Genomic DNA, 51,189 nt, shown 5'->3' on the forward strand with positions numbered 1-51,189 from the left:
GAGAGTGGACGATACTTTTGAAAGTTAACCCTTAAAATAGTATGCCTTGATAGTATGGTAACTATTTATGAGTTACCAATATACAAGTAGTATTGTGCCATTAGTACATTTTTAGTGGTTACAATTGGTAAACATATAAATAGCTATACTAAACAAACGCACAACATTGTTAGAGAGCTGTTAAGTGAATACAATCGCTGCATCAATTAGGGAGAGTGTAGCCAACACCTCAATATATGAGGTATTCCGATAGTTTTAATTATCGGGAAAAGGATGGTGTACCAACATAGGCAGCGATTTCGTAACAAATAAGTATTCTTGTTAATACTTTGCCTATATGTGAATTTTTTTTATAGAATTTAACTTACTCTGTTCATGCAGATTTGTTTTTTGATATTAGGTACTGCCAATGCAAACCCCTCACATTCTTATCGTAGAAGACGAGCACGTAACACGTAACACCCTAAAAAGTATTTTTGAAGCGGAAGGTTACACAGTTTTTGAAGCTAACGATGGCGCAGAAATGCACCAAATGCTTTCTGACAATCCTGTTCACCTAGTGATCATGGATATTAATCTACCAGGTAAAAATGGTCTTCTACTTGCTCGTGAACTTCGTGAGCAAGGCGATATGGCACTAATGTTCTTAACAGGTCGTGACAACGAAGTTGATAAGATCCTAGGTCTTGAAATTGGTGCTGATGATTACATCACTAAACCTTTCAACCCTCGTGAACTTACTATCCGTGCACGTAACTTATTGACTCGTGCTATGAACCAAGGTCTTCCTACTGAAGATAAGAAATTGGTTGAGCGTTACGAGTTCAACGGTTGGTCTCTTGAAATCAACAGTCGCTCACTAGTAAGCCCAAGCGGTGATCAATTCAAGCTTCCACGTTCTGAATTCCGCGCCCTACTTCACTTCTGTGAAAACCCAGGCAAGATCCAAACTCGTGCAGATCTTCTTAAGAAGATGACAGGTCGTGAGCTTAAGCCACATGACCGTACCGTCGATGTAACTATTCGTCGTATCCGTAAACACTTCGAATCTGTTGCTGATACACCAGAGATCATTGCAACAATTCACGGTGAAGGTTACCGTTTCTGTGGTGATCTTGGCGAAGAGTAATTCGTGAAGTTCAGACCATAATAAAAAGGCTCCTAAGGAGCCTTTTTTATTTTAAATGCAATACCATCACTCTATTTCTCGTACTGTTTTAACCATGTTTTCAGCACATCAATATCGTTTTGGTAACCATTTTTAATTTCATCAACCCAGTCATTAATGTTTTCCCACCAAGCAGGAAGTTCAGGAGACTGTGCTTTTTGTGCGACTTGCTGAATGTGTTTTAAACCGATAGAACCTGCTGCACCTTTAATTTTATGCGCTTCAAACTTAATCCCATCTTGATCTTTCGCGACCATATTCGAATCTAAAATCGCAATGTAATCTGGCATCATTTTTTCAAACATTTCGATGCTCGCATAAACAGGTTTAGTCCCTACAATATCAACGTAAGAGGTCAACATCTCCAAGTCGAGCAACTTGTCGATCATTTTATCGCTAGGCCTTGTTCCATCACTGTTAGTATCGGTTAAATCGTTAATTTCATCTTCCTCATAACTACAACTTAGAACGAGGTTTTCAATCACGCTAGTGATAGCTTTCACGCTTAATGGCTTACTAATCGCTTCATCCATCCCTTTTTCAAGGTATTCGCTTTTATCACTGATAACATTAGCCGTTAGAGCAACCAATGCTGGCAAATCCTGGTATTTTTCTCGTAGTTTCTGCGCAATATAAAAGCCTGTCATGTCTGGTAATTGAATATCTAACAAGACCAAATCATAATCTTCTGGTTTAAACATCGCTAAGGCTTCATCACCTCGCATTGCAACAGTGACTTCATGACCTAAACTTTCAAGCAAGGATTTAGCGACCGTGATATTTAACTCAATATCTTCCACCATGAAGATACTTAAACCAGTAAGCTCTGGTTTTACTTCAGTCACGATTTCTTCTTCAATAACATCTTCTACTAGCGGAACGCGAATTTTTACCGTAAAGGTACTACCTTCACCCACTTCAGAATGAACAGTGATATCTCCCCCCATTAGCTGAACGAGCTGGCGAGATACGGCAAGTCCAATCCCTGTTCCTACAGCATGAATATTATCGTCACCTTGTTTCACTTGATAATACATGGCAAAAATATTATCGATTTCAGATTTAGGAATACCAACACCGCTATCTTCAACTTCAAAGATAACATCAGCATCGTGCTCATGAATTTCACTGCTAACCGATAAAATCACGCCACCTTGTTTAGTAAACTTGGTCGCATTACCGATAAGATTCCACAACACTTGACGCAATCGCGTGCTGTCGACTTCAATATTTTTTGGCAGTTCAGTTAAGCACTCTAGGTCAAAACGCAATCCTTTCTGCTCAGCCATTAACTGAGAAATATTCCCCATTTCATCAATGAACTCGTTGAAATCCAATGGTTTTGGCATCAACTCTAAACGACGGCGATCGGATTTATCTAAATCAATAATATCATTAAATATATTTCCTAAGGTGATCGCACTAACATGTACGGTACGTAAGTAACCACGCTGCTCATCAGTAAGATCTGTATCGAGTAACATACGACTTAAGCCAACAATACCATTGAGTGGGGTGCGTAATTCATGGCTAATGGTTGAAATAAATGAGGTTTTGTCGCTACTGGCTTTTTCTAACGCATCTTCATATTTTTTACGTTCGGTAATATCACGGCCAAAGCCCATTAGACCAAGACGACGTCCATTGCGGTTATAAAATGGCACTTTACGAAGTTCAAATAGCGCACGTTTACCATTTGGATAAACTAACCACTGCTCATCTGTCATGGCACTATTTTCGTTAAACAACTCTTCGTCTGTTTTAATAATTCTTTTAGCGACTTCTTCAGGGTAAACATCCCAGGGTGTTAACCCCACTAGTTCTTTTTCTGTTTTACCCACTAACTCTGACATTGCACGATTACAACCTGAGAATTGGTTTTTTTCATTACGGTAGTAAATCAAATCAGGCGACGCATCTAAGAAAGACTTTAATAATGCACTTTGCTCTGCCACCGCTACTTGGGCATTTTCTCGCTGATAAACCTCATTTTCGAGATCATGCATCGCTTCTTCACGTGCTTCTTCCGCTTTTTCCCTTTCTTCTATTTCTAAATTTAACTGCGCAATATTGTTTTGAAGCTGTTTATTTAACTCCATGTCTCGCGAGCGCATCTCTTCTAGTTTAGTGACTAACTTCGATAAGCGTTGACGTGAGTCTTCTAACTGATCGACGACAACAGAGAGAAAATAAACAGCCCAAGGCGTTATTAATAAACCAAATGTCACCGATCGCACGATATCAATATCATTCACGGTGCCATGTAGTACTAACGTCACACTAACTTGAACAACAACGGCTAATGCAACCAATGCTAATGCAAGGAGTAGGCTAAAACGAACGATCCCTAATTTAACCAGAAGATCGACATAAAACTGAGCTAACATTTTGACTTGTTTCATCACTGAATACCAAAAGAAGAAAGATGCCGTCAAAGCGACGTGTAAGCTTGTTAATCATAAGCGCTGATATCAATTGCGCCAGAATAAAAAGCTGAAACTATAACCTTCACATACAAAAAAGCCCACATCACGTAGGCTTTGTTTTGTATTCTATTTTAATTGTGGGCGTTGATATACAAAAGCGTCATTAATTAGACTCCCTTGCCCACCATAAGTATCTAAGTTACGTCCAATTTCAGTCATCGCTAACCAGCGGTTTTCACACCACATTGGTGCCAGTAAGGTTGGCCTACGTGCCGCGGCTGAAACCCGATGATAAATCACATCAGCAGGAGTTAATCGGATCATTTCGCTCGCAATGTTGGTGTACTCTTCAAGGCTAATAGGGTCTAAACGTTCGGCTTTATATGCTTGCCCCATTTTACTGCCTTCAACTATGTGTAGTGGATGCAATTTTATCCCATCCACGCCTACCGCCACCACTTTACTGATCGTATCAAGGTTATCTTGTTTGGTGTCACCTGGCAGCCCAACAATTAAATGAGTGCAAACCTTGATCCCTAATGCCCGTGCACGTTGAGTGATAGCGGCATAACATGCAAAATCATGACCTCGGTTAATCCGCTTTAATGTCTTTTCATTTGCCGTTTGTAAACCTAACTCGAGCCAAATCTCATAGCCTTGTTGTACATAATCAGACAGTAACTCTAATACCGCATCAGGCACACAGTCAGGTCGAGTACCGACACATAACCCCACAATATCCGTCGTTTTTAACGCCTCTTCATACATTTTCTTTAGCGTTTGAACTTCAGCATAAGTACTGGTGTAAGCCTGAAAATAAGCTAAATAACGTTTTGCACGATGAATTTCATCGGCACGCTCTGCTAATTGCTGTTTAATAGGTAAAAACTGAGTCTTTTCATCTGCAAAAGAGGCCACATTACAAAATGTGCACCCTCCCCGACCAATCGTTCCATCACGATTAGGACAGCTAAAACCGCCATGCAAAGTTAACTTATGGACTTTTTCACCATAACGGCGCTGTAAGTCTTGACCAAATGTATTAACGAGTTCGTGCAGTTGCATTGCTTTACCTGATTGCAAATAAATAGCTGTAAACACCGCGATGAATAGCGAGCAATATTAAAAAGAGTCGCAAGATAGCATCAATTACAAGTAATAAATTTGTGCTAAAACAAACAAAGCCCTTTCCTTTACTCAACAAAAAAGACACTTAATCGTAAATAAAATACAAAAAAGTTTCCCTAACTACGTATTGTTGCCTTTTTGTAAACAATCGATCACCAAACGTTTTTTGCATTTAAACGCAATTGCGAATAATTATCGTCGTTAAAAAGCCTTTTTCATGTTTAACAATGCAACAAAACAGCAATATTATGATAGCTAAATGTTAATTTTTATTGGTAATTAATGTATCAAAATTGTAGGATAGTTACACTTGTGTGCAATTTCTGAACAATAAAAGCGATGCCATCACCCTACTGTAAAGTGATTTGTGTCGCCCTTTCTCAAGAAATACAGTGTGTTCGTTCATAGCAAAACGAAACAACAAAATTAAGTTTGCCAATACAGGACGATTTTATCTTTGTGCAGACACTCAATCATGTTGGGTAGAACAGGATAGTTCATTTCAATACCGCAGGATTGTGACAATAAATTAGGGATAACCAAGCCTTAGGAATATGGCTTGATGCAACTGGAAGGATGTATCTATGACAGATCAAGAGCTGAACGATCAGGGACTTTATGTGCCTGAAATGGAGCACGATGCCTGTGGTATCGGCTTTGTCGCCCACCTAAAAAACCGTAAGTCTCACCAGATTGTTACTCAGGCTCTCGATATGCTAGCGCGTATGGAGCACCGTGGCGGTCAAGGTTGTGATCCATGCAGTGGTGATGGTGCAGGCATTTTGCTGCAAAAGCCCCACGAGTTCTTATTAGAAGAAACACTGACACTCGGTATTAAATTACCCGCCTTCGATAAATATGGCGTCGGTGTTGTGCTATTTCCAAAAGATGAGCATAAACGCCAGCAATGTCGTGAGATCTTAGAGCGTAACGCTAAACGCCTTGATCTTGAAGTGATAGGCTACCGTGTACTTCCAGTTGACAACTCAATGATCGGTGAAGATCCATTGAGCACAGAACCACAATTTGAGCATGTCTTCATCACTGGTGGCGCAAACTTAGATCCAGCCGTACTAGAGCGTAAACTTTATGTTTTACGTAACTATACTGTACGTGTTTGTCTGGAAAGTGTTTCGAACATTGGCGATGACTTCTATATCAACTCTCTGTCATACAAAACTTTGGTTTACAAAGGCCAATTAACTACAGAGCAAGTACCTCAGTACTTCCTTGATCTACAAAATCCAACGATGGTGACCGCACTTGCATTAGTTCACTCTCGTTTCTCAACCAACACCTTCCCACGTTGGCGCTTAGCACAACCTTTCCGTTACATTGCTCACAACGGTGAAATCAATACCGTTCGTGGTAACTTGAACTGGATGAAAGCCCGTGAAGCGATTCTTGAGTCTGATTTATTTAGTCAGCAAGAAATCGATATGCTACTGCCGATTTGTCAGGAAGGTAGCTCAGATTCATCTAACTTCGATATGGCACTAGAGTTACTTGTGCTTTCTGGTCGTAGTTTGCCACACGCTTTAATGATGCTTATCCCTGAAGCGTGGCAAGAAAACAAAAACATGGATCCTAAGCGTCGTGCTTTCTACCAGTACCACGCCAATATCATGGAACCATGGGATGGCCCAGCCTCTGTTTGTTTCACCGATGGTGTTCAAGTAGGTGCAACACTGGACCGTAACGGCCTACGTCCATCACGTTATACTGTGACTAAAGATGACTTCCTTGTGATGGCATCTGAATCAGGCGTGGTTGAAATTGAGCCTGAAAACGTCCAATTCCGTGGTCGTCTACAACCGGGTCGTATCTTCGTTGCTGATCTAGAGCAAGGTCGTATTATTTCTGATGAAGAAGTAAAAGACAGCATTGCGACAGCACAACCGTATGAGCAATGGGTTAAAGACAATCTATTAAGCCTAAAGACGCTTCCTGAAGCTGATAATATGCATCATCAGCCAACACCTGAGCGCTTACTGCATCATCAACAAGCGTTTGGTGTGAGCTCAGAAGAAGTGAATGACATTATTGTTCCACTGGCAAAAACAGGTTATGAGCCATTAAGCGCGATGGGTGCAGATTGGCCGCTAGCCGTGCTATCACACCAATCACAGCATTTATCTAACTACTTTAAGCAGTTGTTTGCGCAGGTAACCAACCCACCAATCGATCCAATTCGTGAGCGCATGGTAATGTCATTGAATACTTACCTCGGTAAGGATCAAAACCTGCTAGCTGAAACACCTGCGCATTGCCAAAAAGTTGAACTTGAATCTCCTGTTCTTTCTAATGCTGAACTTGAGAAAATCCGTGAGATTGATAATGAACATCTTCAATCGAAAACATTGGATATTGTATTTAATGCAAGTGGCGAAGATGGCAAACTAGAGCGTGCACTTAAACGTATTTGTCAGTATTCAGAAGATGCAGTCGTTGATGGTTATTCAATCATTATTCTAACTGACCGTGCGGTTAATTCTAACCATGCAGCTATTCCTGCAATGCTGGCTGTTGGCGCGGTTCACCACCACCTGATCCGTAAAGGTCTTCGCGCGAAATGTGACATCGTGGTTGAAACTGGCGATGCTCGCGAAACACACCACTTCGCAACCCTAGTTGGTTATGGTGCTAATGCAGTTAACCCATATCTTGTGACTGAAACGCTAGTAGATCTTCAACGTAAGCGTAAGCTTGATCCAGAAGTACCAACAGACACCTTATTTGATAACTACCGTAAAGGGGTTAACGGTGGTCTGCTGAAAATCTTCTCTAAGATGGGTATTTCAACCCTACAGTCATACCACGGCGCACAAATTTTTGAAGCACTTGGTATCAGTAAATCTGTGGTTGATAAGTACTTCACCGGTACTGTAACGCGTATTCAAGGTCTAACGATTGATGATATCGCGCAAGAAGTCTTAGTCCGTCATCGTGTTGGTTACCCTACTCGTGAAATCCCAGTACAAGTACTTGATGTAGGTGGTGTATATCAGTGGAAGCAACGTGGTGAGAAACACTTGTTTAACCCTGAAACCATTTCACTGCTACAACAATCAACACGTGAAAAAGATTACGCGCAATTTAAGCAATATGCGAAAGCGGTTGATGATCAAGGTGATAACGCTGCAACACTGCGTAGCCAACTTGATTTCATCAAAAACCCTGCAGGCTCTATTCCACTCGAAGAAGTAGAACCAATCGAGAATATCCTTAAGCGTTTTGCCACAGGTGCAATGAGCTTTGGTTCGATTTCTTACGAAGCGCACTCAACACTGGCTGTTGCGATGAACCGCATCGGCGCAAAATCTAACTCAGGTGAAGGTGGTGAAGATCCAGTTCGCTTTGAGAAGAAAGACAACGGTGATTGGGAACGTTCTGCTATCAAGCAGGTGGCATCAGGTCGTTTTGGTGTCACCTCTTACTACCTAACTAACGCTGATGAGCTGCAAATCAAAATGGCTCAAGGTGCGAAACCCGGTGAAGGTGGTCAGCTTCCAGGTGATAAAGTCGATGACTGGATTGGCGCAACACGCCACTCAACACCAGGGGTTGGCTTAATTTCTCCACCGCCTCACCATGATATTTACTCAATCGAAGATTTAGCCCAGCTGATCTACGATTTGAAAAATGCCAACCGCGCAGGTCGTGTCAACGTTAAACTGGTATCAGAAGCCGGTGTAGGTACGATTGCATCAGGCGTTGCTAAAGCCAAAGCCGATGTTGTTCTTATTGCAGGTTTTGATGGCGGTACAGGTGCATCACCAATGTCATCTATTCGCCACACAGGTCTACCGTGGGAATTAGGTCTGGCAGAAACGCACCAGACGCTACTGAAGAATGGTTTACGTAACCGTATCGTTGTTCAGTCTGATGGTCAGATGAAAACACCTCGTGACCTTGCTATCGCCACTCTTCTGGGTGCTGAAGAATGGGGCGTAGCAACAGCTGCACTGGTTGTTGAAGGCTGTATCATGATGCGTAAGTGTCACAAGAATACTTGTCCTGTTGGTATCGCAACACAGAACAAAACATTACGTGAACGCTTTGATGGTCGCGTAGAAGACGTTGTGACTTTCTTCCAATACATGGCTGAAGGTTTACGTGAAGTAATGGCAGAGCTTGGCTTCCGCACTATTGAAGAAATGGTAGGGCAATCTCACAAGCTGAAAGTCCGTGATAATGTCAGTCACTGGAAATACAAGAACCTCGATCTTAGCCCTGTACTTTACGTTGAAAAGCCACGTGCTGAAGATGGTATTTACAACCAACGTCCCCAAGATCATGGTTTGGATAACGTACTAGACCGTCAATTGATTGAACTTGCACAACCAGCACTGACGGAAGGTAAAGCAGTCAACGCTGAATTGCCTATCATCAATACCGATCGAAGTGCAGGTACTATGCTGTCGAATGAAATTTCGAAAGTATACAAAGATAGCGGCTTACCACAGCCGATGAACGTGAAGTTCTTTGGTTCAGCAGGTCAAAGCTTCGGGGCATTCCTTGCTAAAGGCGTGAAATTTGAAGTTGAAGGCGATGCGAACGATTACTGGGGTAAAGGCCTATCAGGCGGTACGCTAGTACTCTACCCTGATGCGAAATCTGACATCGTTGCTGAAGATAACATCGTTGTGGGTAACGTGTGTTTCTACGGTGCAACCTCTGGTGAATCTTATATTCGCGGTCTTGCTGGCGAGCGTTTCTGTGTTCGTAACTCAGGCGCACAAGTTGTGGTTGAAGGTGTCGGTGACCACGGTTGTGAGTACATGACAGGTGGTGTTGCCGTTATCCTGGGTCAAACAGGTCGTAACTTTGCTGCTGGTATGAGTGGTGGTGTTGCTTATGTTTGGGATCAGTTCGATGACTTTGAAACCAAATTAAACCCAGAGTTAGTCGATTTAGATCCAATCGAAAAAGAAGACCAAGAATTATTACTAAATATGCTAACGAAGCACGTAGCATTGACTGGTAGTACGGTTGCAGAGCTTTTCCTATCTAACTTCGAAGCTAACTTGAAGAAGATGGTGAAAGTTATGCCAAGGGATTACAAAGCCGTATTACTAAAGCGTAAAGCTGAAGCTCAAGACAAGGAAGCGTTGGAGGCAATCAATGGGTAAGCCAACTGGATTTTTAGAATTTGGCCGTGAATTGCCAAAAAAATTGGACCCGAGTGTTCGTATTCAAGATAACAAAGAATTCGTTTTAAACGATGAATTTGGTGACAAGATCAATGAACAGTCATCACGCTGCATGGATTGTGGTGTACCGTTCTGCCATAACTCTTGTCCAATTGGGAATATTATTCCTGAATTTAATGATGCGGTTTACCGCGATAGTTGGGAAGAAGCGTGGAACATCCTAAGTTCAACGAATAATTTCCCAGAATTTACGGGTCGTGTGTGTCCTGCCCCTTGTGAAAGTGGCTGTGTGTTAGGTATCAACCAAGATCCCATCACGATTTGTAATATCGAGAAAACAATTGTTGAAACAGCTTACCGTGAAGGTTATGCCAAGCCTAAAACACCACGTTCTCGAACCGGTAAAACCATTGCAATTATCGGTTCAGGCCCTGCTGGCTTATCAGCAGCAGAGCAACTAAACAGCGCAGGTCACACTGTGACAGTGTTTGAGCGTGATGAAAAAGTCGGTGGTCTACTTCGCTTTGGTATTCCTGACTTTAAGCTAGGTATGGATATCATTGATCGTAAGATCAACCTAATGGCAGAAGCTGGCGTTAAATTTGAAGTTAATGCGCACATTGGTGTCGATATCAATGCTAAGCAATTACGCCAAGACTTTGATGTCGTTCTACTTACAGGCGGCTCAACCGTTCCTCGTAACCTGCCAATCCCAGGTCGTGAACTAAATGGCGTACATTTTGCGATGGAATTTCTTGCGCAAAATAACCGTCGTGCCAACGATATGGATTTAAAAACCGAAGAAATCCATGCCAAAGGTAAACATGTAGTGGTTATTGGTGGCGGTGATACAGGTTCTGACTGTGTGGGTACATCAAATCGTCACGGCGCTGCAAGTATTACTCAAGTTGAGATCATGCCTGTTCCACCTGAAAAGCGTCCAGCTAATCAGCCATGGCCGTCATACCCAATGATCATGAAAACATCAACGTCACATGAAGAAGGTTGTGATCGTTACTGGAACATCTTAACCAAAGAGTTTATCTCTGATGATAACGGTAATGTGAAAGGCTTACGTATTGCTGATATCGTTTGGCAAGAAGCAAAACCAGGTGAGCGCCCAGGGTTTGATGAAGTTGAAGGTTCAGAGCGTGTGATTGCCTGTGATCTTGCTTTCTTAGCAATGGGCTTCTTACACCCAGAACCAACAGGCGTTCTCGCTCAACTTGATATCGCATTAGATGAGCGTGGTAATGTTGCAACTGAAGATTTCGCGACTAACCAAGCCGGTGTATTTGCAGCAGGTGATATGCGTACAGGTCAATCATTGGTTGTACGTTGTATTAACGAAGGTCGAGAGTCTGCTCGTGCAGTTGACGCTTACCTTATGGGTAATACAAACCTTGAAGCAAAAGCTGATTCATTAATGCTTTCTTAACTTCTACGTAAAGTTAATCTTTAATGCAAAGCCAGCTCAAATGAGCTGGCTTTTTTACTGTTATAACTCTCAATATTCAATGTTAGCCTCAACATTTCCCCACACATCCCTAAAAACCTATACTTAATTATTAATATTAAGACTTTAATTACGCCCTTCCAATCAGGATAAACACTTGCTACTCACTATATTTAATTGAACTTTAAGATGTTATTACTATTTTAAGATACATCATAATATTTAGCGCTAGTTGTTATGTCTATTTGACCTTTTTGTAAATTATGGGTACTTTGATGAATCGCAGGAAGCATACTGATGATCAGGATGATTATCATATTGATGCAGTAAACCTGTTTATGACAAACAGGTGCAAGGGAGAGTTGCAATGTCACTGTATAACCCATCACTGGAAAAAGATAACTGTGGGTTTGGTCTGATTGCCCATATCGAAGGCCAAACCAGCCACAAACTTGTTCGTACCGCTATATCCGCACTAGATCGCATGACTCACCGTGGTGGTATCGCCGCTGACGGTAAAACAGGTGATGGCTGTGGTCTATTGATTAAAAAACCAGATAATTTCTACCGTATTATTGCTGATGAAAAAGGCTGGAACCTATCCCGTGAATTTGCCGTAGGACAAATTTTCTTAAGCCAAGATCCGGTACTTGCCGAGCAAGCTCGAACTATTATTAATGAAGAGCTGGCAACAGAAACATTATCGGTAGTAGGTTGGCGTGAAGTGCCTGTAAATCCTGCCGTTCTCGGGCCTATTGCTCAAGAATCCCTACCTAATATTGAGCAAGTCTTTATCAATGCCCCTGCAGGTTGGAAGCCTCGCGATATTGATCGCCGCCTCTACATTGCTCGTCGTCGCATTGAAAAGCGTATTACCGAAGATAGTGATTTCTACATTTGTAGCCTTTCAACTCAAGTGATTGTCTACAAAGGTTTATTCATGCCATCGGATCTACCTAAATTCTACTTAGATTTAGGTGACATTCGATTAGAATCGTCGATTTGTCTATTCCACCAGCGTTTCTCAACCAATACTCAGCCACGCTGGCCGCTGGCTCAGCCTTTCCGCTATCTAGCCCATAATGGTGAAATCAATACCATCACAGGTAACCGCCAATGGGCACGAGCACGAGGCTATAAATTTAGCTCCCCATTGCTGCCAGATTTAAAAACAGCTGCACCATTTGTTAACGAAACAGGCTCTGATTCCTCTAGCCTTGATAACATGCTAGAGCTATTTTTATCAGGTGGTATGGATCTATTCCGTGCCATGCGCATGCTTGTTCCACCGGCTTGGCAAAACCACCCTGATATGGATCCAGCACTGCGTGCTTTTTACGATTTTAACTCGATGCACATGGAACCATGGGATGGCCCTGCTGGAATCGTAATGTCTGATGGACGTTATGCAGCTTGTAACCTTGACCGAAACGGCCTTCGTCCAGCCCGTTATGTGATCACCAAAGATAAATTGATCACCCTAGCGTCTGAAGTCGGCATTTGGGATTACACCCCAGATGAGGTCGCTGAAAAAGGGCGTGTTGGTCCCGGTGAATTATTAGTTATTGATACAAAGTTTGGCAAAATTTGGCATTCATCAGATATCGATAACGAGCTAATGGGACGTCATCCTTATAAAGCATGGATGGATAGTCACGTTAAACGCTTAACCCCCTTTGAACAATTAGGGGATGAGCAAGTAGGTTGCCGCTCGCTCACTGATGACGAACTGTCGGTTTATCACAAGCAATTTGGGGTAAGCAGTGAAGAGTTAGATCAGGTACTGCGTGTTGTAGGTGAAAATGGCCAAGAAGCCACTGGCTCGATGGGTGATGATGCGCCAATGGCGGTATTGTCATCAAAAGAACGACCGATCACCGATTACTTCCGTCAAATGTTTGCACAGGTCACTAACCCACCTATCGATCCACTGCGTGAAAAGCATGTCATGTCACTCGCTACCTGTATTGGTCGCGAAATTAACGTGTTCTGTGAAACCGATAGCCATGCACAACGTGTGGCGTTTGGATCGCCAGTGTTAGTGTATTCTGATCTTGTTCAATTACTTGAGTTAGATGATCAATATTATGCCAACAGCATTATTGATATTAACTACAATCCAAATGAAAAAGATCTCAAACAAGCACTAATAGATCTATGCGATGAAGCTGAACGTGTCGTAAAAGATGGTGCTGTACTGGTTGTTTTATCAGATCGCGGGATCAATAAAGATAAATTGCCAATTCCTGCTGCAATGGCTGTGGGTGCGGTGCAAAAACGTTTGGTTGATAATAACCTACGTTGTGACACTAACATCGTGGTTGAAACAGCAACCGCTCGCGATCCTCACCAATTTGCCGTCCTTCTCGGCTTTGGTGCTACCGCTATCTACCCTTACCTTGCTTATGAATCACTAGGTAAGTTGATCGATGCGGGGGCAATTAATAAGTCTTACCGTGAAGTGATGAGTAATTACCAAAACGGCATGAATAAAGGTCTATTTAAGATCATGTCGAAGATGGGGATCTCGACCATTGCTTCATACCGCTGCTCAATGCTATTTGAAGCTGTCGGTTTAAGTGATGAAGTCGTTGAGCTTTGCTTTAAAGGTGTTTCGAGCCGTATTGCAGGCGCTGACTTTAGTGACTTCCAACAAGATCTCTTTAACTTATCGCGTAAAGCATGGTTGAAACGTAAACCGATTGAACATGGAGGTTTACTGAAATACGTTCACGGTGGTGAATTCCATGCTTATAACCCTGATGTTGTCGGCACACTACAAAAAGCGGTGAAATCAGGCGATTATCAAGATTACTTAGCCTTTGCTAAAGAAGTGAATGAGCGCCCTGTCGCTGCTATTCGTGACTTGTTTAAGCTAAAAGATGGCACAACATCGATTCCGGTTGAACAGGTTGAAGCTGCGACTGAGCTTTATAAGCGTTTTGACTCAGCCGCAATGTCGATTGGTGCATTAAGCCCAGAAGCGCACGAAGCATTAGCTATCGCAATGAACCGTTTAGGCGGTTGTTCAAACTCCGGTGAAGGCGGTGAAGATCCTCGTCGTTTTGGTAACGAACGTAACTCACGGATTAAACAGGTGGCTTCAGGTCGATTTGGCGTGACTCCACACTACCTTGTGAATGCGGATGTTATTCAGATCAAAGTAGCACAAGGAGCGAAACCTGGGGAAGGTGGTCAACTACCCGGCCATAAAGTGACAACCGAAATCGCGAAACTGCGTTATGCGGTACCGGGTGTTACCCTGATCTCACCACCACCTCACCATGATATTTATTCGATTGAAGATTTAGCTCAGCTGATCTTCGATTTAAAACAAGTTAACCCAAGTGCCATGGTATCGGTCAAACTGGTATCTGAGCCTGGGGTTGGCACCATCGCAACGGGTGTGGCTAAAGCCTATGCTGATTTGATCACCATTTCAGGTTATGACGGCGGGACCGGTGCAAGTCCACTAACATCGGTGAAATATGCCGGTAGCCCATGGGAGCTTGGTCTTGCTGAAACTCAGCAAGCACTTGTGAGTAATGGCTTACGTCACAAAATCCGTCTGCAAGTCGATGGTGGTTTGAAAACCGGCCTTGATGTTGTAAAAGCAGCCATTTTAGGTGCGGAAAGCTTCGGTTTTGGTACCGCACCAATGGTTGCTCTAGGTTGTAAATACCTGCGTATTTGTCACCTTAATAACTGTGCGACAGGTGTCGCTACCCAAGATGAAAAACTGCGTCGTGACTTCTTTAAAGGCTTGCCTGAACAAGTTATGAATTACTTCATCGGTGTTGGCCAAGAAGTACGTGAACTATTAGCGCAATTAGGCGTAGAAAAGCTCACAGACCTAATTGGTCGTACCGATCTTCTTGAAACATTGGAAGGCTTTACAGCAAAACAAGCCAAGCTTGATTTAAGCCCAATTTTGGTTGCTCCAACACCAAAAGAAGGTAAAACACTCTACTGCAGCGAGCCTAACACACCATTTGATAACGCAGAGCTAAGCCAGACTTTAGTCGATCAAATCTTACCTGCGATTGAAAGTCGTAGCGGTGGTGATTTCTACTTTGATATCTGTAACACCGACCGCTCTATTGGCGCACGTCTATCTGGTGAAATCGCCCAGCGTTATGGCAACCAAGGTATGTCAGCAAGTCCAGTAACACTGCACTTAACCGGTACTGCGGGTCAGTCTTTCGGGGTGTGGAATGCAGGCGGTCTAAACCTGAAATTAACAGGTGATGCAAACGACTATGTGGGTAAAGGCATGACGGGCGGTATTATTACTATTCGTCCACCACAAGGTTCTGCATTTAAATCAAGTGAAGCGACCATCATTGGTAATACTTGTTTGTATGGCGCAACGGGCGGTAAGTTATTTGCTGCAGGTAAAGCGGGTGAGCGTTTTGCTGTGCGTAACTCTGGCACCATTACCGTTGTAGAAGGTGCTGGTGATAACGCATGTGAATATATGACTGGCGGTATCGTAGCTATTTTAGGTAAAACAGGCGTTAACTTTGGCGCAGGTATGACGGGCGGTTTTGCTTATATTCTTGATGAAGATGGCGATTTCGCAGGACGCGTGAATCCAGAGCTAGTTGAAGCATTACCTCTTGACGAGCTACAGATCCACCAAGAACATTTACGTGGTTTAATCGACCGTCACTTACAAGAAACAGGTTCAAGTCGAGCACAAGAAATTTTGGCGAACTTTGATCAATGGATCCCGAAATTCTATCTTGCGAAGCCTAAGTCAGCAGACATTAATACCCTGCTGGGTCACCAAAGTCGTTCAGCTTCTGAACTACGTCTTCAGGCGCAATAAGGGAGGGAAACCGAATGAGCCAGAATGTTTACCAATTTATTGACGTCGAACGTATCGACCCACCAAAGAAACCGCTAAATGTACGTAAAATCGAGTTCGTTGAAATCTACGAACCGTTTACCAAACAGCAGGCAGGTGCGCAGGCGGATCGTTGTTTAGATTGTGGTAACCCTTATTGTGAATGGAAATGTCCTGTTCATAACTACATTCCTCAATGGCTAAAACTGGCTAATGAGGGACGTATTATTGAAGCCGTTGAGCTATCTCACCAGACGAATACCTTACCGGAAGTATGTGGCCGTGTTTGTCCTCAAGACAGACTATGTGAAGGCTCTTGTACCTTAAACGAAGACTTTGGTGCGGTGACAATTGGTAATGTTGAAAAATACATTACCGATAAAGCCTTTGAAATGGGCTGGAAACCTGACATGTCAGGAGTCGAGTGGACAGATAAAAAAGTTGCGATCATCGGTGCAGGCCCTGCCGGATTATCTTGTGCTGATATTCTTGTTCGTAACGGCGTAAAACCCGTGGTATTTGACCGCTACCCTGAAATTGGTGGCTTGCTGACCTTTGGTATCCCATCATTCAAGCTTGAAAAAGATGTAATGGTTAACCGTCGTAAAATCTTTACTGAAATGGGGGTTGAGTTTCAGCTCAATACTGAAATCGGTAAAGACGTCACGATGGAATCGCTACTGGCTGACTACGATGCGGTGTTCTTAGGTGTCGGCACGTATAAAAACATGCGTGCAGGATTGGAAAATGAAGAAGCAACAGGCGTATATGACGCATTGCCATTTTTGATTTCTAATACCTACAAGGTAATGGAACTAGAAAGTCCATCGACATTCTTAGATATGAAAGATCAACGCGTGGTCGTACTCGGTGGTGGTGATACCGCGATGGACTGTGTGCGTACATCAATCCGCCAAGGTGCAAAAGATGTGGTATGTGCTTATCGTCGTGATGAAGCCAATATGCCGGGTTCAAAACGTGAGGTGAAAAATGCCCGCGAGGAAGGCGTAAACTTTATGTTTAACCTTCAGCCATTAGGTATTGAAGTGGATAATTCAGGCAAAGTAACTGGCGTTAAAGTTGTGAAAACAGCGCTAGGTGAGCCAGATAGCGCTGGACGCCGTCGCCCTGAGCCTGTCGCAGGTAGTGAGCACGTATTAGGTGCAGATGCTGTGATCATGGCGTTTGGTTTCCAACCTCACGCGATGCCATGGCTGACACCATATGATGTTGAACTGGATCAATGGGGACGGATCAAAACCTCATTCGATGCACACTTTGCCTATCAAACCACAAACCCGAAAATCTTTGCCGGTGGTGATGCGGTTCGTGGTTCAGATTTAGTGGTAACCGCCATTGATGAAGGCCGTAAAGCCGCTGATGGCATACTGGATTATCTCAACGTCTAAATACGTTAATTAAACAAACTAAAGCGGATGGGCAACCTTCCGCTTTTTTTATTGTTCAAAAATTAGCGCTCGATAACTTTTGGTATAAATTCTATCGCTCATGGTACACTAATCAACACAACAGCACCCTCGGTGCACCGCTTGAACAACAAGAGAACGAATCAATGAAAATCGGCATTATTGGCGCAATGGAGCAAGAAGTTGCGATCCTAAAAGCACAACTAGAAAACTGCGAAACACACAACAAAGCAGGTTGTACTCTCTACACTGGTACGCTAAATGGTGCTGATGTTGTCTTGTTACAATCAGGTATTGGTAAAGTTGCAGCAGCAGTAGGCACAGCCGTATTACTTGAAACGTTCCAACCTGATGTTGTGATCAATACAGGCTCTGCTGGCGGTTTTGAATCAAGCCTTAACGTTGGTGATGTTGTGATCTCAACGGAAGTTCGCTACCACGACGCAGACGTGACAGCATTTGGTTATGAGATCGGTCAAATGGCACAGCAGCCGGCCGCTTTCCTATCTGACGAAAAACTGATGGATGTAGCAGAGCAAGCACTATCAGCTTTACCTGAAAAGCCACACGCTGTTCGCGGACTGATCTGTACTGGCGATGCATTTGTATGTAGTGCTGAAAAACAAAACTTCATTCGCACTCACTTCCCATCAGTAGTTGCAGTTGAAATGGAAGCTGCGGCTATTGCTCAAGCTTGTCACCAATTCAAAGTACCATTTGTTGTGGTTCGTGCCATTTCTGATGTTGCAGATAAAGAATCGCCAATGAGCTTTGATGAGTTCCTGCCTCTTGCAGCAAAAAGCTCATCAATCATGGTTGAGAAAATGGTTGAGTTACTTAAGTAACCTCATTGTAGTAACTAATTTAAGTGGCCTTGCTTAGCATCTAGCCTAAAACGAGAATAGCTGTCACGGATGATGGAATCACTTGTTGCGTTACTCACAACTAATAGCTCCCTACTCGCTTTGTGGGGAGCGTTATTATTGCATTGGGTTTTACCCATTCCCTACCCACTTCACCCCATTGTTATTTGGCAACGTCTCGCACTGCTCATTGCAGAGCGTGTTAATCACCCGAAAGAAAATCCCTCTCAACGTATTCTCGCAGGCTCACTTGCTTGGTTTTTAATGTCAGGCACGGTACTGATCTTATTGTTCGCTTTTAGCCAACTGGTTTGGTATCAAACGATTTTCCAAATGACCCTGTTGTGGATGGCAATAGACTGGCAAACATCGGCTAAATTAGGCAAACAATTTAACCAAGCCTATAACCTTGAACACAAAGGCAGATGCCGTGAGTTATTAGCCGATCACGTTAATCGTAATACTGAAAATTTATCATTACTTGGACTAGGTAAAGCGGGTGCTGAAACCCTATTACTTGGTTACGGCCGTAATGTCATTGGCGTCTTATTCTGGTATGCCATTGGTGGTGGTATTGCGGCAATTATGTATCGTTTAGCCATTAGCCTTGCGCGATCTTGGTCACCAAGCCGTGAACAGTTCCGCTTTTTTGGTTTACCCGCGGTTCGCATCGCACTTATTTTAGATATTGTGCCGCTTCGCCTGTTTGCTCTATTAATTACCCTTGGCCAAAATGCCAAAAATGCTTTTCATGGTTTAATGCAGCAAGGTGAAAATTGGCAGCTACCAGGGCCGGGTTGGTTATTAGCCGCAACCGGACATAAACTGTCTTTATCCCTTGGCGGCCCCGCGATGTACAACCAAGTGAAAATGGAACGACCGCGTATCGGAGGGAAAATTGCCCCCGCATCGTTACACCTTGCACAAATTCAGCAATTAATGACAAGTCGTTTATGGTGTTGGATCATTATCGAAAGCGGCTTACTGATCATTTTTCACGGACTAGCTTAATGCGCTTCCTACTTCTCATTGCGGTTCTATTCCCATTCACCTCAGCCTTTGCAGAACAATCACAGTCTGTTCAACGCATTATTAGCTTATCGCCACACATGACAGAGCTGGCTTACAGTGCGGGCTTGGGGGATAAACTGATTGCCGCCAGTGATTACAGTGACTACCCAGATCAGGCGAAAAAATTAGAACGTGTTGCAAATTATCGCGGCATTAAAATGGAACGAATTCTTACTTTAAAGCCTGATTTAATTTTGGCGTGGAAAGGAGGGAACCCTAGTCGTGAAATGGCTCGCTTACAACAACTTGGGATTAAGATCTTTTATTCAAATCCAACGCAATTAACCGATATTGCAGATACGATTATCAAACTGGGTAAATTTGCTGATGATCCAAGTCAATCGATTACTGCAGCTACAACATTTAGAACACAACTCGCCAAAATTAAAGCACGTTATCAGAACAAGTCTCCTGTACGTTACTTTTATCAATTAAGTGATAGCCCTATGTTGACGATTTCAGATGGCAACTGGCCGAGTCCTGTCTTTGATATTTGCGGTGGAGAAAATATTTTTGCCACCAGCACCGCGGCATACCCACAAGTCAATCAAGAGCAAGTTGTTGTTCGCCAACCTAGCGTCATTTTCGGTTCTCGTCATGCAACGTCAAAAGAAAATAGCCCATGGTTAAAGTGGCAAGGAAAACTGCCTGCAGTTGATAATCATCAGCTTTATCAACTCAATAGCGATTGGTTAAACCGCCCCACGCTTCGCACTCTTAAAGCCGTAAAGCAAGTGTGTCAACTACTGGATAATGAAAGAAAAGCCTCACCTTTGCTGTGAATAACCTCACTAAAGATGGATTTTATAGTTGTACCTAGCCATTTAGGCAGTACAATCGCCTGCCTACTTTCCCCCTTTTCTATTAAATAGGGATAAACATGCTCATCTATATTCTCGATATGTTTGGTACTGCAATCTTTGCAGCCTCGGGAGTACTCATGGCAGGACGATTACGCATGGATCCTTTTGGCGTTGTCGTGCTAGCTAGCGTAACAGCTATTGGTGGCGGCACTATTCGTGATATGGCATTAGGTGCTACCCCTGTGTTTTGGATCAAAGATACCAATTACTTATGGGTGATTTTTATTACCTGTATTATCACGATGCTCGCAACTCAACGCCCTAAACGGATGCCATGGTATTTTCTTCCTGTCGCTGATGCGATTGGATTAGCAGTCTTTGTGGCTATCGGTGTCGAAAAATCATTACGTTATGGCGCATCGCCAATGGTCGCTGTGATCATGGGTGTGATAACAGGCTGTGGTGGCGGCGTGATCCGAGATGTACTAGGACGTGAGATCCCAATGGTATTACGTACAGAGGTTTATGCAACAGCCTGTATTCTAGGCGGTATGGTACACACCATAGGCTTATCTTTAGGTGTACTGCCTTCTGTTGCTGCAGTGATCGGTATCTTTACCACACTCACCATAAGACTCGCAGCCATTAAGTGGAATCTGTCTCTGCCTATTTTTGCACTGCGTAATTAACAAAAAAACCGCCAACACTGGCGGTTTTTTAATCCGAAACAAACAAGGTTATCTTACTCTTCAATCGAGGTTTTACGGCGTTTGAATCGACGGATAAGCCACCATCCAAGTATACAAGCAAGTACAACGACGACAGACCAACATTGCATCTGATATTTATGATAGAAGGCTAAAATAGGCCCTAATTCGTCATGTAAATAAGCAGGAGCCACGCCAAATACCAATAGCCAGATCGTGACCGCTAAGAAGTTACCTAATAAGAAAAGTTGCACTGGCATTTGCGCAATACCACAGCCAATGCACATGAACTGTTTAATGCCTTCAACAAAACGACTGATCACAAGCCCTAGCATGCCATAGCGGTCAATAAACTGATGTAACTTGGTCAGCGTTCGCGGTTTAATCCATTCTTTCTTCGTTAAGATATGACCAAATTGGCGTCCAATAAAGTAGCCAATACTGTTACCAATAAAGCTACTTGCCCAAGCAACAGATAGCACCATAGGTAACGACATTTTACCTGAAGATGCCAATAAACTCGCGACGATCAATAACGACTGACCAGGCGCTGGGATCCCCATACCTTCAACAGCAATTGCCAATGCTAAAATATAGTACCCGTATTGCTGCAGCAGCGGGGTGAGATCAGTAATAATATGTTGAATCGATTCCATAGCCAGTCGATATAAAAATGAAGAGTAATCTTTTATAGTAGCTTGTCTCTCGTCGTCGGCATAATGATCAAAGCTAGAAAGTAAGCTTTCATAAACCATTAAACATTAAGATTTAAAGCCAAGTTATTATTAATTAAGACTATTTGACAGATATAAAAAAAGGACGCAAATGCATCCTTTCATATTTGAATAACGCTGCGAGAGCAATGTGATTATTTAATCATCACACGAGCAAATTTACGTTTACCGACTTGGAAAACATAATTGCCAGCAGCCAGTACCAGTTTCGTGTCTTCTACTTTCTCACCATCTTGCTTCACAGCGCCTTGACGGATCATACGCATTGCATCAGACGTTGAGTTAACCAGTGCTGCTTCTTTTAATAAATTCGCAATAGGAAGACCGGCTTCGAATTCAAACTCAGGCATTTCATCAGGTAGGTTACCTTTTTGGAAACGACTGATGAATTCTTGCAATGCCGCTTCTGCCGCTTCTTCTGAATGGAAACGTGCAATGATCTCTTTTGCTAGTAAGAACTTCACATCACGTGGGTTTTTACCGGCATCAACATCGGCTTTAAACTGAGCAATTTCATCCATTGGACGGAATGAAAGCAATTCAAAGTAGCTCCACATCAGATCGTCAGAAATAGACATGATCTTACCAAACATATCGCTTGGCGCATCGGCAACACCAATGTAGTTGTGCGCAGATTTAGACATTTTCTTCACGCCATCTAAACCCACCAGCAATGGCATCGTCAGTACAACCTGTGGTTTTTGACCGTGCGATTTTTGTAACTCACGACCCATTAGCAAGTTGAACTTCTGATCAGTACCGCCTAGTTCTACATCTGTTTCCATTGCGACTGAATCGTAACCTTGAAGTAATGGATACATAAATTCATGGATCGCGATTGGACGATTCTCGCCGTAACGCTTTTTAAAATCGTCACGCTCTAGCATACGAGCAACGGTTTGATTAGACGCTAAACGGATCATTCCTTCTGCACCTAACTCTGATAACCATGTCGAGTTAAACGCAATCGTGGTTTTGGCAGGATCAAGGATCTTAAATACCTGCTCTTTATATGTTTCCGCATTGCGTAATACATCTTCACGCGTTAATGGCGGACGTGTCGTGTTCTTACCGGTAGGATCGCCGACCATACCAGTAAAATCACCAATCAAGAAAGTGACTTCATGGCCTAATTCCTGAAAAGTACGCAACTTATTAAGAATAACCGTGTGTCCAAGATGGATGTCTGGTGCCGTAGGATCGGCACCTAATTTTATACGTAATGGACGGTTTTCTTTTAGCTTTGCTATTAGCTCTGCTTCTGGGATAAGTTCTTCAACCCCACGTTTTATCTCAATAAGTGCTTGTTCAATGCTGGCCATTCTTGTTCGCTCCCACAAAATTGGCAAAAATAATAAGCCGACTATCTTACTTGAATAGCAGGCTTTTTTGAAACCAGTTAGACTGAAGGCCGTTTATTTTTTCGGAATATATGTGAAAAATTTAGTATGAAAGGAACTTCATCACCTCGATTTCCACGGAAGAACCTCTTTTTTATCATATTGATCAGCATAGCTATGCTGGGGCTTGCAATGATACCGAGTTCCCAGCAAGAAACCGCTTCTCATGTTGAGCGTAAATTTAAAATTGGCAAACCTTACCCTATTGATATTGCAACCGCTTCAGCGACACCTCTTTCAGGTAAAGATAAAACAGATGAGCTTATATGGAAAAAGCACGTTATTGAAAGTGGTGAAAGTTTAGCTATCGCTTTTGATAACATCGGCTTAGATGGAAAAATACTACATTCCCTTATCAATACCGATGCCAATACCAAACAATTGGAAAGACTTCGTCCAGGTAATATCCTTCAATTTGGCTTTAATAAAGAAGGAAAATTAGTTGAGCTTCGCCAACCTCGTAATCATTTAGAAACCTTGATTGTGCGCCACGATGGCAGCACCTTTAGCAGTGAGATGGATAAAAAGGAAATTGAAACGCATATCAATTTCTCTCATGCCACCATTAAAACCAGTTTTTGGAGTGCCGCAGATAAAGCAGGATTAACGGCCAATCAGATCATGGAAATTGCCGCGCTATTTGGTTGGGATATTGATTTTGCTCTCGATATTAGAGCGGGTGATAAATTTGAAGTGTTATTTGAACAGCACTATTTAGATGGTTATCCAGTCGATCGCGGTGAGATTTTAGCTGCAACCTTTACCAATATGGGGCAAACTTTTACCGCAGTTCGCAATAACGACGGTAAATATTACGATAAAGACGGGCTAGCCATGCGTAAAGCATTCTTGCGCTCTCCTGTAAACTTCCGCTATGTAAGTTCAAATTTTAATCCGCGTCGTCTCCACCCCGTTACAGGAAAAGTAAAGCCGCACCGAGGCACTGATTATGTTGCTCCTGTTGGCACACCTATTTGGGCGGCAGGTGATGGGGTTGTATTAGAATCAGCGTATAACAAATACAATGGTAACTACGTTTTTATCAAACATAGCGCTAAATATGTCACCAAATACCTGCATTTAACTAAGCGTATGGTCAAAAAAGGGCAACGAGTAAAACAGGGAGATACTGTCGGTACTTTAGGCGGTACTGGTCGCGTCACAGGCCCTCACCTACACTATGAATTCTTGGTTAATGGTCAGCATAAAAACCCTCGTACGGTAGATTTACCGCAAGCCAATTCATTATCAGGCAACGAGCAAGTAACGTTTAAAAAGCAAGCTAAACAACAACTTGATCATATTCAGCAATTGGGCAAACTGGTCGTTAATAATGACATATTATTAAACTAAGCCATTGTTTATATACAAAAAAGCCGACAATCAATATTTGTCGGCTTTTATTTAACTCAATGATTATCGAGTTAACATTTTAAACACTAAATGATGCGCCACAACCACAAGTCGTTGTTGCATTTGGGTTGTTAACAAAGAAACGCGAACCTTCTAGACCTTCAGTGTAGTCAACTGTACCACCCATTAGGTACTGGAGACTCATAGGATCAACCACTAGCGTTACACCGCCATTTTCAATGGTCATATCACCATCATTTACTTTTTCATCAAAAGTAAAACCATATTGAAAGCCACTACAACCACCACCAGTGATGTAAACACGTAGCTTTAGATTCGGGTTTTCTTCTTCAGCGATCAGTGTTTTTACTTTATTCGCTGCAACATCAGAAAAAGTTAGCGGCAAATTAGCATCGCTCATTACAAAACCTCTCACACACTTCCGTTAATTACGCTGATTATCCAATACCTGACTATGTTGTTCAAGTATTAGGCTCACTTGTTGGAGAATCATGGCGTAAACGCTCTTTTTTAATTGTTCGGTGTAGCAACTGCGAATAAATCGGTTGTCCGCCTAACATCTGAGCAAGCATAGTCGCACCGAGAGTGGTAACAATCAATGGTAAAATAAGGTGATAGTTGTTGGTCATTTCAATAACCAGCAAAATCCCCGTAATTGGTGCGCGCACCGTTGCAGCAAAAAGCGCCCCCATACCAGCGATTGCAAATAGTCCAGGATCAATGCCTAAATCAGGATAAATACCTTGTGTGATCATGCCATAGAAAGTGCCAAACAATGTCCCTAACGCCAACATTGGGGCAAAAATACCGCCCGGTGCACCGGAGCCAAAACACAGTAATGTTGTTGCAATACGAGCAAAGAACAACAGCATTAACATACCGAGGCCGTAATCACCGTTAGTCGCGTGAGGGATAAGGAAAATACCGCCACCGGTTAATTCTGGGAAATACAATAGAAGTAAACCGAAGCAGCCACCAATTAAAGCGCCAGTGATAAGGTAACGCTTACGCTCATTACGGTGAATTTTAACAAAGCTATCTAACGCAAAAATAATCATCCGATTAAATAGGACACCGAAACCACCAAATAGCATCCCTAACACTAAGAATAACCATAATGATTTCAGTGCAGGAGCATCATATTGCGGCATAGATATAACCGCTTCTTGGCCACGTAAAAGACGAAATACGATATTTGACATCACCGCAGAGATCATTACGCATTTCACCGAAATTAAACTGTAACGAAACTGCGGACGCATCTCTTCAAGTACAAACATGATCCCCGCCATCGGGGCATTAAATGCTGCTGCTAAACCACCAGCGGCACCTGCTGCAAGTAAAGAGTGTCGACCTTCTTTATCTTTTAAACGGAAAATATCAGAGATCATTCGTCCAATATTACCGCCCATTTGTACCGTAGGACCTTCACGACCCAGTACCATACCCGAGCCTAACGCACCTAAACCACCGAAAAATTTAACTGGGATCACGCGCCACCAGCGAACAGGACGCATTTCTTCCATCGCACCTTCAATTTCAGGAATACCAGAACCACCAGCTTCAGGGGCAAAACGACTAACAAGGTAATAACCAACAAAGGCAAGAAAAGCACTGACAATAAATGCTGCGAGCCACAAAGGAAGTACACTGGTTATTTCATCACGTAACCACTCTGTACGCTGATCCGTTACCCAGTTGACACCAATTTCAAACAAGGTTCCGACTAAGCCCGCTAAAATGCCGACAAGAGCTGATAAAAATAGAACAGAGACTGGCGTTTTATCACGAGTAAGCAGTTGCCTTACAAAAACGCGAGGTTGAAGATGAGGAGGCATGTGGATCCCGTGCGTTTTATCAGTCATTTTTCGGCCGTATTGTCAAAAGATTGCATATAGGATGCAGGGAGGATAAATGAAACTATTGATTTTAGAAGAGTAATCTAAGATGGGCGTTTATTATACTGCTAATGTTGAAAAATAGCTTTGCAACTGTGACTTGTACTGCAGTATTGCTGTAATCAATTGTTCAATACACGCAAATAACCACCATAAATCGCCCTCCCTAAATTGCATCCTTTTAGGTACAATGGACTAATAACAATCTACACACTTCTCTGGCCTACAATCTCTAGGACAGAAAACGATCTGGATTGGATCTACGCCTGATTATTTTATATAGGACCTCATAATGAGCAAAACGAGCAAATCGGCTGATTTATTTGCCAAAGCAAAACAAAAAATTCCAGGTGGTGTTAACTCTCCAGTGAGAGCGTTCGCTGGTGTTGGTGGCACACCACTCTTTATTGAGCGTGCCGATGGCGCTTATATTTTTGATGCTGATGGTAATGCATACATCGATTTCGTTGGCTCTTGGGGTCCAATGATCTTAGGCCATAACCATGCAGCGATTCGTGATGCGGTGATCGATGCAGCGCAACAAGGTTTAAGTTTTGGTGCGCCAACGGCAATGGAAATCACCATGGCTGATCTGGTATCAAAACTAGTACCATCGATGGAAATGGTACGCATGGTAAGCTCAGGTACTGAAGCAACCATGAGCGCTATTCGTCTGGCACGCGGGTTTACTGGTCGCGATAAGATCTTAAAATTTGAAGGTTGTTACCACGGTCACGCCGATTGTCTACTCGTTAAAGCAGGCTCTGGCGCATTAACCCTAGGTCAACCAAGCTCACCAGGTGTACCTGCAGATTTTGCAAAACATACCCTAACAGCAACCTATAACGATCTAGATTCTGTACGTGAAGCGTTTACAACTCACCCAGAAGAGATTGCTTGTATTATCGTTGAGCCTGTTGCGGGTAACATGAACTGCATTCCACCTGTACCTGGCTTCCTTGAAGGGCTACGCGACATCTGTGATGAATTTGGCGCGCTATTAATTCTAGATGAAGTAATGACAGGCTTCCGCGTATCAGAAGGTGGTGCTCAAGGCTATTACAACATTAAACCAGACCTTACAACACTAGGTAAAATCATCGGCGGCGGTATGCCAGTCGGCGCATTCGGTGGCCGTCGTGAAGTGATGGAATTTGTTGCACCAACAGGCCCTGTCTACCAAGCGGGTACGCTATCAGGCAACCCTGTTGCAATGGCAGCAGGTCATGCCTGTTTAAGCGTGTTAACTGAAGACGGTAATGAAAAACGCCTTGCTCATACTACTAAACGTCTTGCTGATGGCTTTAAAGCATTAGCAGATAAGCACGGTGTTCCACTGGCAATTAATCAAGTAGGTGCGATGTTTGGCTTCTTCTTTACTGAGCAAGAAACTGTAACGTGCTACGAAGATGTAACCAAGTGCGATGTCGAGCGTTTCAAGCGTTTCTTTAATTTAATGCTAGAAAAAGGGGTATATCTTGCACCGTCTGCATATGAAGCATGCTTCACCTCACTAGCACACACAGATCAAATCATTGATGCAACACTTGAAGCGGCTGATTTTGCTTTTGCAACGCTTGCTCATGAAAACAGCCCTGAATAATTCAGAAAGCTGAAATAAATAAAAATAAAAAAGGTCACAATGAGTGACCTTTTTTTATGACATTATTTTAGTATCTAAAACACAGAAATTGTATTTAACTAGAGCCACCGCTCAAGGCTAAGGTTATTGCCAAAAATATAACGCAAGCAGTACCATGATGACTAAAATAATTAGTGCAATCGGTGGTCTGCGCTTTTTTTTGTCATCACAGCCACAATTACAACATCCCATAAGCCATCTCCGCGATAAAGAGTATAATCGATAAGTTATAGCGACAATGATTATAATGATAATCTTTATCAATAACAGCAGTAATGAAGACGCTTATTAATTAAAGGAAACATACAGTGCCACAGCCATTTAAAATCGAGCCACGCCATTGGCTCCTTATTATTGCTTTATTTGTTGCTGCATTTGCCAGTTACAAACTCATTGAACCTTATTTAGGGCCGATTGTTCTGGCCTTTATTATTTCATTACTCTTTGCACCACTACATAAACGTTTATTAGCGTTAATGCCAACCCGTGCAAATACTGCTGCAATGTTATCTTGCTTTGTGCTTACCGTCATTATTGTGATCCCGTTGCTTGTGGTGTTTTCATCCATTGTTCATCAAGGTACAACCGTTTCTAAAGAAAGTTATCAATGGATCACATCCGGCGGTCCGAAAGAACTATTTGCTCACCCTTACGCTCAAAAAGTACTGTTCTATATAGATAAATACTCACCGTTCCATGATTTTGATCCTCAGGTCATCATTCAGAAAATTGCAACCACAGCATCTCAAGTCGGCTCTCAAGCAATCAACATTAGTGCACGTATTCTTGGAGACGCCACTAGCATATTAGTAAACTTTATGATGATGCTATTTGTCCTATTCTTCCTGCTACGTGATAACGACAAGATGATTGCCGCGATCCGCCATGTGATCCCACTGTCTCGCAGTCAAGAAGATGCAATTATGGAAGAAGTTGAACAAGTCGCAAAATCTGCCGTACTTGGATCATTCCTAACCGCTGTCGCGCAAGGCTTAGCCGGTGGTTTTGCAATGTGGCTATGCGGATTCCCAGGGCTGTTCTGGGGCTCAATGATGGCTTTTGCTTCATTAATCCCTGTCGTAGGTACCGCACTTATCTGGCTACCTGCATCTCTATACTTACTGTTAGTCGGTCAATGGGAGTGGGCATTATTCTTAGCGGGCTGGGGAGTGCTTGTCGTAGGTTCAATCGATAACGTTGTCCGTCCATTGCTGATGCAAGGCAGTTCAAGCATGAATACCCTACTGATCTTCTTCTCAATCATTGGGGGTATCCAATTATTTGGTTTGATCGGTATGATTTACGGTCCCATCATTTTTGGTGTAACACTCGTGTTATTTAAAATGTATGAAGTTGAATTTAAAGACTTCTTAGAACAACAAGATTCTCACTAACCTATCATTACAATGCCGCCTCTATTCTAGGGCGGCATTTTTCTTCTATTCAATCTTCCTCTCTACTGCTGATTTCTTTTCAACGGCACATAATTATGGAACAATTCGCTCCCAAATTTATGATGTCTACATTGAGGCCAGTTACATGTCTTATTGCGCCGCGAGCCAGGTTGTTGCTCGTCAATCTGAGTTTTTTGAAAACCGTAAAGTCCTTATCGCTGGCGAATTAAGTGATACCTTCGCATCAGAGCTATGTCAAACCGCTCAAACGGTATCGGTATTTACCACAAACTATGGCTTCTACTCAGATATCAAACGTTTTAATAATGTAAGTAGTTACTTCGGTGCTGAATTAACAGAAACATTAGATATCGATATGATCCTGCTTTACTGGCCTAAAGCAAAAGCAGAAGCTGATTACTTGTTAACCATGCTACTGAATAAGTTCGGTACTGGCGTTGAAATTTGTATCGTTGGTGAAAACCGCTCAGGGGTTCGCAGTGCAGAAAAACTCTTTGCAGAATATGGCCCACTGAACAAATATGATTCGGCACGTCGCTGCAGTTTTTACTGGGGACGTTGTGATAACACGCCAAAAGCCTTTAATTTATCAGATTGGTTCCGTAGTTATCCTATCGATATTGCTGGCGTACAACTTACTGTTCGCTCTTTACCTGGCGTATTTAGCCATGGTGAGTTTGATAAAGGCTCAGAATTACTGCTTAACAATCTGCCTAAATTACACGGCAAAGTATTAGATTTTGGCTGTGGTGCTGGTGTGATTGGCGCTGTGATGAAAGCTAAATACCCCACTATTGATTTAGAGCTGTGTGATATCAGTGCGTTAGCCATTGAATCGGCAAAAGAAACATTTAAGGTCAATAACCTTGAAGCGAGTAAGTTCACCGCTACCGATGTCTATAAGGCGTTAACGGGCCCTTACCAGTTCTTGATCAGCAACCCACCGTTCCATGCTGGGTTAAAAACATTTTATGCTGCAACTGAGCTATTTATTAATGATGCACCACAATACCTTAGCCATAACGGTCAGCTCGTCATTGTCGCCAACAGCTTCTTACAATATCCGCCTTTAATTGAAGCAAGCCTTGGTGAGTGCAACATTACGGCAAAAACAAATAAATTTAATATTTACGCCGCAACTAAATAACCGTTAATTTATTTTAACGGAACATTTATCTAAAGAGGGACATTGTTGTCCCTTTTTTATAATCAAAACTCCGTCAAAACCGTTAATTCTGTGTTTTACAACACGCTTCATTATCGCTGTACTTGATCACTTCAAATAAGTCAGTATAAGCAGTATTATATTAATATATATGGACTTAGTGATTTCTAACGAACGGAAAAATTGTCAAAAACGTTACTTTTAAAACGTTTTATAATTTAACGTTAGTCACTGTTCCTCAATCCAAATCGAACGATAATCATTTTATTCAGGCACCGGAATGCAGAATACCAAACGATTTAAACGTCTCCAACATACGCTAATGTTGGCCTTTATTGTGCTTAGCATCACACCTTTGGTTTTATCTGCCCTATATTTTCTAAACTCTCATACCAAAGATCTTGCTGAACAAAGTATCAATCACTTAGCTTCTTTACGTGATAATAAGCAAAAGCAGCTTTATAGCTTTTTCGCAGCGAAAGAATCTGAGGTGAAGAGTTTCGCTCGCTCTGAATTATCGAATAACAGTGGCGGTCGTTTTTATGGCTTAGTCGGTGCTTACCATCAACTCGGAGACATAGAGCAGCAACTTGCATCTCAAGGACATGCTAATTATTTCTCGCAAACCCTTACCCAAAAAAATGAGTCCCATAATAAAACGACTTATGTAGGACATGAGCGCTATCGTTTGATGTATAAGCGCTACAACGCTGTTTATAAAGAGTATTTAAAACGCTCTGACTTCAAAGATATCATGTTAGTTGATCGTTCAGGCAACGTGGTTTACTCCGTTCACAATCACCAGTTGTTTGGCGTCAATTTACTTACCAACGCCCTAGCATCGCCAGCTTTAAAACAAACCTTTGAAGCGATTACTACAAAAACCAAACAAAGTCAGGCTAAACCTGATCAAGTACCGGTTACTTTTACCGATTTTAGTCAATCTGCAAACACAGACGACACAACCGCATGGTTCGCCGCCCCGATCATTCAGCAAGGCTATTTGCACAGTTACGTCTTTATGGAGTTAAGTAATAAAGCGATTTCTGAGCTTATTCAAGACCTTGGTAATAATGCGAACTACGTTCAAACTTTATTGATTGGTCAAGATCACAAACTGCGTTTCGCGGCAGAAACAGGGGTTCCCACAACGTTAAAAAGTGAAAGTATCAGGGAAGCACTGGCTGGCAAATCAGGCGTGGGTAGCTTTAAAAACTACGATAACATTTCAGTATTGAGTGCCTTTTCACCACTCGATATCCTTAACAATAAATGGGCACTAGTCGTTGAACTACCAGAAAAAGAAGCCTTTGCTCGTATTACTGAATTAGAAAAAATATTTGGTGTGGCAATGATCAGCGCGATTATTTTGGTGATCTTTGCCTCTCACTTATTGTCTAATTCAATTACCGCCCCCTTACTGCGGTTAACTTGGGCGGCAGAAAAAGCCTCTGGTGGCGATTTAGACCAAGTCATCGAAGGCACTGAACGTAGTGATGAAATTGGTCGCTTGGCGATAAGCTTTTCACGTATGCAGCGCTCTATTCGCGAAAAGATAGGTTTAATCAAAACTCAAAATGACGAATTAGAACAAAGCCTTAAGATTATCAAGCAGAAAAACAATGAGCTACAAACAGCAGATAAGCTAAAAGATGAGTTCCTTGCAACCACATCCCATGAATTACGCACCCCACTTCATGGCATGGTCGGGATTGCAGAATCTTTACTTGCTGGAGCGAATGGACCCGTAAAAGATTCTCAACGTCGTCAGTTAGAAATGATCATCAATAGTGGGCAACGCCTAACTAACCTTGTCGATGATTTGCTGGATTATCACAAGATGCGTTATGGCGATTTAGATATCCATCGCCATGCGATCGATCTGTCAGCCGCGGTGAGATTAGTACTGGAGCTTTCTAGTCACCTGCTTGGTAACAAACCGGTAAGGATCATTAATCAAATTCCTGCAGATTTGCCACTCGTTGATGCCGATGAGCAACGTTTAGAACAAGTACTTTATAACCTTGTCGGTAACGCGATTAAGTACACATCTGAAGGTAAGATCATTATCTCTGCCACAGTATTAGAACAGCAATTACGTGTACAAGTCGTCGATACGGGGCAAGGTATTCCAAGTGAACAGTTAGAGCATATTTTTGAGCCCCTTATTCAAGCAAACTCAAATTCGACCAACTATCGACAAGGGGCTGGTCTAGGTTTATCAATTAGTCGCCAACTTATTGAATTAATGGGCGGGCGCTTATATGTAAGTAGTCAACCTATGATTGGCACTACCTTTAGTTTTACCTTAAACCTTGCAACCAATGAGCAGATCAATGCGATACCTAATGACTCTATACTTCAGCACTTCCAAGTACCGGCATTAGATTCCAGAAGTTGTGAAAGCACCAATTTACCTGAAAACCCTGAAGGTGATCTTATTCTTGTGGTTGATGATGAACCCGTAAACCTACAGATTTTAAATAATTTTCTCCGACTTGCTGGCTATCGAGTAAAAACTGCAGAGAGCGGTCATCAGGCATTAGATATTGTCCAACAACAACGTCCAGATCTGATCTTACTCGATATTATGATGCCGGAAATGAGTGGCTACGAAGTCTGTACCCTATTAAGAAAGCAATACTCGATTTTTGAATTACCAATAATGATGTTGTCTGCATTAGGACAAATTCAAGATCGTATCAAAGGTTTTGAGTGTGGGGCTAATGACTACTTAACTAAACCTTTTAATAAAGAAGAGTTAATTGCTCGTATTCAAGCTTACCTGCAAGCCAGTAAGACAGAACATGAAAAGCAAAAGAACCAAAGCTTACAGCAAGAGATTTATCGTCGAGAGCAAGTAGAAACCAGCTTACTAGAGGCGCAAAGCCGCTTGCTAGGGCTTCTTGACTCAACCAGTGAAGCAATTATCTGTGTACAAAGTGAAGGTCGTATTCGCTATGTTAATAGCGCCGCGGGTAAGTTATTTAAACGCTCACCAGAACAACTTGAGCGCCATACCATTTCAGATATTATCGCCACAGAGCTACCAATAGGTATTAACGACAGCCACCATTACAATGGCAAGTTGAGCTTCATTATTAATGACGAGATCCAAACATTATCAACCGACATTATTAACCTTCCTGAAGAATCAGGACTTAAACAAATGTTTGTTTTTGATAACCAAGGTCCTTCGGCAGATCATCGTATAGGCTTACTAGAAAATGCGGTTGATATGCTGTCAGAGTTTGCTTTTAACGGCGACAAGAATAACTTACAGCAACTCAGAGAGCTTGGTGGTGAATTCACACGCTTGGCTGATAAGCTGGATGGTAGCGGACAAAATAAAGGAGATATTATTCGTCAACTTATGGTTGAGTCGATGACGATGACGCTTTCATTATGGGAAAATGACGCCAAGAAAACCAAATTTGAATTAGCAGAGGAAAGTGGATTGTGGCGTGTGTATCTTGATCGCAGCACCTTACAAACACGTACTCTTGATAAATATCTCCATATCGATACGTTACCCAAGACCCCACGTTGGCGTACAGTGCTCAACACCATGGATTACGTTCTAGAGCGCTGTACTCAAACAACAGTAGAGCGCCAACATGTAGTGGCAATGCGAGACAAACTACACCATACCATTAGTACCAGCTGATCAAGTCTTATTACACCCTAAATATCAAGGCTCTTACGGGAGCCTTTTTTATGCCTGTAAGATACGAACGTGAAAAACATCCTTCTTATTATCTCTTTAGCATTACACCCATAAGCAAATATTCACGTCAGATGAGCCTCATCTAGCAGCATAACGATATGGCTTTTTTAATTCTTGTTCACCAGATGAAACTGTTATTTTTAATAAGAAAATATCACATTAAAAACCCTAAAAATGACATCAATCACACTCTATATTTTAGCTGTTTTTAAAGCAATTTAAGCTAAATTAGGTCCATAACGAGAGAAGAGGGAATTAGTTTTTGTTTATGAGAAGCGAATCACAACAAACATTGATGATAAATTTTACACACAGAAATAACGACTCAAAAAACACACATTACATAAAAAAAACCAAACGAAAACAATAAAAGCAAATAAAAACAACAAGTTAAAACCAGATAAACTCAAAACATCATTTCACCACCGATAGATACAAATGTGATGTAACACACATTTAACATCTACTCATCGGTAACAACAAAACCTAAAATTAACGTTTTTGACGTTGTTATTGGTTATTTTGACAATTTTGACGGGAAGCTTGATTGACGATTTATCCATTACAGCGAATATTTAACGCACTGAGAGCTTACAAGGCCATTCACCGGTTCAGCGTTACTCAGTTCCGATGAAGTAAGTTCAAGGGCTCCAATGATGGAGCAAACTTTAATTTCCATTAAGTGAAACAGAGCAAAGAGTAAGGAACAGCTATGCTTGCCAATATTAACAAAACTAAGTTAGCACTTGCCGTTGTTGCAGCAGCAACCGCTTTTACAGCACCAGTAGCGTCTGCAGCAGAGAAAAGCCAGCTAACAGTCGTACCAGACTTTTACCCTACAATGGTACGTAACTTTAACCCATTCCTAGCTACAAACCTTCGTACTACGACTGAATTCGTTTACGAGCCATTGGTTGTTTTCAACCAAATGAAAGGTAACGAGCCAGTAATGCGTTTGGCGAAAGACTACTACATGTCTGACGACCTAATGCAAGTAACGTTCGAAATCCGTGATGGCGTTAAGTGGTCTGACGGTAAAGCGTTTTCTGCTGATGATGTAGTTTATTCTTTTGACCTACTTAAGAAGAATCCAGAACTAGATCAACGTGGTATCAACAAGTGGGTTAAATCAGTTAAGCAAGACGGTAACAAGGTTATCTTCGATCTAACTGAAGCGAACTCGAACGTTCCTTTCGAAATTTCTTTCGTACCAGTAGTGCCTAAGCACATCTGGAGCAAAGTTGAAAACCCAACAACTTTCACTAACGAAAATCCAGTAGGTACAGGTCCGTTTACTGAGATTGATACATTCACTCCTCAGCTATACGTTCAATGTCGTAATCCTAACTACTGGGATAACGACAACCTAGAAGTTGACTGTCTACGTGTTCCTCAGATCGCGAACAACGATCAGTTGCTAACAAAGATCATTAACTCTGAGCTAGATTGGACTTCATCGTTCATTCCAGACATCGACAGCACTTACGCTGCGGCAAACCCAAATCACAAATACTGGTACCCAGCTGCGGGCACTCAGTCATTCATGTTGAACTTCAAGTCGCCAAAAGATGGTAACAAAGAAGCGATCAACAATGTTGATTTCCGTCGTGCGTTCTCAATGGCTATCGACCGTCAAACAATCATCGACATCGCATTCTACGGTGCAGGTATGCCGAACGATTACGCATCGGGCCTAGGTGATGGTTTCAAAACTTGGTCAGATGAAGCGGTACACAACAAGTACAAAGCATTTAACACATACAATGTGAAAGGTGCTAAAGAGCTACTAGCGAAAGCAGGCTTTAAAGATACTGATGGCGACGGTTTCGTAGAAACACCAACAGGTAAGAAGATCGAACTTACAGTTCAGTCTCCAAACGGTTGGACTGACTTCAACAACACTGTACAGCTAGGTGTAGAGCAGCTTCAAGAAGCGGGAATTAACGCGAAAGCAAGTACACCTGACTTCGCTGTTTACAACGAAGCGATGCTAAACGGTACTTACGATGTAGCTTACACAAACTACTTCCACGGTGCTGATCCACACCTATACTGGGATAGCGCGTACAACTCACGCCTACAATCTGGTGAAGGTATGCCTCGTTTTGCAATGCACTACTTCAAGAATGCAGAGCTAGACTCGCTACTAGACAGCTTCTACAAAACAGCTAACAAAGATGAGCAGTTGAAGATTGCTCATAGCATCCAGAAAATCATCGCTGAAAATCAAATCACGATTCCAGTGATGTCTGGTGCAAACAACTTCCAATACAACGAAACTCGCTTCACTGGTTGGTGGAATGAGAAGAACCCTCAAGGCCGTCCAATGGTATGGGCTGGTGTTCCTGAGCGTCTACTTCAAGTACTGGATCTAAAACCAAAAGCATAATATCTGCTTAATATTTGCGGTGCACGCCTTGTGCACCGCCTCTTCCCCTCAATCCTTTCTTCTATAAAAGGTATGGCGCCTTGCGTCAGGGGGTTTTACGTCCTGAATTCAGCTCAGGAAGGCAAGCTGGATGTGTAAGGTGTGAGTTATGGGATTTTTTCTACGTCGTTTATCGTTTTATTTTATCGCGCTGATTTTCGCGGCAACGCTAAACTTTATTCTTCCGCGTGCAATGCCTGGTGACCCAGTTACCATGATGTTCGCGAACGCAACCGCACAGGTAACCCCTGAGCGTATTGAAGCCATGAAAAAGCTATTAGGCTTTGTTGATGGTCCAATATATGAACAATACTTTTCTTACCTAGCTAACGTGTTTACGTGGAACCTAGGTACCTCAATCAAATTTTATCCACTATCAGTTAATGAACTGTTAGGTGGCGCTGTAGGCTGGTCACTATTTTTAGCTGGCTCAGCTGTAATGCTTTCTTTCTGTATTGGCTCTGTACTAGGTATTTTTGCGGCATGGAAACGCGGCAGTACTTATGATGCATTCATTTCACCAGGTATGTTGGTTATTCAAGCAGTTCCACCGGTTGTAATTGCAATGCTTGTGATGTTCACCTTTGCTATCGGCTTGCGTTGGTTCCCTACAGGCAATGCATATACGCCGGGCGTTATTCCTGACTGGTCAAGCTGGGCTTTCTACAAAGACGTGCTTTACCACGCAGCACTACCACTATTCTGTGCCACAGTCATTCAAATCGGCGGTTTCTTGATCAATATGCGTAATAACATGATCAACCTGCTAAACGAAGATTACATCACAATGGCAAAAGGTAAGGGCTTAAGTGAAAACCGTGTGGTATTTAACTACGCAGCACGTAACGCAATGCTACCAAGTGTAACAGCACTTTCTATGGCACTAGGTATGGCGATTGGTGGTCAGTTAATTGTCGAAATCATCTTTAACTACCCAGGTCTTGGTACCGTAATGCTTAATGCTATCCACTCACGTGATTACCAAGTTCTTCAAGGTCAGTTACTTATTATGACTATGTTCATGCTGTTCTTTAACTTCATGGCCGACATCCTGATCGTTGTGCTAGATCCTCGCCTACGTAAAGGAGGCAAATAATTATGAAAGCCTTATTTAAATTATTATCTGGTAACCCTAAGGCTATGTTTGGCCTTAGCATCATCACTATTTTTATTCTAGGGGCTATTTTTGCTCCGCTGATTACACAGTTTTCACCAGACAAACGAACAGGAAAACCTCATGAGTACCCTGCGTTTGTAGTAAAAGCAGCACAAGATAATCCAGACGGTTGGATCGCTGAAAACTTAGCTGATAACAAGCGTCGTCTATTAATGTCCAAAGATGCAGAGCACCTACTAGGCACATCTCGTATGGGTCGTGATATCTGGTCTCAGCTAGTATATGGCGCGCGTACTTCACTAGCGGTAGGTTTTGGTGCAGGTTTAATGGTGTGTTTCCTAGCAACCATCATTGGTATTTCAGCAGGTTATTTTGGCGGTAAAGTCGATGAAGTCTTAACCGCTGCGATGAATATCATGTTAGTTCTACCGCAGCTCCCCTTACTGTTTGTTATCGCAGCCTTTATTGGTCAAACAGGTCCAATGACCATTGCGGTGGTTATTGCCATGACCTCCTGGGCATGGGGCGCACGTGTTGTCCGAGCGCAAACCTTATCACTGCGTGAAAAGGAATTTGTAAAAGCAGCAGAAGTATTAGGTGAATCCTCATGGCGTATTATCTTTGTTGAGATTCTACCGAACCTAATCTCAATCGTTGGTGCAAGCTTCATCGGCTCGGTAATGCTTGCCATCATGACTGAAGCAACACTGTCATTCTTAGGCTTAGGTGACCCGAACTCAGTAAGCTGGGGTGTGATGCTGTACAACGTACAAACATCATCTTCAATGTTAGTTGGCGCTTGGTGGGAGCTATTAGCACCATGTGTTGCACTAACACTGATTGCTATCGGTCTTGCGATGCTTAACTTTGCTGTTGATGAAATTGCCAACCCGCAGTTACGTTCACACAAAGGCATGCGCCGCTGGAAAAACTTAGCAAAAGAAAATGCTAAGAATGCAAAAGAAGAAAAAGAAGCAAACGCTGTGGACGCTCCTCAGCCAGCCCTACAAGGGGGAGATAAATAATGACCAATCCACAAATCTCAATTCGTAACTTGTGTGTTGATTACATTACAGATGCCGGTGATGTTCGCGCAGTAAATAATGTCAGCTTTGACATTGGTAAAGGTGAGATATTCGGTCTTGCAGGTGAATCAGGCTGTGGTAAATCCACTGTTGCCTTCTCACTGATGCGTCTGCATAAGCCGCCAGCATTCATTACCGGTGGTGAAGTAATTTTTGAAGGCCATGGTGACATTTTAAAGAAATCGGATATGGCAATGTCAGCCTTCCGTTGGAGCGAAATGTCGATGGTGTTCCAAAGTGCAATGAACGCTTTGAACCCTGTATTAACCATGGAAGAGCAATTTTGTGACGTAATCATGCGCCACACTAATATGTCTCGTCAGCAAGCAGTTCGCCGTGCTGAAGGCCTATTAGAAATCGTTGATATCCACCCTAGCCGTTTACGTGATTACCCTCACCAGTTTTCTGGTGGTATGCGTCAACGTTTGGTTATCGCGATTGCTCTTGCGCTAAATCCTAAGATGATCATCATGGATGAACCAACAACAGCACTTGATGTTGTGGTTCAACGTGAAATTCTACAAAAGATTTACGCATTAAAAGAAGAATTTGGTTTCTCAATCCTATTCATCACTCATGACTTGTCATTAATGGTCGAGTTCTCTGACCGTATCGGCATCATGTATTCAGGTGAATTAATTGAAGTTGCCCCTTCTAAGCAAATTCTAGAAACACCGTTCCACCCATATACTGAGGGCTTGGGTAGCTCATTCCCTCCTCTAACTGGTCCAAAAACAAAGTTAACAGGTATTCCTGGTAACCCATTGAACTTACTAGAAGTACCACAAGGTTGTCGTTTCCAAGCACGTTGTAGCAAAACAACCGATGCTTGTTTTAAAACACCAACCCAGCTGACACAAATTGAACCAGGACGTTTATCAAACTGCCACCTATTCACTAAACGTGGTTAATAAAATAATAGGCAGTATTTAGGAGGCATTATGAGCAAACCTGTCGGAAATCCAATTATTGAAGGTAAAAATCTAATTAAAGATTTTTCCGTTAACAGTAATTCATTAAAGAAATCAAAGATGCGTGCAATCAACGACGTGTCTTTCAAAATGTACAAAAGTCGTGGTCTTTCAGTTGTTGGTGAATCAGGTTCTGGTAAATCAACGACTGCGAAAATGATTGCAAAAATGTACGCGCCAACAGATGGCACAATTGAATATTTTGGTCGTGATATCCAGTCAATCACTAAACATGATGACTTAATGAATTACCGCCAAGGTGTGCAAATGGTATGGCAAGACCCATTCGGTTCTTTAAACCCTACTCATACTATTTTCCACCATATTGCTCGTCCGTTACTGATCCACAACAAAGTGAAGTCAGGCAATAAAAAAGAGCTAGAAGAAACGGTTTACAACCTACTAGAACAAGTTGGCTTGATCCCACCAAAGGAGACAGCTGCGAAATTCCCCCACCAGCTGTCTGGCGGCCAACGTCAACGTGTTAACTTAGCGCGTAACATTGCGGTGGGTGCTGAAGTCGTACTTGCTGATGAGCCAACATCAATGCTCGACGTTTCTATTCGTGCAGGTGTACTAAACCTGATGGAAGAAATGAAGTTTGAACGTGAAATGGCACTACTGTACATCACCCACGATATCGCAACAGCACGTTACATTGCTGAAGATCTAGCGGTTATGTACGTTGGTCACATGGTTGAATGGGGCGATACGGAAGAGATCATTCACGATCCACAACACCCGTATACCCAATTACTTGTATCAGCAGTTCCCGATCCAAGTAAGTCTATTCATGAAAAACTAAAAGGTAATAAAGGCGAGATCCCGCTATGGACGCCAGAAAGCGCGGGTTGCCCATTTGCAGGTCGCTGTACTCACGTTACCGATAAGTGCCGTGAAAAACTTCCAGGTGTGACTCAATTATCTGACAATCACTTTGTACGTTGTTACTTATACGAAAATTAATAATAGCTCGTTACTAAAAACGACTTATCTGCGTTATTGGTCGCCTTAGCTGTTAAATGGTGGTTTCACAATGCTGAAACCACCTTTATTTGGCGACACTAGGAGGATCCATGCAGCTGTTAACTAACCATCTGGGCTATGAGCGTTTCAACGTAAAACACGCTTTATTACAAACCAACTCTCAGACTTTAACCGGTACTGCAGAACTTGTTTGTAACCAGACGAACACCACTATCATGCAGCTGCCATTACATGCCTATGACAACATAGCACAATGGCATACCGGTAATATTTACCTTATTGATTTCTCTTCTTGCCAACAACTTGGTGAGTTCCGTATTCGCTACGCAAACAGCGAATCAACTGTTTTTACCATTGCTGAAGGTGTGTTAATGCAACAAACCTTTAGTGATGTTCTTCACTACTTTAAATCTCAACGTTGCAGCGGTATTTTCGATCAAGCTGATAAAAATGCTGTTGTACTCAATTCAGATCAAACCGTAGACGTTCACGGTGGTTGGTATGATGCATCAGGCGATGTAAGTAAATACCTAAGCCATTTATCTTTTAGTAATTTTTTAAATCCACAACAAACCCCAATGATTGTGTGGAACATGCTAAAAGCCTATGAAGAGTTAGATCAGCAAGACGATATTGCAGACTTTACTCGTGTACGTTTACTTGAAGAAGCCACTTTCGGTGCCGATTTCTTACTGCGCATGCAACACGCGCAGGGCTATTTCTATATGACGGTATTCGACAAATGGAGCAAATCCCCGCAACAACGTGACATTTGTGCTTATTCAACTCAAGAAGGCATCAAGTCAGACGATTATCAAGCCGGCTTCCGTCAAGGTGGTGGGGTTACCATTGCAGCATTAGCAGCGCTTTCTCGTATTGCTCAACTAGAATCAAGCACTCGCTTAGGGGCTTTTACTGGCATCGAGACCGAGCGTTACCTTCAAGCGGCTGAACTTGGCTATTGGCATTTAAAACAACACAATACTGAATACTTAAACGATAGTACGGAAAACATTATTGATGAGTATTGTGCCTTATTAGCCGCCGTTGAGTTATTCCGTAGTACTCACCAAGATCGCTATTTAGTCGAAATGCGAGAGTGGGCTGTACGTTTGGCTAAGCGTCAAATGTCAGATGAGAATATTGAATATTTCTGGTCTGCGACTGAAAACGGGGAACGTCCTTATTTCCATGCCGCTGAAGCAGGCCTTCCTGCCATTGCTCTGATGCAATATTTAAGTGCAGAAACGGATCCCAATTTCAAAAAGCCAATTGAACAAGTGTTATGTAACGCGCTGAACTTTGAGTTAGCGATTACAAAAGAAGTAAATAACCCATTTCACTACCCTCGCCAATACACTAAAGCTGTCGATGGTGAAAAGAAAACAGCTTTCTTTATTGCCCATAACAATGAGTCAGGTTACTGGTGGCAAGGCGAAAATGCACGTCTCGCGTCATTAGCAACCATGGCTTTTATGGCACAGAACTATGTTCAAGACCCAACATTACGTCAAGGCTTAATGCAATTTGGTCAACGTTCGCTTGACTGGATAGTCGGTTTAAACCCGTATGACATGTGTATGTTAGATGGTCATGGTCATAACAACCCAAATTACTTACCTCACTTAGGATTCAGTAACGCCAAAGGCGGTGTTTGTAACGGCATCACTTCAGGCTTTGAAAACGAAGACGACATCGCATTCAACCCTGATGGTCAAAAAGACGATATGCTGCAAAATTGGCGCTGGGGTGAGCAATGGATCCCACATGGCGGCTGGTACTTACTTGCAATTACGATGCAATTTAAGGAGCGCTGCCATGGCTGATATTCGTTACTTAGTTGGCATTGACGGCGGTGGTACATCTTGCCGTGCACGCATCTGTGATCTCGATGGTAATACTTTAGGTGAAGCAAAAACGGGTAGCGCGAATATTCTATTAGGCAGTAGCGTTGCTATGGCATCGATCAATGATGCGATAGCAACTGCGGCAAGCCAAGCAAATCTTAATAATAGCCATTTTCGTTATATGTCAGTAGGCCTAGCACTCGCAGGCGCTGAACAACAAGAGGCTTGGTATAACTTCATGAAACAGCCTCACCCTTACGGTGCCATAACATTAAATACCGATGCGTATGGTGCTTGTTTAGGTGCTTGGGGAGGTAAAGATGGCGCGATATTAATTGCTGGTACTGGCTCTTGTGGGATCTTATTAAAAGATGGTCAACAGCATGTGGTTGGCGGTCGTGAATTCCCGATTTCAGATCAAGGCGGCGGTGCTGTTATGGGTCTGCGTTTGATTCAACAAGTACTATTAAGTGTTGATGGTATTGTTGAACAAACACCGCTTGCTCGCTCTGTACTCACATATTTTAATCATGATATCGACAATATCGTATTGTGGTCAAAAGCAGCGCGTCCTTGTGATTATGGTCAATTTTCACCGAGCATTTTTGCCCATGCAGCACAAGGCGATAAACTCGCGATAGATATGCTATCGCAAACAGCGCGCGATATAGAAATGTGGATGAATGCATTAGTTGTGCGTGGCGCTGACAAAATTTGCCTCATGGGCAGCATTGCAGAACGTATTCATGCATGGTTAGTACCACCTATGCAGCAACGTATAGCAACACCACAAGGTGATGCTATGGATGGCGCGATTGCTATGGCACGTAGTAATCACGATTTATATAAACTTTAAGGGGGAATGATGAGTTACCGCCTTGATTTAACTGTAATCGATAAAAAAGAAAACGAATCTCGTTTTGCATTAAGCTTACATAATTTAACCGATACTCCACTACAAAATTGGTCATTACATTTTTTGTTTAATCGTTTCGTTAGAGCCGAGACGTTAAGCAAAGGCGCTATCAGCCAAACGGGGAGTTACTGTACATTAACAGCCACGGACAATTTACCTGCAAATGGTCTTTTTTATACCGAGTTCACGGTCGGTACTGCACCATTTACGCTTTATGACGACGGTATTTTAGATGCATTTATCTCATTAGCATCAACCGCTGAGTACATTAAGCCGTTAAAAGTCGACATCAGTACTATCAATCTTGATCAACCTGCTGTTGAACGCTACAACACACCGCTACCCGTTAAAGCGGCTGATATTGCTTTGATCCCTAAACCTAGCAAGATAACGCAACTACAGGGCTCTTTTCATATAAATCAACATACTGCCATTTCAACACCACCAACATTAGCGCAAGGTGCAGTAAATTGGTTACAAGCAGAACTCAATACCTTATTGAATGAACACGTGCCGGTTAATCAGCAAGGCAACATTCATTATACTGTAAATAAAGACCTTGTAGATGAAGGCTATCGCTTACTCGTTGAAAACGATAACGTCTGGATCCAAGCTAATTCAGCATCTGGTTTTGTCTACGCAACTTCAAGTTTACTTCAATTAATACCAAGTAAACCATCGCATCAAGCTGATAGCACCTACCAGATCCCAATGGTAGATATTAATGATAAACCGCATTTTGGTTATCGCGGTATGATGCTCGATTGTGGTCGCCACTTTCACCCTGTTGAGCGTATAAAACATCTTATCGATCAATTAGCACGCTACAAATTTAATACGTTTCATTGGCATTTAACCGATGACGAAGGCTGGCGCGTTGAAATTGATGCCTACCCTGAACTCACCCGTATCGGTGCTTGGCGTGGTCCAAATGAAGTGATCGCTCCACAATTTAGCCACATTGCTCAGCGCTATGGTGGATTTTATTCAAAACAAGAAATTCGTGATGTCATTGCGTATGCCGCTGATCGTGGGATCATGATCATTCCGGAAATAGATATCCCTGGCCACTGTCGTGCTGCTATTTTATCACTCCCTGATTTGTTGATTGATCCAGATGATAAATCTGTTTATCGCAGCATTCAAAACTATAACGACAACATCTTATCGCCTGCACTAAAAGGCACTTACAGCTTTATTAGCAATGTACTTTCGGAAATATGCGATCTATTCCCCGCACCTTTCGTTCATATTGGTGCAGATGAAGTCCCTGTCGGTGTTTGGACAGATAGCCCTGCTTGCCAAAAATTCATGGCAGAGCATGACTATCACGATCCCAAAGAACTGCAAGGGCACCTATTACGTTTTGCCGAAGAAGTACTAGAAGGTAAAGGTAAGCGCATGATGGGTTGGGAAGAAGCAACCCATGGTGAGAAGGTCAGTAAAAATACCATCATCTTCTCATGGCAAAGTGAACAGGCTGGATTGGAATGTATCCAAAAAGGCTACGACATTGTGATGCAGCCAGCACAAGCGACGTACTTAGATTTAGCTCAAGGCTACTCGGCAGATGAAGCAGGTGTTGATTGGGCTGGAAAGTTACCCCTCGATAAAGTTTACAATTATTACCCACTCAGTGATCTCGCCGAGGAAAACTCTGAGCGGCAGCACATTTTAGGCATTCAAACCGCCCTTTGGTCAGAATTAGTAAATAACCAAAGCCGATTTGAATATATGATTTACCCCCGCTTACTGGCAGTCTCGGAGATTTGCTGGAGCGACCCTAAATATCGTAACTGGGATGACTTCAAAGCACGTTTAAAAGGTCAACTTAGCTACCTGGACAAGGCAGGTATTAATTACCGCCACTGTGAATAACCACGCACAGTAGAGTGAAATTTTTTAAGGATTAAAAAGCAATGAAATACGGTTATTTTGACAACGACAACAGAGAATATGTTATCACTCGTCCTGATGTCCCAGCACCATGGACAAATTACTTAGGTACAGAGAAATTCTGTACAGTAATTTCACAAAACGCAGGTGGTTACTCATTCTACAAATCTCCAGAGTACAATCGCGTAACTAAATTCCGTCCTAATGCGACATTTGATCGCCCAGGACACTACGTATACCTTCGTGATGATGCGACAGGTGATTACTGGTCAATTTCATGGCAACCAGTAGCAAAAAGCCTAGATGAAGCAACCTACGAAGTGCGTCACGGTTTGTCTTACTCTAAGTTCAAATGTGATTACAACGGCATCGAAGCAACCAAAACATTATTCGTACCTAAAGGCGAAGATGCAGAGGTTTGGGATGTTGTGATTAAAAACACGACAGATGAAGTGCGCACTATTAGTGCATTCTCATTTGTTGAGTTCTCTTTCAGCCACATTCAATCTGATAACCAAAACCACCAGATGAGCTTGTACTCAGCCGGTACATCTTATGAAGACGGCGTGATTGAATATGATCTTTACTACAACACCAATGAGAAAGAAGGTTTCTACTACCTAGCTTCTACATTTGATCCTGATAGCTATGATGGTCAACGTGACACTTTCCTTGGTGCTTACCGTGATGAAGCTAACCCTATTGCGGTTGAAAAAGGACGTTGTTCTAACCACGTACAAACCTGTTACAACCACTGTGGCTCACTACACAAGCAATTCACTATCCAACCGGGTGAAGAAGTGCGCTTTAGCTACATCCTAGGTGTCGGTAAAAACGAAGGTCAACGCCTACGTCAAAAATACCAAGATGTCGCTGCAGTCGATGCTGCATTTGCTGAAATTAAAGAACACTGGAACAGCCGTTGTAACAAGTTCAAGGTGACATCACCGAACGAAGGCCTAGATACCATGATCAACGCATGGACTCTATACCAAGCTGAAACATGTGTGGTTTGGTCACGCTTCGCATCATTTATCGAAGTGGGCGGTCGTACTGGTCTTGGCTACCGTGATACCGCACAAGATGCAATCTCTGTTCCTCACTCAAACCCAGAGATGACTCGTAAGCGTCTTGTTGACTTACTACGTGGTCAAGTAAAAGCGGGTTACGGCCTACACCTATTTGATCCAGATTGGTTCGATCCAGACATGGCTGATGTTGAGCCATCAAAATCACCAACAGTTGTTCCAACCCCAAGTGATGCAGATAAGATCCACGGTATCGAAGATACCTGTTCTGATGACCACCTATGGCTAGTACCAACAATCTGTAAGTACGTAACAGAAACAGGTGAAGAGAGCTTCATTGACGAAGTGATCCCATACGCTGATGGCGGTGATGCATCTGTTTATGATCACATGAAAGCCGCACTCGATTTCTCAGCAGAATACGTAGGCCGAACCGGTATCTGTAAAGGTCTTCGTGCAGACTGGAATGACTGTCTAAACCTTGGTGGCGGTGAGTCAGCAATGGTGTCATTCCTTCACTTCTGGGCATTACAAGAATTCATCGAGCTTGCTAAGCATCAAGGTAAAGACGCAGATGTTGCTAAATACACTGAAATGGCAGCAAACGTACGTGAAGCGTGTGAACAACACCTATGGGATGACGAAGGTGGCTGGTACATCCGTGGTCTAACAAAAGACGGTGACAAGATCGGTACAGCGCAACAAACTGAAGGTCGTATTCACTTAGAGTCAAATACTCTAGCTGTGCTTTCTGGTATGGCATCACAAGATCGTGGTGAGAAAGCAATGGATGCCGTTGATGAAAACCTATTCTCTGAATACGGTCTACACCTAAATGCACCATCATTCGCAACCCCTAATGATGATATCGGTTTCGTTACGCGCGTATATCAAGGCGTGAAAGAAAACGGTGCAATCTTCTCGCATCCAAACCCATGGGCATGGGTAGCTGAAGCGAAACTAGGTCGTGGTGATCGTGCAATGAAGTTCTACGATGCACTTAACCCATACAACCAAAACGACATCATTGAAAAACGTATTGCAGAACCTTACTCATACGTTCAGTTCATCATGGGACGTGATCACCAAGATCACGGTCGTGCAAACCACCCATGGTTAACAGGTACATCTGGTTGGGCATATTTTGCCGTAACTAACTTTATCCTAGGCGTACAAACAGGCTTTGCAGGTCTAACTGTTAATCCTTGTATTCCAACAAGCTGGCCTGGTTTTGAAGTGACTCGTGAATGGCGTGGCGCGACTTACAACATTAAAGTTGAAAACCCAAATGGGGTAAGTAAAGGCGTTAAATCTATTACGCTAAACGGTGAAACAGTCGAAGGCGCAATCGCTCCTCAAGCTGAAGGCACAACCAATACTGTTACAGTAGTAATGGGCTAAAACGGTTAGGGAGGTGAATTCACCTCCCTCTTTTTATTTGAGAGAGAAATAGGAGTTCCTCCATGATTCAGTTTGGAACAGGTGGATGGCGTGCCTTCATTGGTGAAGAGTTTACTCAAGCAAATGTACGCTTAGTAGCTCAAGCCCTTGCTAACATCATGATCAAAGAGTCAGTCACTGAAAATGGTTTCATTATTGGTTACGACCGTCGTTTTCTATCCGATAAAGCAGCAACGTGGTTTGCTGAAGTTTTAGCGGGTAACAACATTAAATGTAGCTTCATCGATAAGTTCGTACCAACCCCTGTTGTGATGTTTAAAGCAAAACAAACAGGTGCGACATATTCAGCTTGTATTACTGCGTCACACAATCCAGCAGATTACAACGGCATAAAAGTCTTCATTGAAGGCGGTCGTGATGCGGATGAAATCATTACTCAAAAGATTGAACAACAAATCGCAGTGTTAACCGATGCGGATGTAAAACGTGTTGACTTTGAACAAGCACAAAACGATAAGTTAGTTGAAATCATCAATCCAATGAACGAGTTCGTTGATTCAATTATTGATTTCATCGATATGGAAGCGATTAAAAAAGCGAATCTTCGCGTTCTTATCGATCCTATGTTTGGAGTGGCAAAAAATGCCCTGCAAACGGTCCTGATCAGTGCTCGCTGTGATGTTGACGTGATCAACGATAGTGAAAACCCTGGTTTTGGTGGTTTAATGCCATCGCCGAGTGCTGCAACGCTTTACCGTTTAAAGCATCTTGTCGCTCACGAAGGTTATGACATCGGTATTGGTACTGATGGCGATGCTGACCGTTTAGGTATTATTGATGAGAAAGGTAACTTTATTCACCCGAATGAAGTACTACTTCTACTTTATTACTACATGCTTGAATATAAAGGCTGGAAAGGATCGGTAGTACGTAATATCGCAACCACCCACCTTTTAGATAAAGTTGCAGAAGCTTATGGTGAGAAATCATTTGAAGTGCCAGTAGGCTTTAAGCACATTAGCTCACAAATGGAAGCTGATGATTCTCTCATTGGTGGAGAAAGCTCAGGTGGTTTAACAATCCGTGGTCATATCAAAGGTAAAGATGGTGTATTTGCATCAAGCTTACTGGTCGAAATGATCAGCGTGACAGGTAAGAAGTTGTCTGAATTACTTGATGAGATCTATGGGCGCTTTGGCTATGCCTACACAGCAGAAGGCGATTGTACCTTTAAACCTGCTGAACGTGAGCGTCTGTACAACAAGATCTATGTAGAAAAAGCATTGCCTGATTTTGACTATGAAATCGAAAAAGTAAGCTATGCCGATGGCGCTAAAGTTTACTTTAAAAATGGCGGTTGGGCGATTGCACGTTTCTCTGGTACTGAGCCATTACTCCGTATTTTTGTTGAAATGGAAGATCAACCACAGGCAGAAGCAGTACTTGCTCAATTAAAAGCATTCCTTTCTGTTTAAAAAACATAGCTGTTGTTTTAGCAGATCACACCGCTGATCTTTGCTAGAGGGTAACCATTCAGTTACCCTTTTCTTTTATATTTTGCCATTCTATTTACCTCCATATAAAAATTTGATATCGAGCCCATTTACAGTAATAACCCCATCTAAAAATAAAAATAGATAGCCCAATCACATAAAAATATCGATTTGAGGTCCATGATTAAAAGGCGTTAAATTTATCGCACTCAAGGAAATCGGTATGAAAAAGATTATCTTTAGTATCATAGCTATCGTTTTAGCCATACTTTTCACCGAACATTTCCACTCATTTACAGTGGGTTTTAGCCTTGCCATTATCGCAGTTGGAATAAGCTATTTCATTGCTTATCAGGCAATTCGCCAACCTCAATATGTCATGAGCTACCTTGTACTTGCTGTACTGACAAAATTAGCTATCACTATCAGTGGCGTTATTTGGGTCTTTTCTAACAACGTTATTCATTCACCAATCACTTTCTTAGTGGCTTATACTGTTTTTTCAGCTCTCATTACCTACCTAGCATCACGTTACCGTGCATATCGTCGTGATCGTAGTGATAATCAGCAAAAGGAGATATTACATACAGGTCTCTATGAACAAATTTAAGGCATAACATTGAATAAGAGCAAGGAGGTAAATATAACCAACAACGATAGTATTACCAACGCTCAGAGCTTCACTTATTAAAGCTCAGATAAAGTAGGAAAGGAGGTCTCATATCATCTTAACTATTTTCAATGACAACTAAGTAAAACCAAAGCCCTGTGACTTCAAGCAGGGCTTCTTTAGAAGTGACGGAGCGGACGCGACTCCGGTCTGACAGGCCGCTAAGATCTCCAATAAAGAGGCTAACCAACTGAACTGCCAACTCACTCAAATACATTTAACTCATATATTCAAAATGTAAAAAAGCCCCAGTCTTTCGACTAGGGCTTAATATAAGTGGCGGAGCGGACGGGACTCGAACCCGCGACCCCCGGCGTGACAGGCCGGTATTCTAACCAACTGAACTACCGCTCCGCAGCGTGTCTATTCAGCATAATGCAATTTAGAACTTAGCAATGTCCTACTCTCACATGGGGAGACCCCACACTACCATCGGCGCTACAACATTTCACTTCTGAGTTCGGCATGGGATCAGGTGGTTCTGCTGCGCTATGGTTGCTAAGTAAATTCTTTAGCGTTCTTGTTATAACAACAAAAACTAAAATTTGAAGCCTGGCGATGTCCTACTCTCACATGGGGAGACCCCACACTACCATCGGCGCTATTACGTTTCACTACTGAGTTCGGCATGGGATCAGGTGGGTCCATAATGCTATGGTCGCCAAGCAAATTCGACGTGAAAGGATTCACTAATATCGCGATGCCATGGATGGCAAGGAGCGATGTGACCTAACACTAAATCTGGAAATTATCTAACTAGTTGTTCTCAATACGCATTCAAGTATTTGTAGAGTCCGATGCTTCTCTGATGAGAAGTAAAACCCCTTGGGTGTTGTATGGTTAAGCCTCACGGGCAATTAGTATCGGTTAGCTCAATGCCTCACAGCACTTACACACCCGACCTATCAACGTTGTAGTCTTCAACAACCCTTTAGAGACCTTAA

31 protein-coding genes, 1 tRNA gene and 3 rRNA genes are annotated in these 51,189 nt (G+C 42.5%); 25 read left to right on the plus strand and 10 right to left on the minus strand.

What is annotated here, in order from left to right; translation table 11 throughout:
* Nucleotides 1-409 precede the first annotated feature (409 nt).
* Complete coding sequence (gene arcA, locus C9J38_RS19735) at nt 410-1,129, plus strand: two-component system response regulator ArcA (protein ID WP_107208579.1); 720 nt, start codon at nt 410-412, stop codon at nt 1,127-1,129.
* Between the two features lie 71 nt (nt 1,130-1,200).
* Here arcA and arcB read toward each other — a convergent pair whose 3' ends face one another.
* Nucleotides 1,201-3,570, minus strand: a complete 2,370-nt coding sequence (gene arcB / locus C9J38_RS19740) for an aerobic respiration two-component sensor histidine kinase ArcB (RefSeq protein WP_107208580.1) — start codon at nt 3,568-3,570, stop codon at nt 1,201-1,203.
* Between the two features lie 150 nt (nt 3,571-3,720).
* The gene (locus tag C9J38_RS19745; RefSeq protein ID WP_107208581.1) at nt 3,721-4,659 is read right to left on the minus strand and encodes a TIGR01212 family radical SAM protein; all 939 of its coding nucleotides are present in this window, start codon (nt 4,657-4,659) and stop codon (nt 3,721-3,723) included.
* Nucleotides 4,660-5,306: 647 nt separating this feature from the next.
* Here C9J38_RS19745 and gltB (C9J38_RS19750) point away from each other — a divergent pair.
* From gltB (C9J38_RS19750) to C9J38_RS19785, 8 genes are all read left to right on the plus strand, one after another.
* Nucleotides 5,307-9,854: a glutamate synthase large subunit gene (gltB, locus tag C9J38_RS19750; RefSeq protein WP_107208582.1), complete on the plus strand. Its 4,548-nt coding sequence runs from the start codon at nt 5,307-5,309 to the stop codon at nt 9,852-9,854.
* On the plus strand, nt 9,847-11,313 hold the full coding sequence (locus C9J38_RS19755; protein WP_045083715.1) for a glutamate synthase subunit beta: 1,467 nt from the start codon (nt 9,847-9,849) through the stop codon (nt 11,311-11,313). The genes gltB (C9J38_RS19750) and C9J38_RS19755 overlap by 8 nt, the downstream gene beginning before the upstream one ends.
* A 385-nt stretch (nt 11,314-11,698) precedes the next feature.
* The gene (gltB, locus tag C9J38_RS19760) at nt 11,699-16,162 is read left to right on the plus strand and encodes a glutamate synthase large subunit (RefSeq protein ID WP_107208583.1); all 4,464 of its coding nucleotides are present in this window, start codon (nt 11,699-11,701) and stop codon (nt 16,160-16,162) included.
* 14 nt (nt 16,163-16,176) lie between these two features.
* The gene (locus C9J38_RS19765; RefSeq protein ID WP_107208584.1) at nt 16,177-17,589 is read left to right on the plus strand and encodes an FAD-dependent oxidoreductase; all 1,413 of its coding nucleotides are present in this window, start codon (nt 16,177-16,179) and stop codon (nt 17,587-17,589) included.
* 164 nt (nt 17,590-17,753) lie between these two features.
* Entirely contained in the window at nt 17,754-18,452 is a 699-nt protein-coding gene (gene mtnN, locus C9J38_RS19770; protein WP_105059490.1) for a 5'-methylthioadenosine/S-adenosylhomocysteine nucleosidase, read from the plus strand.
* Between the two features lie 72 nt (nt 18,453-18,524).
* Nucleotides 18,525-19,481, plus strand: a complete 957-nt coding sequence (locus tag C9J38_RS19775; RefSeq protein WP_107208585.1) for a cobalamin biosynthesis family protein — start codon at nt 18,525-18,527, stop codon at nt 19,479-19,481.
* Entirely contained in the window at nt 19,481-20,323 is an 843-nt protein-coding gene (gene btuF, locus C9J38_RS19780) for a vitamin B12 ABC transporter substrate-binding protein BtuF (RefSeq protein WP_107208586.1), read from the plus strand. The genes C9J38_RS19775 and btuF overlap by 1 nt, the downstream gene beginning before the upstream one ends.
* A 98-nt stretch (nt 20,324-20,421) precedes the next feature.
* The gene (locus C9J38_RS19785; protein WP_045083709.1) at nt 20,422-21,033 is read left to right on the plus strand and encodes a trimeric intracellular cation channel family protein; all 612 of its coding nucleotides are present in this window, start codon (nt 20,422-20,424) and stop codon (nt 21,031-21,033) included.
* Between the two features lie 53 nt (nt 21,034-21,086).
* Here the strand turns inward: C9J38_RS19785 and C9J38_RS19790 are convergent, their stop codons facing one another.
* Both C9J38_RS19790 and tyrS read right to left on the minus strand, forming a co-directional pair.
* Nucleotides 21,087-21,707 (minus strand): DedA family protein, encoded by a 621-nt coding sequence (locus tag C9J38_RS19790; protein WP_107208587.1) that lies wholly within the window; start codon nt 21,705-21,707, stop codon nt 21,087-21,089.
* 212 nt (nt 21,708-21,919) lie between these two features.
* Nucleotides 21,920-23,107, minus strand: a complete 1,188-nt coding sequence (gene tyrS, locus C9J38_RS19795; RefSeq protein WP_107208588.1) for a tyrosine--tRNA ligase — start codon at nt 23,105-23,107, stop codon at nt 21,920-21,922.
* Nucleotides 23,108-23,317: 210 nt separating this feature from the next.
* On the opposite strand from tyrS, the gene C9J38_RS19800 reads away from it, so the two are divergent.
* On the plus strand, nt 23,318-24,538 hold the full coding sequence (locus C9J38_RS19800) for a peptidoglycan DD-metalloendopeptidase family protein (RefSeq protein ID WP_233217685.1): 1,221 nt from the start codon (nt 23,318-23,320) through the stop codon (nt 24,536-24,538).
* A gap of 79 nt (nt 24,539-24,617) precedes the next feature.
* Here the strand turns inward: C9J38_RS19800 and erpA are convergent, their stop codons facing one another.
* Nucleotides 24,618-24,959, minus strand: a complete 342-nt coding sequence (erpA, locus tag C9J38_RS19805) for an iron-sulfur cluster insertion protein ErpA (protein WP_107208590.1) — start codon at nt 24,957-24,959, stop codon at nt 24,618-24,620.
* A 61-nt stretch (nt 24,960-25,020) separates the two neighbouring features.
* On the minus strand, nt 25,021-26,424 hold the full coding sequence (gene clcA, locus C9J38_RS19810; RefSeq protein ID WP_107208591.1) for a H(+)/Cl(-) exchange transporter ClcA: 1,404 nt from the start codon (nt 26,422-26,424) through the stop codon (nt 25,021-25,023).
* Nucleotides 26,425-26,749: 325 nt separating this feature from the next.
* Here clcA and hemL point away from each other — a divergent pair, with 325 nt between their 5' ends.
* The 15 genes from hemL (at nt 26,750) to C9J38_RS19885 (ending at nt 50,185) form a co-directional block, all read left to right on the plus strand.
* Nucleotides 26,750-28,060, plus strand: a complete 1,311-nt coding sequence (hemL, locus tag C9J38_RS19815) for a glutamate-1-semialdehyde 2,1-aminomutase (protein ID WP_107208592.1) — start codon at nt 26,750-26,752, stop codon at nt 28,058-28,060.
* A 347-nt stretch (nt 28,061-28,407) separates the two neighbouring features.
* Entirely contained in the window at nt 28,408-29,493 is a 1,086-nt protein-coding gene (locus C9J38_RS19820; protein ID WP_107208593.1) for an AI-2E family transporter, read from the plus strand.
* A gap of 145 nt (nt 29,494-29,638) precedes the next feature.
* Nucleotides 29,639-30,661, plus strand: coding sequence for a 16S rRNA (guanine(1207)-N(2))-methyltransferase RsmC (gene rsmC / locus C9J38_RS19825; protein WP_107208594.1), 1,023 nt, complete (start codon nt 29,639-29,641; stop codon nt 30,659-30,661).
* Nucleotides 30,662-30,959: 298 nt separating this feature from the next.
* Nucleotides 30,960-34,346, plus strand: a complete 3,387-nt coding sequence (locus tag C9J38_RS19830) for a response regulator (protein WP_233218541.1) — start codon at nt 30,960-30,962, stop codon at nt 34,344-34,346.
* 772 nt (nt 34,347-35,118) lie between these two features.
* Complete coding sequence (locus tag C9J38_RS19835) at nt 35,119-36,795, plus strand: ABC transporter substrate-binding protein (RefSeq protein ID WP_107208595.1); 1,677 nt, start codon at nt 35,119-35,121, stop codon at nt 36,793-36,795.
* A 148-nt stretch (nt 36,796-36,943) separates the two neighbouring features.
* On the plus strand, nt 36,944-37,930 hold the full coding sequence (locus C9J38_RS19840; protein WP_107208596.1) for an ABC transporter permease: 987 nt from the start codon (nt 36,944-36,946) through the stop codon (nt 37,928-37,930).
* Nucleotides 37,931-37,932: 2 nt separating this feature from the next.
* On the plus strand, nt 37,933-38,976 hold the full coding sequence (locus tag C9J38_RS19845) for an ABC transporter permease (RefSeq protein ID WP_107208597.1): 1,044 nt from the start codon (nt 37,933-37,935) through the stop codon (nt 38,974-38,976).
* Nucleotides 38,976-39,947, plus strand: coding sequence for an ABC transporter ATP-binding protein (locus tag C9J38_RS19850; RefSeq protein ID WP_045130276.1), 972 nt, complete (start codon nt 38,976-38,978; stop codon nt 39,945-39,947). The genes C9J38_RS19845 and C9J38_RS19850 overlap by 1 nt, the downstream gene beginning before the upstream one ends.
* Before the next feature lie 30 nt (nt 39,948-39,977).
* A complete protein-coding gene (locus C9J38_RS19855; RefSeq protein WP_005369743.1) occupies nt 39,978-40,973 on the plus strand; it encodes an ABC transporter ATP-binding protein in 996 nt (331 codons plus the stop codon).
* A 110-nt stretch (nt 40,974-41,083) separates the two neighbouring features.
* A complete protein-coding gene (locus C9J38_RS19860) occupies nt 41,084-42,820 on the plus strand; it encodes a glycoside hydrolase family 9 protein (RefSeq protein ID WP_107208598.1) in 1,737 nt (578 codons plus the stop codon).
* On the plus strand, nt 42,813-43,697 hold the full coding sequence (locus C9J38_RS19865; protein ID WP_107208599.1) for an N-acetylglucosamine kinase: 885 nt from the start codon (nt 42,813-42,815) through the stop codon (nt 43,695-43,697). The genes C9J38_RS19860 and C9J38_RS19865 overlap by 8 nt, the downstream gene beginning before the upstream one ends.
* A gap of 9 nt (nt 43,698-43,706) precedes the next feature.
* Nucleotides 43,707-45,635 (plus strand): beta-N-acetylhexosaminidase, encoded by a 1,929-nt coding sequence (locus tag C9J38_RS19870; RefSeq protein ID WP_107208600.1) that lies wholly within the window; start codon nt 43,707-43,709, stop codon nt 45,633-45,635.
* A gap of 41 nt (nt 45,636-45,676) precedes the next feature.
* The gene (locus C9J38_RS19875; protein WP_107208601.1) at nt 45,677-48,082 is read left to right on the plus strand and encodes a GH36-type glycosyl hydrolase domain-containing protein; all 2,406 of its coding nucleotides are present in this window, start codon (nt 45,677-45,679) and stop codon (nt 48,080-48,082) included.
* 62 nt (nt 48,083-48,144) lie between these two features.
* A complete protein-coding gene (locus tag C9J38_RS19880; protein ID WP_107208602.1) occupies nt 48,145-49,557 on the plus strand; it encodes a phosphoglucomutase/phosphomannomutase family protein in 1,413 nt (470 codons plus the stop codon).
* A gap of 241 nt (nt 49,558-49,798) precedes the next feature.
* On the plus strand, nt 49,799-50,185 hold the full coding sequence (locus tag C9J38_RS19885) for a hypothetical protein (RefSeq protein WP_105059471.1): 387 nt from the start codon (nt 49,799-49,801) through the stop codon (nt 50,183-50,185).
* 337 nt (nt 50,186-50,522) lie between these two features.
* Here the strand turns inward: C9J38_RS19885 and C9J38_RS19890 are convergent.
* From C9J38_RS19890 to C9J38_RS19905, 4 genes are all read right to left on the minus strand, one after another.
* Nucleotides 50,523-50,599: transfer RNA gene (locus tag C9J38_RS19890), tRNA-Asp, on the minus strand.
* A gap of 33 nt (nt 50,600-50,632) precedes the next feature.
* Nucleotides 50,633-50,748, minus strand: a 5S ribosomal RNA gene (gene rrf, locus C9J38_RS19895).
* Nucleotides 50,749-50,795: 47 nt separating this feature from the next.
* Nucleotides 50,796-50,911, minus strand: a 5S ribosomal RNA gene (gene rrf / locus C9J38_RS19900).
* A gap of 170 nt (nt 50,912-51,081) precedes the next feature.
* Nucleotides 51,082-51,189 (minus strand): 23S ribosomal RNA (locus C9J38_RS19905); the annotation flags it as partial.

The organism is Photobacterium sp. GB-210 (assembly GCF_003026075.1).
In the GTDB taxonomy this organism is placed as follows: Bacteria; Pseudomonadota; Gammaproteobacteria; order Enterobacterales; family Vibrionaceae; genus Photobacterium.

What these genes read in the sequence shown, in the direction of transcription:
- tyrS (WP_107208588.1), bottom strand. Translation starts at nt 23,107, where the DNA reads ATGGCCAGCATTGAACAAGCACTTATTGAGATAAAACGTGGGGTTGAA.
- arcB (WP_107208580.1), bottom strand. Translation starts at nt 3,570, where the DNA reads ATGAAACAAGTCAAAATGTTAGCTCAGTTTTATGTCGATCTTCTGGTT.
- hemL (WP_107208592.1), top strand. Translation starts at nt 26,750, where the DNA reads ATGAGCAAAACGAGCAAATCGGCTGATTTATTTGCCAAAGCAAAACAA.
- C9J38_RS19850 (WP_045130276.1), top strand. Translation starts at nt 38,976, where the DNA reads ATGACCAATCCACAAATCTCAATTCGTAACTTGTGTGTTGATTACATT.
- C9J38_RS19845 (WP_107208597.1), top strand. Translation starts at nt 37,933, where the DNA reads ATGAAAGCCTTATTTAAATTATTATCTGGTAACCCTAAGGCTATGTTT.
- C9J38_RS19860 (WP_107208598.1), top strand. Translation starts at nt 41,084, where the DNA reads ATGCAGCTGTTAACTAACCATCTGGGCTATGAGCGTTTCAACGTAAAA.
- arcA (WP_107208579.1), top strand. Translation starts at nt 410, where the DNA reads ATGCAAACCCCTCACATTCTTATCGTAGAAGACGAGCACGTAACACGT.
- erpA (WP_107208590.1), bottom strand. Translation starts at nt 24,959, where the DNA reads ATGAGCGATGCTAATTTGCCGCTAACTTTTTCTGATGTTGCAGCGAAT.
- rsmC (WP_107208594.1), top strand. Translation starts at nt 29,639, where the DNA reads ATGTCTTATTGCGCCGCGAGCCAGGTTGTTGCTCGTCAATCTGAGTTT.
- btuF (WP_107208586.1), top strand. Translation starts at nt 19,481, where the DNA reads ATGCGCTTCCTACTTCTCATTGCGGTTCTATTCCCATTCACCTCAGCC.
- C9J38_RS19870 (WP_107208600.1), top strand. Translation starts at nt 43,707, where the DNA reads ATGAGTTACCGCCTTGATTTAACTGTAATCGATAAAAAAGAAAACGAA.
- C9J38_RS19765 (WP_107208584.1), top strand. Translation starts at nt 16,177, where the DNA reads ATGAGCCAGAATGTTTACCAATTTATTGACGTCGAACGTATCGACCCA.
- C9J38_RS19885 (WP_105059471.1), top strand. Translation starts at nt 49,799, where the DNA reads ATGAAAAAGATTATCTTTAGTATCATAGCTATCGTTTTAGCCATACTT.
- gltB (WP_107208582.1), top strand. Translation starts at nt 5,307, where the DNA reads ATGACAGATCAAGAGCTGAACGATCAGGGACTTTATGTGCCTGAAATG.
- C9J38_RS19745 (WP_107208581.1), bottom strand. Translation starts at nt 4,659, where the DNA reads ATGCAACTGCACGAACTCGTTAATACATTTGGTCAAGACTTACAGCGC.
- C9J38_RS19785 (WP_045083709.1), top strand. Translation starts at nt 20,422, where the DNA reads ATGCTCATCTATATTCTCGATATGTTTGGTACTGCAATCTTTGCAGCC.
- C9J38_RS19790 (WP_107208587.1), bottom strand. Translation starts at nt 21,707, where the DNA reads ATGGAATCGATTCAACATATTATTACTGATCTCACCCCGCTGCTGCAG.
- C9J38_RS19835 (WP_107208595.1), top strand. Translation starts at nt 35,119, where the DNA reads ATGCTTGCCAATATTAACAAAACTAAGTTAGCACTTGCCGTTGTTGCA.
- C9J38_RS19880 (WP_107208602.1), top strand. Translation starts at nt 48,145, where the DNA reads ATGATTCAGTTTGGAACAGGTGGATGGCGTGCCTTCATTGGTGAAGAG.
- C9J38_RS19840 (WP_107208596.1), top strand. Translation starts at nt 36,944, where the DNA reads ATGGGATTTTTTCTACGTCGTTTATCGTTTTATTTTATCGCGCTGATT.
- C9J38_RS19855 (WP_005369743.1), top strand. Translation starts at nt 39,978, where the DNA reads ATGAGCAAACCTGTCGGAAATCCAATTATTGAAGGTAAAAATCTAATT.
- C9J38_RS19800 (WP_233217685.1), top strand. Translation starts at nt 23,318, where the DNA reads ATGATACCGAGTTCCCAGCAAGAAACCGCTTCTCATGTTGAGCGTAAA.
- clcA (WP_107208591.1), bottom strand. Translation starts at nt 26,424, where the DNA reads ATGACTGATAAAACGCACGGGATCCACATGCCTCCTCATCTTCAACCT.
- C9J38_RS19830 (WP_233218541.1), top strand. Translation starts at nt 30,960, where the DNA reads ATGCAGAATACCAAACGATTTAAACGTCTCCAACATACGCTAATGTTG.
- C9J38_RS19865 (WP_107208599.1), top strand. Translation starts at nt 42,813, where the DNA reads ATGGCTGATATTCGTTACTTAGTTGGCATTGACGGCGGTGGTACATCT.
- C9J38_RS19755 (WP_045083715.1), top strand. Translation starts at nt 9,847, where the DNA reads ATGGGTAAGCCAACTGGATTTTTAGAATTTGGCCGTGAATTGCCAAAA.
- C9J38_RS19775 (WP_107208585.1), top strand. Translation starts at nt 18,525, where the DNA reads ATGGAATCACTTGTTGCGTTACTCACAACTAATAGCTCCCTACTCGCT.
- mtnN (WP_105059490.1), top strand. Translation starts at nt 17,754, where the DNA reads ATGAAAATCGGCATTATTGGCGCAATGGAGCAAGAAGTTGCGATCCTA.
- C9J38_RS19875 (WP_107208601.1), top strand. Translation starts at nt 45,677, where the DNA reads ATGAAATACGGTTATTTTGACAACGACAACAGAGAATATGTTATCACT.
- gltB (WP_107208583.1), top strand. Translation starts at nt 11,699, where the DNA reads ATGTCACTGTATAACCCATCACTGGAAAAAGATAACTGTGGGTTTGGT.